Annotated in this window: 54 protein-coding genes and 2 pseudogenes (1 of these 56 cut by a window edge); 26 read left to right on the top strand and 30 right to left on the bottom strand. The window is 63.8% G+C overall.

The window, feature by feature from the left end; genetic code table 11:
• Positions 1-219 carry the 5' portion of a TetR/AcrR family transcriptional regulator gene (locus NKH67_RS09555; RefSeq protein WP_352969344.1) on the bottom strand. Its footprint begins 435 nt before the window's first position, so only the first 219 of its 654 coding nucleotides appear in the window; the start codon lies at positions 217-219; the stop codon falls past the left edge of the window.
• Between the two features lie 118 nt (positions 220-337).
• Here NKH67_RS09555 and NKH67_RS09550 point away from each other — a divergent pair, with 118 nt between their 5' ends.
• Entirely contained in the window at positions 338-1561 is a 1224-nt protein-coding gene (locus NKH67_RS09550) for an MFS transporter (protein ID WP_352969346.1), read from the top strand.
• A gap of 59 nt (positions 1562-1620) precedes the next feature.
• Here NKH67_RS09550 and ribB read toward each other — a convergent pair whose 3' ends face one another.
• Both ribB and aroC read right to left on the bottom strand, forming a co-directional pair.
• On the bottom strand, positions 1621-2721 hold the full coding sequence (ribB, locus tag NKH67_RS09545) for a 3,4-dihydroxy-2-butanone-4-phosphate synthase (protein WP_352449900.1): 1101 nt from the start codon (positions 2719-2721) through the stop codon (positions 1621-1623).
• Positions 2722-2817: 96 nt separating this feature from the next.
• Complete coding sequence (gene aroC / locus NKH67_RS09540; RefSeq protein ID WP_353030677.1) at positions 2818-3927, bottom strand: chorismate synthase; 1110 nt, start codon at positions 3925-3927, stop codon at positions 2818-2820.
• 275 nt (positions 3928-4202) lie between these two features.
• On the opposite strand from aroC, the gene NKH67_RS09535 reads away from it, so the two are divergent.
• Positions 4203-4466 (top strand): DUF1344 domain-containing protein, encoded by a 264-nt coding sequence (locus NKH67_RS09535; RefSeq protein ID WP_023716902.1) that lies wholly within the window; start codon positions 4203-4205, stop codon positions 4464-4466.
• A 63-nt stretch (positions 4467-4529) separates the two neighbouring features.
• Here the strand turns inward: NKH67_RS09535 and NKH67_RS09530 are convergent, their stop codons facing one another.
• Together NKH67_RS09530 and fabI are read right to left on the bottom strand one after the other, a co-directional pair.
• Positions 4530-5117, bottom strand: a complete 588-nt coding sequence (locus NKH67_RS09530) for a histidine phosphatase family protein (RefSeq protein ID WP_352456876.1) — start codon at positions 5115-5117, stop codon at positions 4530-4532.
• Between the two features lie 31 nt (positions 5118-5148).
• Positions 5149-5970 carry an enoyl-ACP reductase FabI gene (fabI, locus tag NKH67_RS09525; protein WP_352449903.1) on the bottom strand — a complete coding sequence of 274 codons (822 nt, stop codon included), beginning with the start codon at positions 5968-5970 and terminating at the stop codon, positions 5149-5151.
• 572 nt (positions 5971-6542) lie between these two features.
• Between fabI and NKH67_RS09520 the strand changes: the two genes are divergently transcribed.
• The 4 genes from NKH67_RS09520 to NKH67_RS09505 all read left to right on the top strand — a co-directional run bounded on the left by NKH67_RS09520 (position 6543) and on the right by NKH67_RS09505 (position 11652).
• The gene (locus NKH67_RS09520; RefSeq protein WP_352470667.1) at positions 6543-8123 is read left to right on the top strand and encodes a hypothetical protein; all 1581 of its coding nucleotides are present in this window, start codon (positions 6543-6545) and stop codon (positions 8121-8123) included.
• A gap of 84 nt (positions 8124-8207) precedes the next feature.
• Positions 8208-9230, top strand: coding sequence for a phosphatase PAP2 family protein (locus NKH67_RS09515; RefSeq protein WP_352449905.1), 1023 nt, complete (start codon positions 8208-8210; stop codon positions 9228-9230).
• A 9-nt stretch (positions 9231-9239) separates the two neighbouring features.
• Positions 9240-10784 carry a S8 family peptidase gene (locus tag NKH67_RS09510; protein ID WP_352470668.1) on the top strand — a complete coding sequence of 515 codons (1545 nt, stop codon included), beginning with the start codon at positions 9240-9242 and terminating at the stop codon, positions 10782-10784.
• A gap of 166 nt (positions 10785-10950) precedes the next feature.
• Positions 10951-11652 (top strand): adenylate/guanylate cyclase domain-containing protein, encoded by a 702-nt coding sequence (locus NKH67_RS09505; protein ID WP_352470669.1) that lies wholly within the window; start codon positions 10951-10953, stop codon positions 11650-11652.
• 135 nt (positions 11653-11787) lie between these two features.
• On the opposite strand, the gene NKH67_RS09500 is transcribed toward NKH67_RS09505, so the two are convergent.
• Together NKH67_RS09500 and NKH67_RS09495 are read right to left on the bottom strand one after the other, a co-directional pair.
• Complete coding sequence (locus NKH67_RS09500; RefSeq protein WP_352540107.1) at positions 11788-12714, bottom strand: DnaJ C-terminal domain-containing protein; 927 nt, start codon at positions 12712-12714, stop codon at positions 11788-11790.
• Between the two features lie 100 nt (positions 12715-12814).
• A complete protein-coding gene (locus NKH67_RS09495; protein WP_352470671.1) occupies positions 12815-13276 on the bottom strand; it encodes an RT0821/Lpp0805 family surface protein in 462 nt (153 codons plus the stop codon).
• A 39-nt stretch (positions 13277-13315) separates the two neighbouring features.
• Between NKH67_RS09495 and pdxH the strand changes: the two genes are divergently transcribed.
• Entirely contained in the window at positions 13316-13933 is a 618-nt protein-coding gene (pdxH, locus tag NKH67_RS09490; protein ID WP_352470672.1) for a pyridoxamine 5'-phosphate oxidase, read from the top strand.
• Between the two features lie 257 nt (positions 13934-14190).
• Positions 14191-14475, top strand: coding sequence for a hypothetical protein (locus NKH67_RS09485; protein WP_352470673.1), 285 nt, complete (start codon positions 14191-14193; stop codon positions 14473-14475).
• Between the two features lie 72 nt (positions 14476-14547).
• On the opposite strand, the gene NKH67_RS09480 is transcribed toward NKH67_RS09485, so the two are convergent.
• Together NKH67_RS09480 and NKH67_RS09475 are read right to left on the bottom strand one after the other, a co-directional pair.
• Positions 14548-15300 (bottom strand): crotonase/enoyl-CoA hydratase family protein, encoded by a 753-nt coding sequence (locus NKH67_RS09480; RefSeq protein ID WP_352969352.1) that lies wholly within the window; start codon positions 15298-15300, stop codon positions 14548-14550.
• Between the two features lie 53 nt (positions 15301-15353).
• A complete protein-coding gene (locus NKH67_RS09475) occupies positions 15354-17117 on the bottom strand; it encodes an acyl-CoA dehydrogenase family protein (protein WP_352969354.1) in 1764 nt (587 codons plus the stop codon).
• 122 nt (positions 17118-17239) lie between these two features.
• Between NKH67_RS09475 and NKH67_RS09470 the strand changes: the two genes are divergently transcribed.
• The 3 genes from NKH67_RS09470 (at position 17240) to NKH67_RS09460 (ending at position 19416) form a co-directional block, all read left to right on the top strand.
• Positions 17240-17620 (top strand): type II toxin-antitoxin system TacA family antitoxin, encoded by a 381-nt coding sequence (locus NKH67_RS09470; RefSeq protein WP_352501975.1) that lies wholly within the window; start codon positions 17240-17242, stop codon positions 17618-17620.
• Positions 17617-18120, top strand: coding sequence for a GNAT family N-acetyltransferase (locus NKH67_RS09465; protein ID WP_352501976.1), 504 nt, complete (start codon positions 17617-17619; stop codon positions 18118-18120). The genes NKH67_RS09470 and NKH67_RS09465 overlap by 4 nt, the downstream gene beginning before the upstream one ends.
• 138 nt (positions 18121-18258) lie before the next feature.
• A complete protein-coding gene (locus tag NKH67_RS09460; RefSeq protein ID WP_502893730.1) occupies positions 18259-19416 on the top strand; it encodes a glycoside hydrolase family 25 protein in 1158 nt (385 codons plus the stop codon).
• A 20-nt stretch (positions 19417-19436) separates the two neighbouring features.
• Here the strand turns inward: NKH67_RS09460 and purD are convergent, their stop codons facing one another.
• On the bottom strand, positions 19437-20714 hold the full coding sequence (purD, locus tag NKH67_RS09455; protein WP_353030675.1) for a phosphoribosylamine--glycine ligase: 1278 nt from the start codon (positions 20712-20714) through the stop codon (positions 19437-19439).
• A 156-nt stretch (positions 20715-20870) separates the two neighbouring features.
• On the opposite strand from purD, the gene ubiA reads away from it, so the two are divergent.
• Positions 20871-21854, top strand: coding sequence for a 4-hydroxybenzoate octaprenyltransferase (gene ubiA / locus NKH67_RS09450; RefSeq protein ID WP_352748796.1), 984 nt, complete (start codon positions 20871-20873; stop codon positions 21852-21854).
• A 258-nt stretch (positions 21855-22112) separates the two neighbouring features.
• Here the strand turns inward: ubiA and NKH67_RS09445 are convergent, their stop codons facing one another.
• The 3 genes from NKH67_RS09445 to NKH67_RS09435 form a co-directional block, all read right to left on the bottom strand.
• Positions 22113-22679, bottom strand: coding sequence for a DUF6101 family protein (locus NKH67_RS09445; RefSeq protein ID WP_023674094.1), 567 nt, complete (start codon positions 22677-22679; stop codon positions 22113-22115).
• 186 nt (positions 22680-22865) lie between these two features.
• On the bottom strand, positions 22866-24296 hold the full coding sequence (locus NKH67_RS09440; protein WP_353030673.1) for an FAD-binding oxidoreductase: 1431 nt from the start codon (positions 24294-24296) through the stop codon (positions 22866-22868).
• Between the two features lie 18 nt (positions 24297-24314).
• Positions 24315-25295, bottom strand: coding sequence for an L-threonylcarbamoyladenylate synthase (locus NKH67_RS09435; protein ID WP_352969360.1), 981 nt, complete (start codon positions 25293-25295; stop codon positions 24315-24317).
• Between the two features lie 201 nt (positions 25296-25496).
• Between NKH67_RS09435 and NKH67_RS09430 the strand changes: the two genes are divergently transcribed.
• A complete protein-coding gene (locus NKH67_RS09430; RefSeq protein ID WP_353030670.1) occupies positions 25497-25886 on the top strand; it encodes a hypothetical protein in 390 nt (129 codons plus the stop codon).
• Between the two features lie 28 nt (positions 25887-25914).
• On the opposite strand, the gene glyS is transcribed toward NKH67_RS09430, so the two are convergent.
• From glyS to NKH67_RS09410, 4 genes and pseudogenes are all read right to left on the bottom strand, one after another.
• Entirely contained in the window at positions 25915-28518 is a 2604-nt protein-coding gene (gene glyS, locus NKH67_RS09425; RefSeq protein WP_353030668.1) for a glycine--tRNA ligase subunit beta, read from the bottom strand.
• 432 nt (positions 28519-28950) lie between these two features.
• A pseudogene (locus tag NKH67_RS09420) lies at positions 28951-29133 on the bottom strand (glycine--tRNA ligase subunit alpha); the annotation flags it as partial.
• A 147-nt stretch (positions 29134-29280) separates the two neighbouring features.
• Positions 29281-29994, bottom strand: a pseudogene (locus NKH67_RS09415) (glycine--tRNA ligase subunit alpha); the annotation flags it as partial.
• Positions 29995-30254: 260 nt separating this feature from the next.
• A complete protein-coding gene (locus NKH67_RS09410; RefSeq protein WP_352851690.1) occupies positions 30255-32030 on the bottom strand; it encodes a tetratricopeptide repeat protein in 1776 nt (591 codons plus the stop codon).
• A 322-nt stretch (positions 32031-32352) separates the two neighbouring features.
• On the opposite strand from NKH67_RS09410, the gene NKH67_RS09405 reads away from it, so the two are divergent.
• The 3 genes from NKH67_RS09405 to NKH67_RS09395 all read left to right on the top strand — a co-directional run bounded on the left by NKH67_RS09405 (position 32353) and on the right by NKH67_RS09395 (position 35563).
• A complete protein-coding gene (locus tag NKH67_RS09405) occupies positions 32353-33447 on the top strand; it encodes a helix-turn-helix transcriptional regulator (protein WP_353030666.1) in 1095 nt (364 codons plus the stop codon).
• Positions 33448-33570: 123 nt separating this feature from the next.
• Complete coding sequence (locus NKH67_RS09400) at positions 33571-34920, top strand: YadA-like family protein (protein ID WP_353030663.1); 1350 nt, start codon at positions 33571-33573, stop codon at positions 34918-34920.
• Positions 34921-34930: 10 nt separating this feature from the next.
• Complete coding sequence (locus NKH67_RS09395; RefSeq protein WP_353030661.1) at positions 34931-35563, top strand: hypothetical protein; 633 nt, start codon at positions 34931-34933, stop codon at positions 35561-35563.
• A gap of 19 nt (positions 35564-35582) precedes the next feature.
• On the opposite strand, the gene NKH67_RS09390 is transcribed toward NKH67_RS09395, so the two are convergent.
• The gene (locus NKH67_RS09390; protein WP_352768798.1) at positions 35583-36188 is read right to left on the bottom strand and encodes a TetR/AcrR family transcriptional regulator; all 606 of its coding nucleotides are present in this window, start codon (positions 36186-36188) and stop codon (positions 35583-35585) included.
• A gap of 104 nt (positions 36189-36292) precedes the next feature.
• Between NKH67_RS09390 and NKH67_RS09385 the strand changes: the two genes are divergently transcribed.
• A complete protein-coding gene (locus tag NKH67_RS09385; protein WP_353030659.1) occupies positions 36293-37708 on the top strand; it encodes an MFS transporter in 1416 nt (471 codons plus the stop codon).
• A gap of 60 nt (positions 37709-37768) precedes the next feature.
• Here NKH67_RS09385 and NKH67_RS09380 read toward each other — a convergent pair whose 3' ends face one another.
• A complete protein-coding gene (locus NKH67_RS09380; RefSeq protein ID WP_254818409.1) occupies positions 37769-38785 on the bottom strand; it encodes a polyprenyl synthetase family protein in 1017 nt (338 codons plus the stop codon).
• Between the two features lie 426 nt (positions 38786-39211).
• On the opposite strand from NKH67_RS09380, the gene NKH67_RS09375 reads away from it, so the two are divergent.
• From NKH67_RS09375 to moaB, 6 genes are all read left to right on the top strand, one after another.
• Complete coding sequence (locus NKH67_RS09375) at positions 39212-39436, top strand: putative signal transducing protein (RefSeq protein WP_023674082.1); 225 nt, start codon at positions 39212-39214, stop codon at positions 39434-39436.
• Positions 39436-40236, top strand: a complete 801-nt coding sequence (locus NKH67_RS09370; RefSeq protein WP_352681120.1) for a tRNA1(Val) (adenine(37)-N6)-methyltransferase — start codon at positions 39436-39438, stop codon at positions 40234-40236. Before NKH67_RS09375 ends, NKH67_RS09370 begins: the two co-directional genes overlap by 1 nt.
• Positions 40237-40323: 87 nt before the next feature.
• Positions 40324-41181: a S49 family peptidase gene (locus NKH67_RS09365; RefSeq protein ID WP_352501988.1), complete on the top strand. Its 858-nt coding sequence runs from the start codon at positions 40324-40326 to the stop codon at positions 41179-41181.
• An 81-nt stretch (positions 41182-41262) separates the two neighbouring features.
• Positions 41263-41448, top strand: a complete 186-nt coding sequence (locus NKH67_RS09360; protein ID WP_023674078.1) for a membrane protein — start codon at positions 41263-41265, stop codon at positions 41446-41448.
• 26 nt (positions 41449-41474) lie between these two features.
• Positions 41475-42377, top strand: a complete 903-nt coding sequence (locus tag NKH67_RS09355; protein ID WP_353030717.1) for a 4-(cytidine 5'-diphospho)-2-C-methyl-D-erythritol kinase — start codon at positions 41475-41477, stop codon at positions 42375-42377.
• Positions 42364-42906 carry a molybdenum cofactor biosynthesis protein B gene (gene moaB, locus NKH67_RS09350; protein WP_352540121.1) on the top strand — a complete coding sequence of 181 codons (543 nt, stop codon included), beginning with the start codon at positions 42364-42366 and terminating at the stop codon, positions 42904-42906. The genes NKH67_RS09355 and moaB overlap by 14 nt, the downstream gene beginning before the upstream one ends.
• Positions 42907-42939: 33 nt before the next feature.
• Here moaB and NKH67_RS09345 read toward each other — a convergent pair whose 3' ends face one another.
• A complete protein-coding gene (locus NKH67_RS09345; RefSeq protein WP_352830751.1) occupies positions 42940-43914 on the bottom strand; it encodes a phytanoyl-CoA dioxygenase family protein in 975 nt (324 codons plus the stop codon).
• A gap of 188 nt (positions 43915-44102) precedes the next feature.
• Positions 44103-44606, bottom strand: a complete 504-nt coding sequence (locus NKH67_RS09340; RefSeq protein WP_352612343.1) for a glycosyltransferase — start codon at positions 44604-44606, stop codon at positions 44103-44105.
• A gap of 151 nt (positions 44607-44757) precedes the next feature.
• Between NKH67_RS09340 and NKH67_RS09335 the strand changes: the two genes are divergently transcribed.
• Together NKH67_RS09335 and rnhB are read left to right on the top strand one after the other, a co-directional pair.
• Positions 44758-45912 (top strand): PA0069 family radical SAM protein, encoded by a 1155-nt coding sequence (locus NKH67_RS09335; protein WP_254818651.1) that lies wholly within the window; start codon positions 44758-44760, stop codon positions 45910-45912.
• 168 nt (positions 45913-46080) lie between these two features.
• Complete coding sequence (gene rnhB / locus NKH67_RS09330; RefSeq protein WP_352501990.1) at positions 46081-46776, top strand: ribonuclease HII; 696 nt, start codon at positions 46081-46083, stop codon at positions 46774-46776.
• A 249-nt stretch (positions 46777-47025) separates the two neighbouring features.
• Here the strand turns inward: rnhB and NKH67_RS09325 are convergent, their stop codons facing one another.
• From NKH67_RS09325 to NKH67_RS09295, 7 genes are all read right to left on the bottom strand, one after another.
• Positions 47026-47517, bottom strand: a complete 492-nt coding sequence (locus NKH67_RS09325; protein WP_023674071.1) for a F0F1 ATP synthase subunit B — start codon at positions 47515-47517, stop codon at positions 47026-47028.
• Between the two features lie 10 nt (positions 47518-47527).
• Positions 47528-48103: a F0F1 ATP synthase subunit B gene (locus tag NKH67_RS09320; protein WP_352501992.1), complete on the bottom strand. Its 576-nt coding sequence runs from the start codon at positions 48101-48103 to the stop codon at positions 47528-47530.
• A gap of 81 nt (positions 48104-48184) precedes the next feature.
• Entirely contained in the window at positions 48185-48409 is a 225-nt protein-coding gene (locus NKH67_RS09315; protein WP_006206606.1) for a F0F1 ATP synthase subunit C, read from the bottom strand.
• Positions 48410-48476: 67 nt separating this feature from the next.
• Complete coding sequence (locus NKH67_RS09310) at positions 48477-49235, bottom strand: F0F1 ATP synthase subunit A (protein ID WP_352501993.1); 759 nt, start codon at positions 49233-49235, stop codon at positions 48477-48479.
• A gap of 70 nt (positions 49236-49305) precedes the next feature.
• A complete protein-coding gene (locus NKH67_RS09305) occupies positions 49306-49704 on the bottom strand; it encodes an AtpZ/AtpI family protein (protein ID WP_353030656.1) in 399 nt (132 codons plus the stop codon).
• A gap of 256 nt (positions 49705-49960) precedes the next feature.
• The gene (locus NKH67_RS09300; protein ID WP_353030654.1) at positions 49961-51145 is read right to left on the bottom strand and encodes a cell wall hydrolase; all 1185 of its coding nucleotides are present in this window, start codon (positions 51143-51145) and stop codon (positions 49961-49963) included.
• 107 nt (positions 51146-51252) lie between these two features.
• Positions 51253-52572 carry an MFS transporter gene (locus NKH67_RS09295; RefSeq protein ID WP_353030652.1) on the bottom strand — a complete coding sequence of 440 codons (1320 nt, stop codon included), beginning with the start codon at positions 52570-52572 and terminating at the stop codon, positions 51253-51255.
• Positions 52573-52692: 120 nt separating this feature from the next.
• Here NKH67_RS09295 and NKH67_RS09290 point away from each other — a divergent pair, with 120 nt between their 5' ends.
• Positions 52693-53610: a LysR substrate-binding domain-containing protein gene (locus NKH67_RS09290; RefSeq protein ID WP_353030650.1), complete on the top strand. Its 918-nt coding sequence runs from the start codon at positions 52693-52695 to the stop codon at positions 53608-53610.
• Between the two features lie 10 nt (positions 53611-53620).
• On the opposite strand, the gene der is transcribed toward NKH67_RS09290, so the two are convergent.
• Together der and NKH67_RS09280 are read right to left on the bottom strand one after the other, a co-directional pair.
• Positions 53621-55054, bottom strand: a complete 1434-nt coding sequence (gene der / locus NKH67_RS09285) for a ribosome biogenesis GTPase Der (RefSeq protein ID WP_352682787.1) — start codon at positions 55052-55054, stop codon at positions 53621-53623.
• A gap of 6 nt (positions 55055-55060) precedes the next feature.
• Complete coding sequence (locus NKH67_RS09280) at positions 55061-55726, bottom strand: tetratricopeptide repeat protein (RefSeq protein ID WP_353030648.1); 666 nt, start codon at positions 55724-55726, stop codon at positions 55061-55063.
• Between the last annotated feature and the right edge of the window lie 55 nt (positions 55727-55781).

Raw genomic sequence — 55781 nt, 5'->3', positions numbered from 1 at the left:
CCGGGCCGACATTTCGGCATCGATCTCGGCGATGACCGCCTGGAGAAGGCCCTTCTTGTCGCCGAAGTGATGATAGAGCGCACCGCGCGTCAGCCCGGCCGATGCCGTGAAGTCATCCATCGAGGCTTCGGCATAGCCGAGCGTGCCGAAGGCCTGGCGCGCCGCTCCGATCAGCTTGGCGCGGGTTTCGGCAATCATCTCCTTGCGTGGTCTATGCATGCTCTGGCCCTATTAACATACGTCTCGTATGCCAATTGACATACGCCGCGTATGATCTATTTAAACTCATACGCCACGTATGTAATCGCCGAACCGGCCGTTGTCGAGGAACCAGACCATGCAAAATCCCTATTCCCAGATCTTTCGCGCGCCGGGCGCCAAGGGCTTTGCCGCCGCCGGCTTCGTTGCCCGGCTGCCGATGGCCATGGCTCCGATCGGGATCGTCGCGATGCTGTCGCAGACCGATGGCGAATACTGGCTGGCCGGTGCCGTCTCCGCGACATATGCGCTGGCCAACGCTTTCGTCGCCCCGCAGGTATCGCGACTCGTGGACCGGCTCGGCCAGACGCGGATTGTGGTGCCGACCACCATGATTTCCACGCTCGCTTTTGCGATCCTGATTGCAGCGGCCAATCAGCATTGGCCGATATGGACGCTATTCGTCTCGGCGCTGCTCGCCGCCGTCATGCCCAGCATACCGGCAATGGTGCGCGCACGCTGGACCGAGATTTTTCGCAACCGCCCCGAGTTGAACACGGCGTTCGCCTTCGAGTCGGCGGCGGACGAACTGGTGTACATCGCCGGCGCATCGCTGTCGGTCGGACTGAGCGTCGCGCTTTTCCCGGAAGCAGGAGTGCTCGCGAGCACATTGTTCCTCGCCTTCGGTTCGACGGCCTTCATCCTGCAGCGCTCGACCGAACCGCGAGCCCGACCGGTGGAACACGGTTCGGGCGGCTCGGCAATCCGCCTGCGGCCGGTCCAGATCATCACCTTGGCCCTGATCTTCATCGGCGCGACCTTCGCCACCACGGAGGTGAGCACCGTGGCGATCACCAAGGAGCTTGGCCAGCCGGGCGCCGCCAGCTTCGTCATCGGCGTCTACGCGCTCGGATCGTTCGTCGTCGGCATCATCATCGGCGCCCTGAACCTGAAAGTGCCGCTGCAGATTCAGCTTGCCATCGCAATCGCCATCATTGCGCTTACCACGCTGCCGCTGCTCGTCGCCGACACCGTGCCGCTGCTGGCACTGGCCGTCTTCGTCAGCGGCGTGGCAATCTCGCCGACCTTCATCACAGCATTCGGCCTGATCGAGCGGCGCGTGCCCGAGGCGGTGCTGACCGAAGGCGTGACCTGGGTGATGACCGGCATCGGCATCGGCATGGCGCTCGGCTCGTTCGCCGCCGGCTGGGTGGTGGACGCTTTCGGCGCGCAGAACGGGTTCTGGGTATCGGTGGCATCGGGCACAATCGCGCTGGTCATCGTGCTCGCCGGCCAGCGCAGCCTTGCCGCGCCGAACTGCGACATGGCTGCATGCGACGCAGCCGCGGTCGCTGCGGAATAGGTTCCGGTGCGTCCGGCTCCGAGGCGGGGCCAGACGCATACCAGCATCGTGAGAATGGCCTAAAGAATCTCGGTCTTGGCGATGTGGATGCCAAAACCTTCGAGGCCGACATAATGGCGCTCGCGCGAGGCGATCAGATTGATCGAGGAAATGCCGAGATCCTTGAGGATTTGCGCGCCGAGGCCGATCTCGCGCCATTCGTTCTCGCGCCGGCGCGCCTCTTCATGGTCCTCGCGGTCGCCGGCAGCCGGCCGCTTGCGCTCCTGATGGGCGACGCCGACCGAGCCTTCGCGCAAATAGACGATGACGCCGCGTTGGCGCTCGCCCATTGCCTTCATGATGGCGTCCAGCCTGTGACTGGTGCCGAAGACGTCGCTGACCACGTCCTCGGAATGAAGGCGCACCGGCACCTCGACGCCGTCGCGGATATCGCCGAAGACGACCGCCACGTGATGCATGGAGTCCCAGGGCAGCGTGTAGGTGAAGACCTGTGCCTTGCCGCCCGGCGTCTCGATGTCGGAACAGGCGACGCGCTCGACCAGCGTTTCCTTGCGTTGCCGGTAGCCGATAAGGTCGGCAACCGAGATCTGCTTCAACCCGTGCTTTTCGGCGAAGGCCTGCACCTGCGGGCCACGCATGACGGTGCCGTCATCGTTGACCAGCTCGGAAATGACGCCGACCGGCGGCAGGCCGGCGAGCTTGCAGAGGTCGACAGCGGCTTCGGTATGGCCCGAACGCATCAGCACGCCGCCTTCACGCGCGATCAGCGGAAAGATGTGGCCGGGGCGAACGAAATCGGAGGCGCCGACATTGCCGTTGGCGAGATTGCGCACCGTCAGCGTGCGGTCGTCGGCCGAAATACCGGTCGTGGTGCCGTGCTTGAAGTCGACGCTGACGGTAAAGGCGGTGGTGTGGGCGGAATCATTGTCAGCCACCATCGGCGACAGGTTGAGCCGCTTTGCTTCCTCGCGCGGCATCGGCGTGCAGACGATGCCTGACGTGTTGCGGACGATGAACGCCATCTTTTCCGGCGTGCAATGGACGGCGGCTACGATCAGGTCGCCCTCGTTCTCGCGGCCGTCATCGTCCATGACGACGACGATCTCGCCGCGCTCGAAGGCGCGCAGGGCTTCGACGATCTTCTTCTGGTCGTAAGGCATGGGTGCTCGCTTCGCTCGCGGGAACAGGGGAGTAAGGGAGTAGGGCAGTACGGGAGTAGGGAAAAGGAAAAAATGCTGTCGTGGGAGCTGCGTAACCTACTCCCCTACTCCCCTACCTGTCTGTCCCCGATGACGCAGATAATGATCGGCAATGGCGCAGGCAACCATCGCCTCGCCGATCGGTACGGCGCGGATGCCGACGCATGGATCGTGCCGGCCCTTGGTCATGATCTCGACGTCGTTACCGTCCTTGTCGATCGACTTTCGCGGCGTCAGGATCGACGAGGTCGGCTTGACGGCGAAACGCGCGACGATCGCCTGGCCGGTCGAGATGCCGCCGAGGATGCCGCCGGCATTGTTGGACAGGAAGACCGGCTTGCCGTCATTGCCCATGCGCATCTCATCGGCATTCTCCTCGCCGGTGATGCGGGCGGCCTCGAAACCGTTGCCGATCTCGACGCCCTTGACGGCGTTGATCGACATCAGGCCGGCGGCGATGTCCTGGTCGAGCTTGGCATAGATCGGCGCGCCAAGCCCCGCCGGAACGCCGTCGGCGACGATCTCGATGACCGCACCGACCGAGGAGCCCGCCTTGCGGATGCCGTCCAGATATTTCGTGAAGACGGCGACGGACGCCGGATCAGGCGTGAAGAACGGGTTTTCGGCGTCGCCGACGAAATTCCAGTTCCAATTGGCGCGATCGATCGATTTATCGCCCATCGACACCAGCGCGCCGCGCACCACCATGCCGGGCACGACCTTTCGGGCAAGCGCTCCGGCCGCCACCCGCGCCGCCGTCTCACGCGCCGAGGAGCGACCGCCGCCGCGGTAATCGCGCAGGCCGTATTTGACCTCGTAAGTGTAATCGGCATGGCCCGGCCGGAACTGGCGGGCGATGTCGCCATAGTCCTTGGAGCGCTGGTCGACGTTCTCGATCAGCATCGACACCGGCGTGCCGGTGGTGACCATCGTCTCACCGTCCTCATCGAGGATGAAGCCGGACAGGACCTTCACCTCGTCAGGTTCGCGACGCTGCGTTACAAAACGTGACTGGCCGGGGCGGCGCTTGTCGAGTTCGGCCTGGATCTCGTCGCGAGTGAAGCGGATGCCTGGCGGACAGCCGTCGACGACGCAGCCCAGCGCCGGCCCGTGGCTTTCGCCCCAGGTGGTGACGCGGAAAAGATGGCCGAACGTGTTGTGCGACATGGAACCAGCCCTGCCGGCGTCGGAGCCGGCTCAGCGCATGAGCCCGAAAATCGGAGCGATTTTCGGAAAGGATCATGCACAAAATCAAAAGTGCTACAGCGTCCCTTGCGCGTCCAGGAGGACGCGCGGCGCTGTCGCCTGCCTTTTATTGGCGTTTTCCACAGTGGTCAAACTGTGATCCCGCGGATTTAGTTTTGACACATTCGATTGGTTTCTGCTCAGTTCCGTTCCGTTGGACGGAGCCGCTGTACCGGCAATGATTAAAGAGGACGATGATGCGTATCCTGATTGGCGCTGTTGCCGCCACGCTGTTGATTTCCACCGCCGCCTTCGCCGGCCAGACCGAGGGCCTGATCAAGAAGGTCGACAAGGATGCGCTGACGCTGACGCTGGACGACGGCAAGTCCTACAAGCTGAACGCCGAAACCGACCTCGATGCGCTGAAGCCAGGCATGGACATCGTCCTCGCCTACGACGTGACCAATGGCGAGAACGTCGTCACCGACATGGAATTGCCGGACACCGGATCGACCGAGTAGGACGCGTCGATATTCAGCTGATGCCGGCCCGACCTGATCTCAACATACGCTAGGTCATCGGTCTCAGAGCCACTCCAGGCGCCGGCCGTCCAGTCTGAGCACGCGATCCTGCGGCACTTCCATGCTGACCGCATCTTGTTCGGACATCCCCAGTACCAAGCGGAACATTACGCGCATGATGCCACCATGGGTCACGCAGACCGTCTGGCGATCGAGCGCGTCGAACCACGGCTTCACCCGTTCGAGCAGCATCTGGTAGCTTTCGGCGCCCTCGCCGGGCGGCTGGAAATTCCATTTATCGAGGCGGCGGCGCCTGGTCGAACCGGGATTGTTCGCCTCGAGTTCGGCAAAGGTAAAACCCTGCCAGTCGCCAAAGCTCAATTCCACGAGCAGCGGCTCGGTACGATAGGCGTGCGGGTCGAGCTTCATCGCCGCGCGCAGGCGCTCCATCGTCTCGCGCGTGCGCCGCATCGGGCTGGCGACAAAGTCGAAATCTTCGGGCTTGTCGATGAGTTCGGCCAGTCTGCGCCCGTTGCGGCTAGCCTGCTCGCGGCCGAGCTCGTTGAGGTCGGTATCGGCCTGCCCCTGCAGCCGGGCCTCGGCGTTCCACGCCGTCTGGCCGTGGCGCACGATATAGACGAGCGGGTACATCAGGTCTTCCGGAAGAGGGCAGGCGGTGGCGTCAGTCCTTGACCGTCGAAATATCCGGCGCGTCGACCGCCTTCATGCCGACGACATGATAGCCGGAATCGACATGATGGATCTCGCCGGTGACGCCACGCGAAAGGTCGGACAGGAAATAGACGCCGGAATCGCCGACCTCCTCCTGCGTGACCGTCTGCTTCAACGGCGAATTGTATTCGTTCCATTTCAGGATATAGCGGAAATCGCCGATGCCGGATGCGGCAAGCGTCTTGATCGGGCCGGCGGAGATCGCGTTGACACGGATCTTCTTGGCGCCGAGATCGACGGCCAGATAGCGCACGCTGGCTTCGAGTGCCGCCTTGGCAACACCCATGACGTTATAGTGCGGCATCACCTTTTCCGCGCCGTAATAGGTCAGCGTGAGCAGCGAGCCGCCGTCGGTCATCAGCGCCTCGGCACGTTTGGCGATGGTGGTGAAGGAATAGACCGAAATATCCATGGTGCGCAGGAAATTGTCGCGCGTCGTCTCGACATAGCGGCCGGTCAGTTCGTCCTTGTCGGAAAAGGCGATTGCGTGGACGAGGAAATCGAGCTTGCCACCCCAGTGCTTGCTGACATTTTCGAACACCGCATCGAGGCTGGCCGGGTCGGTCACGTCGCAATGGCCGGCGACATGCGCGCCCAGTTCCGCCGCGAGCGGCTCGACGCGTTTCTTGAACGCCTCGCCCTGATAGGTCAGCGCGATCTCGGCGCCATGGTCGACACAGGCCTTGGCGATGCCGTAAGCGATCGAGCGATTGTTGGCGATGCCAAGGATAAGGCCGCGCTTGCCGGCCATAAGGCCCCGTCCACCCGCCATGTCAGCGCTCTCCGAAAGGTTCTCTGCTTTGTGGAGTGCCTATCGCACAGCCACAGTGCCCCTTCAAGCGTTCAAAGCGGACAGTTCGGGGGACAAAAGCGTTTGCTCAACAGCGCCGCGCGTCCTTTGGACGTGCAAAGGACGCTGTAGCGCTTTGACCTTGCAGTCATGGGCCGGTGGGAAAATCCGACACTGGGTGTCCGTGTGGCACGGCGGAAGAGGACCCTTTGGCGGAAGTTCGTTGGCCAGCGGCCGAAGTCACGCTCATGACCCCGAGCCGACAATGGGACCGCTTACATCGAACGACCGCTTGATGTCGCTACCGAGTCCTTCCGTCACAGCAGAATTCCCGTCTCGAATCCTTTGCCACGTGTAGGTTTGACCTCACGGAAGCCGAGAATTACAGATAGACTTATATTAGCAGATGCTATATTAGGGTGCGGGGACGCGAGGGGCCGCTAGTGTACTCGGATTGCCGTCCTTTCCTTAGATTGATTGGGCCATTCGCGATTGAGAGCGCGGATGGCGCGGACGTCACGCCGCATGGCAGACGGTCTAAGGCGCTCTTGGCCATGCTCGCCCTGGCACCCAACGGTACGCGGAGCCGAAAATGGCTGCAAAGCAAGCTCTGGAGCACTCGCGGCGAGGAGCAGGGTGCAGCAAGCTTGCGGCAGGAGCTGTCCGAGGTTCGGAAGTCGCTCCGCAGCGCCGGCATTGATCTAATCTCGACCGATCGTGATGTGGTTCGACTCGACGTCGCTTCGATCGGCATCGATTTGAACGATCCACCCGAAGGCTCTGCCACGCGTGATCTGCTTGAGGGCCTCGATATTCGCGATCCAGAGTTCGAGGATTGGCTTCGTGAGCAAAGAAGCCAATGGCCCCGGCCTCGCACAGTGCCAGCAAACGTCTCTCCTGTTGCCGCGGCAGATCAGTTGTCCGGACAGCGAAGCGCCTCACTTCTGAATTCGTCGCGGCTATGCTTGGGCCTGGTTCGCGATGCCAGGTGGACGGAGGGCTCCGCTAACAGGGCCGTCAGCGACCTTGTCCTGGATCTGGTGGTTCGATCGATCCTGAATTTCGAAGTGGTCGACGTCGTGGATTTTCAAGCGCAGGGACCGCTGACCCAAGCGCCTGACACAGCGCTACCAGACTGGCTGTTGCAAACCAGGGCAACGGTGGTGGGCGACAGAGTGGGCCTGACATTTGCATTAATTGCGCCCGGTGACAGCCGGCTCTTGTGGTCGCATACGGATTTTCTCGAGCCGGCCGACCTGACTGGCCCGGCGAGCCTGAAGCTGATGTCGTTGGTCAATCAGATCGTGTTTTCGATCCTCGAATTCGTTCTCGATCCTAAGTCCATCCGCGACGAGCCCCGACACCGGGCGTCTCGGCTTGCATTGACAGCGCTGCGACAGGTATTCCGCATGCGCGATACGGACCTGGATTCGGCGGAGCGCATGCTCGCCGAAGCATATGAGCTCGACCCGCGTAGCACGTATCTGGCGTGGCAGCTGTTTGTGTTTGTCACCCGCTTTGGCGAGAGACGGGTCGGCCGCTCGGGCACCTTTCACGATCAGGTTCGGGAATGCGCCAGTCGCGCCGTCGAAGTGGCCCCCTTCAATCCTATCACCCTGGCGTTGGCCGCTCATGCCCATTCGTTCGTCTTTCGTGAATACGCACAGGCACTGGAACTCGCCGATCGAGCGATAGCCGCTAACCCGCTACAAGCCATTTGCTGGGACATGCGCGCCTTGACGCTCGGCTATCTCGGCGAAGTGAAGCGTGGCTATGAGGATGCGATGCGCGCACGTGCACTGGGCGGGCCTCCCCTGTATCGTTACTGCATCGATACCACGTGCTGCATCTTGGCAACTCTGAACGGGCGCTTCGAGGAGGGGATACGTCACGGCGAGCGTGTCCTTGCGCAGCAACCCACATACCTACCCGCTTTGAGATACTCGGCTGCCTGCCACGGGCATTTGGGGCAGACTGTGGAGGCAGTTCGAACTATCGAACGCTTGCGCGCCTGGGAGCCGGATTTCTCGCTCGAGCTGCTTTCGGAGGAGAATTATCCAATTGCAGGCGTACTCGGAGTTTCGGTTATCAAGAGCGGGTTGTCGCGGATAACGCTGCCAAGGTACGCACCCTAGCGCTGCGCACCGCAGGCGTTACGTCGAGGCTCCGACCACCAGTTGGCGCGGATCAAATTTAGAAGCTTTAGTTGAGGGGTGGACATGATGTCGACAATTGATCTTAATAACAAGTTGTTTAGCGCCCGATTCTTAGTAAGTGGATCGGCCATAAGGCAATATCCGCTGATATTGGGTGACGCAAGTCCTGAAAAATCTCTTGAGGAATACATCAAAAATAGAGGCGGCGAAAAACTGCATCCTTTCGCGTCTATGATGACCAAGAGCAGCGTTCTGTCGATTCAAGAAGAGCAGATCGTGATAACGATTTCTGATGACCCTGTGGAGGGTGCCATGCGCCTTTCGCCAGCCTTCCTGGCGGGGCCGAGCGCAGGTCGAGGTCGAGGCAGGGGCAGAGGGCGCGGACGAGGACGGGGACGCGGCAGGGGGCAAACGGCTTTCGAAACTGGCGAGGAGGCTTTGCCGGCGTGGCACGACAAGCGTGCCTTGCACAGGATCGGACTAAGCGTCGCCAACAAATATCTCGGTGCGATCTGGGAGGACATTCTTATCGATCCCCCGCCCGGACCTTCAGAGAGCCTCAGGGAGACAGAAGCGCTTATCGATCTGCAGAAGAGGAGGGAAGGTGACCCGCTGCGGCGCGAGGAGATCGTCCGCCAGGCATCGTTCGGGATTTTGGACTACACGGCGCCGCTCGGAATAGACACTCTCGCGGGCTTCGAGGGGACATGCGCATTGATCGTTGCGATCCTCGAACTCACGGAGGAGATCGGGCTCAACTACAAAGATCGATTCAACCGGCCACGGCCCAACATCATTGAGCCGAGGCTGCGGCCGGCGCTTCCGGTTCCCTCGCACGCTTCCTACCCGTCCAACCATTCATTTCAGTCATTTGCAGTGGCGAACGTTCTGCAACGGATGCTGCCCGAGCACGCCGGCGTAACCGCGGTTTATGAGCGCGCCCGCCGGGTGGCCGAGAACAGGGAATGGGCCGGGCTGCACTACGCCAGCGACACCGATGCCGGCGAGGAACTGGCTGCGCGCATTTCTCCGTACTTGGTGGACGCGATGGATGAAACGATCCGACGCGCCCAGAGCGAATGGTAGGTGGGTGCCATGATGGACGACATCAAGAAGGGCGAAGGCCATCTTTGTTATGACTGGTATCACTACCTGTGGCACCTGATCGCAATCGGCGCCTTACGCGATCGTCCGCGCATCCCTGAAGCGCGGTTGCCGCACGAGGCCGCATACCTGCTGGAGGCCGACGCCTGGGATTTGTTGGGTACTGACAAGCCCGGTTACGGCGAGGTCATTGCCCAGATCGATACGGGAGTGAACTCAAGCCATCCCAATCTCGAGCCTCGTATCCTTTCTGCGGTCAGCTTCGCCGCTCACCCTTTCGGGTTGAGTTACGTCACACCCAGGCAGCAACCGCTCGTCTTGCGAGGGCCGGAAAAAAAGCAGAGCAAGAGCTTTGTGGGCGACGATACCTGGGCGTGGGCGGCAAGCCTGATCAAATCGAGGAACAATGCGCAGGAAGTCGAGGTTCAGAAATCGCTGCTTCGAGCACTGAAAGATGGGCGCGGCGTAATTCAGGAGACTGCTGAGACCTCGCGTATGCGCTACTCAGCGCACGGGACCGCCTGCGCTGGGCTGATGGTCGGCGCCCCTGCGGCCCCGCCCACGAAGTTGAGGCAATTTAGCAACGGTGAAGGCGCAATACCTTATTGGGGGGTCGCCCCAGGCGCTGAACTCCTGCCGATCGAGATTTCAGCACGGCCCGACGCAGCGCAGCTCATTCTGGCGTTCCTCTATGCCCGCGACCAGAAGGTTTCAGTCATACACTTTCCCCGGGAAGTACCCGATCCATGGCGAGCGCACCGTTCCTATCCTGGATATGGCGACAGCAGATATACTTCGGTCGAACAGGCAAAGCCAATTTGGGATTATTTCGAGACGCTTTTCGAGGCGATCAGCGAGGAAATCCCCATCATCTGCGCAGCCGGCAACGATGGCTACGACCATCTGATTTACCCGGCGAGCAAGGCCGGCGAAAGCAATGGCGTGGTTGCGGTGGCGGCCGCCACTTATCGGGCGAGACGTTCAGCATATTCCAACTACAGCGGCGATCCGACCGACAATTCCGTCACCATTTCCGCGCCGTCCGACGACCAGGAGGTGTGTACACGCTGCCAAATACGACTGGACCGTGAGTCGCTGCGTTCACGTGACCACAATTTCGAGATCTACGAGAAGCTCCCCCAGGTTGAATACGCGCCGCAGGGCGTGCTCACCACGGACATCCCGGGCCACCACGGCTATTCCGGCGGACAGCTGGAAGGGATCCAGCCACCGCGCGTCGAAAGCAGAGACCGCGCCGGGCTCTACACAGTATTTGGCGGAACATCTGCAGCCTCGGCCATCGTCGCGGGAGCAGCCGCTTTGTTGCAGTCGAAACATCGCTCCGCCGGTAGGCCGCTCAACGGCATAGAGGTTAAGGCGAAGATGACCCAGTCAGGCGCAAAGGAGGTTTCATGGCCTTGGCTTGAAGCTGACGTTCCGATTCTACCGGACAGCCCTAATTGCGAGAGAAGGGTGCCTTCGTTCGATCAGCAGTTTGGAGCGGGGCTGCTTGACCTCCGTAAGTTGCTGAGCTGAGGGTCCCGCCGAATTTTGACTAAAAGGTCGGCTGCAAGCCGCCAAAGCCGGGCCCGAATGGATTTCTGACGTAATTCTGACGTGCCCGCCACGGCGGGCTTACGATCCGCCTACGCCGTCCAGTCATATTCGAGCGACATTTGAACCGCTCGGGGGCCGGACTCCAATGCATCCGATCACTGCCTATACGAATCCACAGACTGACCGCGTGCTCCCGTCATTCGGCATGGGTGAAACGAAATTCCAGCGCGCCATCGCCACGATCATGTTTACCGACGTGGAGGACTCGACCGGCTTGGCGAGCGCGCTTGGCCTGATCGAAACCACGCGGTTCATGATCGAGCACTTCACGTTGACCCGCCAGGTCGTGGTGGCCAATGGGGGGATCGTTCAAAACTTTACAGGCGACGGCGTGCTAGCTCTCTGGCTGGGGAGCGAAATGACGTCCAGCGAAACGGCGCTAAAGGCGCTGGCCGCCGTCGCGGAACTGGTACCGGAAATCTCGCTCGGCAACGCTTGGAAGCGTTCAATGGGCTCCCTGTCGCGCCGCATCAGGATCGGCTTACACTCCGGCGAGGTGATGTTCGTCAACGATCGCCAGCGGGATTTCTCTTTTCTGGTCGGCTCGGAGGTAAATTTCGCCCGCCACGTCGAGCAGGCTGGCAAGAGGGAGAATGGCGCAGGCGTCGATGCGCTGGTGATGGTCAGCGGTGCGACCCTCCACCTTGCTGGCTTGGCGACTGCATCGATCGACCCCTACAAGCTTGTGCGGCTAACCCCCGCCGAACTGGCTCATCGCCAGTCGGTCGACTGGCGTCGACCGTGTTCGCGAAGCGGAACTATGGCGGGTGCAAATGTCGGCCTTTGAGGCGTTAGCTGACGTTGAACCTACTTCGGCCAAATAGCGGCTCCTGGCGCTGGTTGCTCGTTTCCTGTCAATAACCGACGCGGCATGAAACCACTCACGCCCGCTTACGACGTCAAGCGCCAGCCTTTTCGACCGTCAGCCCTTTCGCCTGCGCATCAGTGCCTCGAGCTCGGCGTCGCCGCCTTCCGGCAGCATCAGCCGCACGTGCGCGTAGAGGTCGCCGTGACCGCCGGCCTTTTCCGGCAGGCCCCTGCCCTTCAGCCGCAGAACCTTGTCCGAGCTCGACCAAGGGGGAACGTTGACCGCAATCCTGCCGGTCGGGGTTTCGACCGCCACCTTGGCGCCATGCACCGCATCGGCCAGTTCCACCGGCAGGTCGACATGCAGGTCGCGGCCCTCGACGCGGTAGCGCGGGTGCCGGCGGAAACGGATTTTAACCAGCGCATCGCCCGGCTGCCCCGGTCCTTGCTCACCCTGGCCTTTCAACCGGATGGTCTGGCCGTCCTCGACATAGGCCGGCAACTTGACCGCCATCTTGCGGCCGTCGGGGAACATCGCCGTCACTTTCTCGGCGGTTGCGGCCTCCTCGATGGTGACGTCCAGCGTCACGTTGAGGTCGGCTGCGGTCGGCATCCGGCGGCCGGCGCCCATGCCGGAACCGCGCTGCTGGCTGAAAGCATCGCCGAAGATCTGGCTGAAGATGTCGCTGTTGCCGTCGAACGGGTCACCACCGGGACGGCCCGTGCGGAATTCGAAATGCGCGCCGCCCGGCCCTTGCTGCCGGCGGAAACCGGCGAAAGGATCGGCGCCGCCGGCCGCACTCTCGAAACCCTGAAACCGCGGTTTGCCTTCGGCGTCGATCTCACCGCGATCGAAAGCCGCCCGGTTCTTCTCGTCGCCGACGATCTCGTAAGCCTGATTGGCGGCGGCAAAACGCTCCTTTGCCTTGGGATCCGGATTCTGGTCCGGATGATACTTCTTGGCGAGCTTCCGGTACGCCGATTTTATGTCCTTGGCCGATGCGTTCTTGGCAACGCCCAGCACCTCATAGGGGTCGCGCATGCTTACTGCCCTGGAGAAGGAGTGGTTCCATGATCGCCTCCTATATGCGCTTGCATAGGAAGAAATTCCAGTGGCTTACCGCTATATAGCCGGCGGAAAATCAGAGCGCCTTGAAGTCCTGCATTCGCCAGGCGCTGCCGCCGGCCAGGCATACTTCGCCTTTGAACAGCGCGACGCCGTCGAAGCTCTCGCGCGACGCGGTGAAGCGACGGCATGTCTCACCGTTAGCCCTGAATTCTGCGAGCTCGGTGATGGAGCCGCGCGAGCCGGTGTCGGCATTCGCCCAGGGAATGGCCTGCCCGGCCAGTTGCTCGACGTCGGCGGAGGACACGGCGTTGCGGATCGTAGCCTGGTCGGAAGCGCGGTCCTGATCGAGCGGCGTGACTGAGGCCGGCGTGCTCGAGGTCAGTATCGAGCGGTCCACCTCCGCCTGCTCCAGGCTGAAGCCGCCCCCGCCACAGGCGGCAAGCGGCAGGATGATTGTCACGATCATGGCTTTGGCGCTGGCCGAAGCGATAACGCTCCATTGCCCACTGTCAAAAGCTTGCGCGATACGCGACAATCGGCAATCTCCCCAGCCGGCGACAAATTTGGGAAAACTATGAGCGAAACCGGGTTAACAAGCGGTGACTTTACCGAGGCGGCGGAGCCGTTCCGGCTTTTTGCGGCGTGGCTCGACGACGCTACGAAGAGCGAGATCAACGACCCCAACAGCGTGGCGCTGGCGACGGTCGATGCCGAGGGCATGCCGAATGTCCGCATGGTGCTGCTCAAGGGGTTCGATGAGGGTGGCTTTGTCTTCTACACGAATTTCGAGAGCGCCAAGGGCCGCGAGATCCTTGGCAGCATGAAAGCAGCGATGTGCTTCCACTGGAAATCTCTGCGCCGGCAGGTGCGGGCGCGGGGGCCGGTGGAGATTGTCACCGACGCCGAAGCCGATGCCTATTATGCGACGCGTCCGCGCGGCAGCCGCATCGGCGCCTGGGCCTCCAAGCAGTCGCGGCCGCTGGAAAGCCGCTTCGCGCTGGAAAAGGCGGTTGCCGAATATACGGCGCGCCACGCGATCGGCGAGATCCCGCGGCCAAAACACTGGTCGGGCTTTCGCATCGTGCCGCAGAGCATCGAGTTCTGGCACGACCGTCCGTTCCGGCTGCACGACCGTGTCGTGTTTTCGCGCAACGCCGAGGGCGGCTGGGACAAAATGAGGCTTTATCCGTAGGGCACGACGGTGGAGCGCCGATCTCCCCCTTGTGGGCCCTTGTGGGGCAGATCGGCAGCTTCCGCACCGGCGCCCATTTTTTCAGCCCTTCTTCCTGGTCATGAAGGCGGCCAAGGCCGGGCCGCTTCTGCCGGATTTCCAATTCCCACGATCACGATCTCGTGTGCGTGAAACGTTCCAACTTGCCGGAACGAACCAGGAAAGGGCTCAACGCGCCGCTGGCGCAAATTCAGGAGGAAACAATGCATTCACTCAGGTTGGTCACGCTGGCCGGTCTTGCCTGCCTTTTCGCTTCGCAAGCCTTTGCGGAGGACGCGATGGGGACAATGACGGTGATGAAGGGTGGGGAGGTCATGGCGATCATGCCCGATGGGCATATGGGCACCATGATGCCCGACGCGAAGATGAGCGCCGAAATGATGAAAATGGCGAAACCGATCAAGCATTGCATGATGTTGATGACCGACGCCAAAGGCAAGACGTTCATGATCGACACGTCTTCGGCAAAGGCCCAGGCCGAATGTAAAAAAATGGCGATGTGACAAAGAGATCATGGCAAGAAAACCCGCCGGTTGCTGCCGGCGGGTCCACGATGCGAGACAAGGCCAGAAGGTCTAGGCCTTCTTCCTGGTCATGAAGGCCGTCAAGGCTGCGCGGGCCTCGTCGGATTTGAGCCGCTCGCGGAAATGCTGGCTTTCCTGGCCGATGCGCTCGACAAGGGCGTCGCGCGAGCCGCGCATCAGGTCGCGCGCGATCTTCAGCGCTTGCGGCGGTTTGGCAGCGATCTGGCCCGCCGCCGCCAATACCGATGCTTCGAGTGCCTCTTCCTCGACCACCTCATAGATCAGCCCGGCGGCCTTCGCGCGCTCGGCCGAAAAGCCCTCGCCGAGGCCAAGCAGCGCGAAGGCGCCTTGGCGGCCGAGGATCTGCGGCGCGAGCAGGCTCGATCCTGCCTCCGGCACAAGGCCGAGATCGACGAAGGGCGTTCGGAATAGTGTGCGCCGCGTGGCGAACGTCAGGTCGCAATGCAGGTTGAGCGTGGTGCCGATACCGACGGCAATGCCGTCGACGCCGGAAACCATCGGCTTTTCCACCTTGGCCAGCGCCATCAGGAAATCCCGGACCTCGGAACCGCCTTCGCCGCCCGAGGCGACGACCATGAAATCGGCAAGGTCGTTGCCGGACGAGAAGGCACCGGGGACGCCGAGAAAGACATGGACGCGGATCGCCGGATCGGCGTCGCCGCCGGCAAGAGCCGCCGACATCGTCGCGTACATGGCGCGGGTCAGGGCGTTCTTCTTGTCCGGACGGTTCATGCGGATGATCTGGATGGCGCCCTGGCGCTCGACGAGGATGTGCTCTGTCACGGATTGGTCCTTTGTGAATTTCGGGCCTTTGTGAATTTCGGCGCGTGCGAACGTCAGGCTGAAATCAGCGCCTTGCCGGCAACGGCAAGGCTGTCGGCGCCGCCGACGACGCGCTCCTTCAGCGCGCCCACTTCGCCAAGCAGGTTCTCGGCGAAGAACCGGCAAAGCGCGATACGGTTTTGGTCGGCAAGCCCGCCGCGCGCCAGATAGGCCCCGCCCGCGGCAAGCGAGATCAGCGTGAGATAGGGTGTGGCGCCGGCCAGCGCCTCGTCCGAACGGCCTTCGGCCTGCAGGTCTTGCAGCAAACGGGTTGCCTGGGAGAGCTCGTCGAGCGCCTGGTCGAGGCGATCGGCGGTCCGGCCGAAGCCTTCAAGGTTCGACGCTCGCACCGCATCGGCGACGGCCTTGAGTTCGGCGATGTAGCCATGCACATGCCGGCCGCCGCCGAGCGGCAGCTTGCGTGTCACCAGATCGATCGCCTGGATGCCATTGGTGCCTTCGTAAATGGGCGCGATGCGCGCGTCGCGATAAAGTGCTGCGGCCCCTGTCTCCTCGATGAACCCCATGCCGCCATGCACCTGCAGCCCAAGCGAGGCGACCTCGACGCCGACGTCGGTCGAAAAGGCCTTGGCCAGCGGCGTCAACAGATTGGCGCGTTCCTGCCAGTGCTTTGCATCTTCGCTCTGCGACGCAAGATCGATGGCGTGGGCGCAGGAATAGCAGATGGCACGGGCAATCTGGGTCAGCGCCTTCATGGTCAGGAGACTGCGCTGGATGTCGGGGTGATGCACGATCGGCGCCATGCCGGCACCGCGATAGCTCGCCGCCTTGCCTTGGCGGCGATCGTTTGCATAGGCGAGCGCCTTCTGCGTCGCCGCCTCGGCGACCGCGACACCCTGAATGCCGACGGCAAGGCGCGCATTATTCATCATGGTGAACATGCAGGCGAGGCCCTTGTTCTCCCCGCCGACCAGCCAGCCGATCGCGCCGGGCGCGGTGCCTTCGAAGCCATCGCCATAAATCATCGTGCAGGTCGGCGAAGCGTGGATGCCCAGTTTGTGCTCCAGCCCGGAGCAGAAGACGTCGTTGCGCCTGCCCAGCGCGCCATCGTCTCCGACCAGGAATTTCGGCACCAGGAACAACGACAGGCCGCGCGTGCCGGCCGGCGCGTCCGGCAGCCGCGCCAGCACCATATGGATGATGTTGTCGGTGAAATCGTGCTCGCCATAGGTGATGAATATCTTTTGCCCGAAGATGCGGTAGGTGCCGTCGCCGGCCGGTTCGGCGCGGGTTCGCAAGGCATTCAGGTCCGAGCCTGCCTGCGGCTCGGTCAGGTTCATGGTGCCCATCCATTCGCCGGAGACCAGCTTTTCCAGATATTTGGCCTTGAGTGCCTGCGAGCCATGCTTGTCGAGTGCTTCGACCGCGGCCATGGTCAGCGTCGGGGCGATGCCGAACGCCATCGAGGCGGAGTTCCACATTTCGAGCGCGGCGACGCCGAGCATGGCCGGCAGCGCCTGGCCGCCATACGCTTCAGGCGCGGACAGCGCATTCCAGCCGCCGCCGATCCAGCGGCGATAAAGTTCCTTCCAGCCGGGCGGGGTGGTGACGGCAGCGCCGTCGAGCACCGCGCCTTGCTGGTCGCCGATCTTGTAGAGCGGCGCCACCTCCTCACTGGCGAAGCGGCCGGCCTCGGCCAGAATGGCGTCGACGAGGTCCTCGCCGAGTTCGCCAAAGATGCCGGTATCGAGCGCCGGCTTCAAGCCGGCGACATGCTTCAGGGTGAAGGCGATCTCCTCGACCGGTGCCCGATACATGGCGCTCGCTCCTCCTCTGTCCGGCTCTCCTCAGTCCGGCAGGTCAACTCAAGATCCGTGCCGACGCTCCCCGTCCACCTCGTTTTACGTAAACGTCAAACTTTGTCACGCGGATTTTGCAGTTGCTGGCTCGTCTGCAAAATTATTTAGAGCCGGACGACGCACTTGATTTGTACGGCTATTTCCCGTACAAGGCAGTATCAGGGGTGACGATAATGCCAAACCAACAGACCCGCACCGCCCGTCTCGAAGCCCGTATTTCGCCGGATATGCTGGACGTGGTGAAACGTGCCGCCGAAATCCAGGGCCGCAGCGTCAGCGACTTCGTGGTCGCCGCCGCTCAAGAGGCGGCCCAGCGTACTATCGAGAACACCACCATCATGCGTATCTCCATCGAAGATCAGCGCGCCATGATGGAGGCGATTCTCAATCCGCCCGAGCCTAATGAGGCACTGCGCAAAGCTGCCGACGCCCACAAACGGCTGGTCGTCGAAACCCGGTGACTTTCGCCGTCATTATCGAACCGCTCGGCGGATCGCATGATCGCAAGGCGTTCAGCTGCGGGGTACCGGCGCTCGACCGCTACATTCGGGAGCAAGCCAGCCAGGATGTCAAACGCCGAGTCGGCAATTGCTTCGTTGCCGTGGATCGCGATGGCGGCGCGATCGCCGGATATTACACTTTGGCGGCGTCGAGCATACCAATCGCGTCCTTGCCTGACGAACAGACAAAACATCTGCCACGCTACCCGGTTCTGCCCGCGATATTGGTCGGCAGGCTGGCCGTCGATGCCCGATACCAGCGGCGGCGGGTCGGGTCGGCGCTGATCGTGGATGCGCTACGACGTAGCGTTAGCGCTGCCCCAGCAGCCTTCGCGTTGATTGTCGATGCCAAGGATGACCAGGCGGTCGCGTATTATCGCAGGCATGGCTTCACCTCGTTTCAGAGCCGCCCGCTATCACTGTTCCTGCCCATAGCAACAGCGTTGAAGCTATTTGGCTGACAATCGCAACCATCGCTTTGCTCTTGAGGAGCACCAAGGATCGCTTCGCCAGCGCTCCAACTCGCCCACTCGGCACCCGAAGCATTTCCTTAACCATGGCGGTTCAGGATTTGGCTTTGGCCAGCAAGGATCTGCTGTTTGAAAACGCCGGCGCGCCCCCTTGTCCGCTCAGCGCTTCTCCTTGTCGCGGCCGCGATGACCCTGATGCTGACGCCGGCAAAGGCCTCGGATTTCTCCGAACCGTGGAAGGATGCCGACCGGGCGCTGGTCGTCGACGCCTACGAATACAATTCCATCGACTGGACCAGGCTTGCCACCGACAAGCGTCTTGTCGGCTTCATCAACAAGGCATCCGACGGAATGCCGCCACCCTATTTCTGTTTCGGCGACGAGACCGAGACGCGGCTGTGCAAGACGCTTTGGAAGCGCCATGCGGTGGCGCGTGAGCTGTTCCAGACGCGCAAGGTTGTGGCCAAGGCGCTTGGCTTGAAATGGGGCGCCTATCACCTCGCCCGCCCCGGCAACCCGGTCGGCCAGGCCAATCATTTCATCGAGTTCGCCGAACCCGGGCCGGACGACCTGCTTGCCCTCGACATCGAGGACGACGACCCGACGCAGTGGATGTCGCTGGACGACGCCGAAGAATTCGTCCGCCAGGTGCATCGGCGGCTTGGCCGCTTTCCGGTGCTCTACACCAACGGCACGACCGCCCGGCACATCGCCGACAACAGATACAAATACCAGCTGCTGTCGCGGCTGCCGCTGTGGTATGCGCGCTACAAGCCCGACATCGGCGTGCATTTTCCGATGGGCAACTGGCAGGGTTATGCGCTCTGGCAGTTTTCGGCGCGAGCAAATTGCGGCCGGTTCCGCTGCCCTTACAGGGTCGCGGGCACACCCAACGATATCGACGTCAGCGTCGCGCCGATGAACGCCACGGAATTGAGCGCGCAGTGGCCGTTCGGCGGCCTGATCGACGTGCAGCCGGATTATCTCACCTCGATACCGGTGCCGCTCTCACGCGAGGCGGGGCTCGCCGGCGGCACCATCACTTACGCCAGCGTGACGCCAGCAAGCTTCGAGGAGATGGTCGCGGTATTCAGGGCGCGCCTGGCCAGGTTCAGCAGCGGCTTTCAAATGGCTGCGGTGAAGGCGGCGCCGGCCCTGCCGCGCGGGATTGCCGAATATGTCGCCTGGACGCGAAACGAAAAGCGTGCGGCATCGGTGCCAGGATTTGTCTCCACCGCCGATGCGGTCAGCAGCGTCTCGACCGAATTCGACCACGGCTTGCGCTGAGGCCGAAGGCCGCCCGAGCATCAGTCCGCCTGCTCGCGCGCCACCGCCAGCCAGCCAATGTCGCGGCGGCAAAAGCCTTGCGGCCAGTCGATCCGCTCGAGCGCGGCGTAAGCCTTCTTCTGCGCCTCGCCGACCGTGCGGCCGGTCGCCGTGATGTTGAGCACGCGACCGCCATTGGCGACGAGTGCGCCGCCGTTGATGGCGGTGCCGGCATGAAATATCTCGACGCCCTCACCCGCCGCCGCCTCGACGCCGCGGATGACCGAGCCCCTTTCCGGCGTGCCGGGATAACCCCTGGCTGCCATCACCACGGTGAGCGCCGCCTCGTCGCGCCAGCGCACCGAGGTGTGCGCCAGCTGGCCGTCGGCTGCTGCGTTGAGCAGGACGAGCAGATCGTCCTTCAGCCGCATCATCAGCACCTGGCATTCCGGGTCGCCGAAACGGGTGTTGTATTCGATCAGCTTCGGCCCGCTGTCAGTGATCATCAGCCCAGCAAACAGCACGCCGGAAAACGGAGCGCCTGTTTCAGCCATGCCGCGCATGGTCGGCTCGACGATCTCGCGCATGGTTCGGTCGATCATTTCCGGCGTCATCACCGGCGCCGGCGAATAGGCGCCCATGCCGCCGGTGTTCGGGCCGGTGTCGCCGTCACTGAGGCGCTTGTGGTCCTGCGCGGTGCCGAAGGGCAGCGCGGTGGTGCCGTCGCACAGGCAGAAGAAACTTGCTTCTTCGCCGACGAGAAACTCCTCGACCACCACTTCCGCGCCGGCCTGGCCGAAGGAACCGTCAAAACAGGCGTCGAGCGCGGCCAGCGCCTCATCAAGCGTCATGGCGACGGTGACGCCCTTGCCGGCAGCGAGGCCGTCGGCCTTGATGACGATCGGCGCACCCGTCTTCTCGACATAGGTCCTGGCCGAAGCCAGATCGTCGAAGCGGCCATAGGCGGCGGTCGGGATGCCGTATCTGGCGCAGAGGTCCTTGGTGAAACCTTTCGAGCCTTCCAGCCGTGCCGCTGCCTTTGACGGTCCGAAGACGCGGATGCCCTCGGCGCGCAGGTCGTCGGCAATGCCGGCGACCAGCGGCCCTTCCGGCCCGACCACGACGAGGCCTATTTCATTCTCGAGGCAAAACCGGGCAACCGCCGTGTGATCCGCAATATCGAGCCTCACCAGCTCGGCTTCGCGGCCGATGCCCGGATTGCCTGGCACCGCGTAGAGTTTGGTCAGCAGCGGCGACGCCGCGATCTTCCAGGCAAGCGCATGCTCTCGTCCGCCGGAGCCGATCAGCAAAACACGCATGCCCAGATTCCTTGCCATTTCACGACCAGGACTGCGCTATTGCGCCGCGCGCGACGGGTCAAGACATTTGGCTGCCGAAGCGCCGATTGCGCGTGGCGAGCGTGCGGGGGCTGCTTGACGCTTGACGGCATTCGCCTCTGCTGCCACTCCAGCAAAATGGAAACCGTCCAGTCGAAAGCGGCCCAGGGCCGCGTCGCCGATGCGCCGAGCGGCCACTGGGTCTATCGCGTGCTGCCGCGGCGGTTGTGGCCCTATGCGCAGCTTGCCCGGTGGGACCGGCCGATCGGCTGGCAATTGCTGCTGTGGCCATGCTGGTGGTCGGCTGCGCTTGCCGCGAGCGCCTATCCGCGTCCGACGGACCCGCTTCTCTCTCTGCTGCCGTCGCCGTGGTATCTGCTGCTGTTTTTTCTTGGCGCCTTCGCCATGCGCGGCGCCGGCTGCACCTACAATGATTTGGTCGACGAGGACATCGACAACCAGGTGGAACGCACGCGCTCGCGGCCGCTGCCGGCCGGCAAGGTCACGCGCCGGCAGGCCTGGATGTTTGTTGTCGTGCAGGCACTGGTCGGCCTTGCCGTGCTTTTGCAGTTCAACAGCTTCGCCATCTTGCTCGGCATCGGCTCGCTGGTCATCGTCGCCGTCTACCCGTTCATGAAGCGGTACACCAATTGGCCGCAACTCGTTCTCGGCCTTGCCTTTTCCTGGGGAGCGCTGATGGGATGGGCGGTCGAGTTCGGCGATCTCGATGGGCCGGCAATCATGCTCTATATCGGCTCGATCCTGTGGGTGATCGGCTATGACACGATCTATGCGCATCAGGACAAGGAAGACGACGCCATCGTCGGCGTGCGCTCGACGGCGCGCCTGTTCGGCGACAATACCAAGGCTTGGCTGGCCGGGCTTTATGGCGGGGCGCTGGTCTGCTTCGCCATCGCCTTTGCCTCGGCACAGGCACCGGTGCCTGCACTTGCCGGGCTGATCGCCGCCGGCGCGCATCTGGCGCGGCAGATCGGCGTGCTCGACATCGACGATCCGGACCAGTGCCTGAGACTGTTCAGATCGAACAACCAGGTCGGCTGGCTGATCTTCCTCGGCCTGATCGGCGGCGCGGTCTGGGTGGCGCTGAAGCCGCTGGTTTAAGAGCCAGCGGTATCGATTCGGCAGCTGCGGAATCGACCTTTCTCCAACTGCTTATGCCGCCCCTCATCGCCCTGCCGGGCACTTCTCCCGGTATAGTGACGAGGAGAAGCACGCCTTCGCAACGGATTTCGCCAATCTCAAGCGTTTGCAGAAAGAGTGCCGAAATTGCGGCCAGTGTCGCTTCTCCCCGTCACTATACGGGGAGAAGGTGGCGGCAGCCGGATGAGGGGCAGCGCCAACTTGCAAGCTGATTTCAATCTACTCCCGCGAAATAAGCTCTTCGCCGCCGATGACCAGCCTGAGGCCGAGGTCGCCGGCGCGGCGGCGGGCGAGGAAGCGCGGGCGGCGCATGGTCGAGACGCGACCCTTGCGGCGGTCCTGCGCCGGCAGCGCCTTGATGGCGGCGCCGAGCGATTCTTCCAGCGTGCGGGCGATGCCGTCGGCCTCGATCAGCAGCATCGGCAGGCGGTAGGCGTCGGCCCAGGCGCGCCAGTCGGCGGCGACGTCGTCGAGATCGTCGGCGACCAGCAGCGGCACCGACAGCATCGGGTCATTGTGCAGAAGCTCAAGCGTCACTGTGACATTGCCATCCGGATCCTCCATCGCGCGGGCGGCGACGCCGCGAAACGCGTTGGCGGGCAGAGCGATGATCGCCGGCACGCCGCTCATCTCCAGCGTGCGGCGGATAACCGCGCCGCGCTGGTCGATGGTGAAGGTAACGTCGCCATAGTCGTCGCGGGTGGCGTAGCTCACCACCTGCGGCAGGCGGAATGGGTCGAGGCGCATATTGCGGCCGGCCCAGACTGGCTTCAGTCCAGTGTTCATATCGTGCCTTTCCTGTTTCTCCTGAGAGCCGGTGTTTCCGGTTCTCCGGGCCGGTTTTCCCAGCCTCGTTTGTGGAGAAACATTAGCGCGGGCTTCTTATCCTCGCGCTTAAGAAAGTCGGTTAAATTTTGCTGATCCGGGGCGGATGGTTATCGGAATGCCAACCGGCACAGGCCGGCGAAAGGATCAGATAACCTTACCCGGATTCATGATGCCGGCCGGATCGAAGGCGGCCCTCACCCTGCGCATCAGCTCGATCGCCATCGGCGGCGCCGTCGCGATCAATTCGTCCCGCTTCAACTGGCCGATGCCGTGCTCGGCCGAGATCGAGCCATGAAACGCGCGCACGACGTCGTGCACGGCCTTGTTCATGACGTGGTAAAGGCCGAGAAACGCCTCGTCATCGCCGTCGGCCGGCCGGGAGATGTTATAGTGCAGGTTGCCGTCGCCCATGTGGCCGAAGCAGACGACGCGCGCGCCGGGACTGACCGATTGCACGACGACGGCGGCCTTTTCAATGAAGGGCGGGATTGACGCCACCGGCACCGAGATGTCGTGCTTGATCGAGGCACCTTCCGGTTTCTGCGCCTCGGGCAGCACCTCGCGGAAATTCCAGAACGCATCGCCCTGGGCCATGCTTGCCGCGATCACCGCATCGCCGACGATCCCTTGCTCGAGGCCTGCCTCCAGCACCTCCTCGATCAGCGCCCTTGCGTCGTCGGCCGAACGGCCCGACGAGATCTGCATCAGCACATACCACGGCCAATCGCAGGCAAGCGGCCGCACCACGCCTTGTGCGTGGGCAAGCGTGAAGTCGTAGGGCCTCTGGCCGATCAGCTCGAAGGCGGTGAGCGCTGCCCCTGCACGGTCCATCGCCAGGCTGAACAGCGACAATGCCGCCTCCGGCGATGACAGGCCGGCAAACGCCACCTCGCGCCCCTTGGGCTTGGGGAACAGCTTGAGCACGGCGGCGGTGATGATGCCGAGCGTGCCTTCCGCGCCGACGAACAGGTTCTTCAGATCGTAACCGGTATTGTCTTTTTTCAGCTTGCGCAGATCGTCGAACACTTCACCGGTCGGCAGCACCACTTCGACGCCGAGGCAGAGCTCGCGCGCATTGCCGTAGGCAAGCACGCCGGTGCCGCCGGCGTTGGAGGAGAGATTGCCGCCGATCTGGCAGGAGCCTTGCGCGGCAAGCGACAGCGGAAACAGCCGGTCGGCGGCATCGGCCGCTTCCTGCAGCGTCTGCAGGATGACGCCGGTTTCGACCGTCACCGTGTTGGACAGTGTATCGATCTCGCGGATGCGGTTCAGCCGCGACAGCGACAGCACGATCTCGCGGCCGGATGCGTCCGGCACCTGGGCGCCGACCAGCCCGGTGTTGCCGCTTTGCGGCACGATGGGCGTGCCGGTTTCGGTCGCCAGCCGCATGATGCTGCTGACCTCCTCGACGGTCCCCGGCCTCAGCACCAAAGCCGTCCTGCCGTGCCAAAGTCCGCGCCGCTCGGTGAGGTAAGGCGCGATGTCCCGCTGATCGCGCAGCGCATATTTGTCGCCGACGATTGCCGCAAAGCGGGCGACGACGGCGGGGTCGAGATCGGGGGAAATGTCGTTCATGGGTGGAAACTATGGTGCTCAATCCATCTTGTCACGCGGGGCGATCTTGTCACGCGGGGCGGCGGCGCGCGAAAGCCGGTCGTTGATCGCCTCGCCCAGCCCTTCGAACGGGATCGGCTCGACGGCGATGGTTTTGGCGCCACTGTCATCGAGATCCTGCAGATGGGCGAAGAGATTGCTTGCCGCCTCGCGCAGGTCGCCGGTCTCCGACAAGTTGCGCAGGGCGGCTGCATCGCGCCAGCCTTCGGCACGGCGGCGGCCGAAGGCCAGCAAGGCTTCCCCCGGTGCGACCTCCGCAGCATTGAGCCGCACCGCCGCACCTGGCGCATAGTGCGAGGCGAGCATGCCGGGCGCCTCGACGACCGAAGCGCCGCGCAGCAACTTTGACCCGGCCACCGCTTCGATCTCTTCGGCGGCAATGCCGCCCGGCCGCAGCAGCCGCAGCTTTCCAGCTTCAACCTTGACAATGGTCGATTCCAGCCCGACCGGCGTCGCGCCGCCATCGACCACAAGCTTGATCCGGGGACCGAGATCGGCGGCCACGGCATCGGCCGTCGTGGCGCTGATCCTGCCCGAGGAATTGGCGCTGGGCGCCGCCAGCGCGCGGCCGAACCTGGCGATCAGCTCGCCGCCAAAGCCTTTCGGCATGCGCAGCGCGATCGTTTCCAGACCGGCGGTGACCAGCGGATGAATGCCGTTGCCGGGCCGTTGCGGCAGCACCAGCGTCAGCGGCCCCGGCCAGAATGCCTGCGCCAATCTTTCCGACAGCGGATCGAACAGCGCGATGCGCTCGGCCATCGCCGGGTCGGCTATGTGGGCGATCAGCGGGTTGAAGCGAGGGCGGCCCTTGGCTTCGAAGATACGAGCCACGGCAACGCCATTGGTCGCGTCGCCGGCCAGCCCATAGACGGTCTCGGTCGGGATGGCGACGACATCGCCGCTCTCGAGCAGCGCCAACGCCCTTTCCATCGCCTCGCCGACGGCACGAATTTCAGCCACTGTCGTCACCTCACGGATGCGGGTGCCTAATACGCTGACGCCGACGGAGCAAGTCCGGGCGTAGGCGAATCGCAAATCGCTAAAATGCTCTGTTTCCCCGCAAGCCGGCATCAACTGCCCTCGGCTACGGTGCCGTCTTGTTGGGCAAGGGGAATTATCATGCTTTCGATGCGTATCGTTGGAGCGCTTGGTCTGGCGTTTATGGCCGGCACGGCACAGGCCTCATCGCTCGTTTTTCTCGGGCAAACCACGGCGACGCCTTCGGTTGTAAGTGCCGGCGCGCTCGAACGGGCGAAAACACCGTCGATCGTCGCGCTCGGCGAGAAGTTGCCTGACGTCAATGAAAACGTCGCCGATGAAAAGGTCGCGGCGATCCCGAGCCAGCCGAGTCATGGCTTCGACGGAAGTCCGATGATCATTCGCGGCGGTATCGTCGGCGATGCCTTTGCAACGCCCGCGCCCAAGGCCGCGCCGGCCACCGCTGCCGCGCCCGCCGCGGACAGCAAGGCCGACCCAAAGGTCGCCAGCAAAACCCCTGAACCAGCTGCGCAGCAGCCTGCGCCGCTAGCAGCTCCCGACCAGCCGAAATAGCGCCACAAGCGATGATTTTTCCCGGACGTCAGCCGGCTATCTTGGAGAAATCCGCGACCCGGTCGGTCGCCGCGCGGATGCGGGCGAGCAATGCCAGGCGATTGGCACGCACGGCCTGGTCCTCATCGTTTACCAGGACTTTCTCAAAGAATGAATCAACCGGCTCGCGCAACACGCTAAGCGCCAGCATGGCGGCGGAAAAGTCTTCGTTTTGAATTGCTTCGCCGGCTTGCTTCTCGGCCTGATTGACTGCGGCGTACAAGGTTTTTTCGGCGCCCTCCCGGAACAGCGCCGGCTCAACACGGTCGGCGATCGTCGTGTTCTTCTTCTCCTCGGCAGCCACGATGTTGGCAGCGCGCTTGGTGCCGGCAAGCAGGTTCCTGCCGTCCTCGCTGTCGAGGAAGGAGCCAAGCGCTTCGACGCGGCGGACGATTTGCAGGAGGTCGTCGTTGGACGATTGGCCGATCTCCCCCCTAGAGGGGGAGATGCCCGGCAGGGCAGAGGGGGGCGCGACAGAATGAGAGGCTGGCGGGACAGCGCCCCCCTCTGTCGGCTGCGCCGACATCTCCCCCTCTAGGGGGGAGATCGGGCGCGAACCTGCCGCCAGAACCGCGTCGATCAGATCATGCCGCGCGCCCTGATCGCGGAGATAGACTTTCAGGCGGTCGTGGAAGAAGGACAGGAGATCGGCAATTATCTCAGACGCGGAATGGTCCGGTAATTCGACGCCGCGTATTTCCGAGGACAGCGAACCTGCCCGTTCACTGATCAAATCGTCGGCTGATCCAACGCCAGTAGTGAAATCGCCCTCGTCGTCCGCTCGCCAAACCACCGAAAACCGATTGCCGCGATTGAAGGTAAGCCCGAACAGCGAGTTTAAAAACTGGCGCTGGAGCGGCAGTCTCACCCCGTTCTCGACCAAAGTCCTGACCACTCCCAGCGCCGCTCTTCTGAGCGCATAGGGGTCCTTCGATCCGGTCGGCTTCTCATCGATGGCCCAGAACCCAACCAGCGTATCGAGCTTGTCTGAGAGCGCCACGGCCACCGATACCGGATCGGTCGGCACGCGGTCGGACGGGCCCTGCGGCTTGTAGTGTTCCTCGATCGCCGCGGCGACGGAAGGATGCTCGCCCTGCAGCAGCGCGTATTTGCGGCCCATGGCGCCTTGCAGTTCCGGGAACTCGCCAACCACTTCGGTGGTGAGGTCGGCCTTGGCGAGGACGGCAGCGCGGCGCGCCAGCGCGGTAATCTCCCCCCTCGAGGGGGAGATGTCACCGAAGGCGACAGAGGGGGTCATCTCGCGTGGAGCGCCAACTTCCTCTTGCTTCGAAACGTCAGGTCGCGTCGCGCCAGCCGAGGCGACCCCCTCTGGCCTGCCGGCCATCTCCCCCTCAAGGGGGGAGATTGAACTCGCCACGAGCGGTGCCAGTTCTTCCGCCAGCCTGGCAATCCGCTCCACCCGCTCGCCTTGCGTGCCGAGCTTGGCATGAAACGTTACATTGAGGTGGTCGAGGCGGGCCATGCGCTGGTCGAGCGGTTTTTCTAGATCAAGCCCGAACTTTTCCGCCGATGCCTGCAGCTGGTCGAGATCCGGCAGGTCGCCCTGGTCGGTCTTCCAGAAATAGAGCGCGTCGGACAGGCGCGCGCGCACCACCTTGCCATTGCCATGGGCGATCTCCTTGCCGCCATCCTTGGCCTCGATATCGGCGGTCAGGATAAAGCGGTTGGAAAGCTCTTCGCCCGCGCCATGTGGCCGCGTCACGAAGCACTTCTGGTTGGCGCGGATGGTGAGCCGGATTACCTCGGCCGGAATGGCGAGAAAATCCTGCTCGAATTCGCCCATCAGCACGACAGGCCATTCGACCAGGCCCGACACTTCCTCCAGCAGCCCCTCGTCCTCGACGAGGTCGAGCCCGCTGGCGAAGGCGAGGTTCCTGGCATCGGCAAGGATGATCTCTTTGCGCCTGTCGGCATCGAGCACGACCTTGGCCGCCTCAAGCCTGGCGACATAATCGTCGAAGCGGCGCACCGTGATGGCGCCAGGCGCATGGAAACGGTGGCCGTAAGTGATATTGCCTGAGCGGATGCCGTCGATCTCGAAATCGACGACCACCGGCTCCTCGGTTTCGGGGCCGAAGGTGCACAGGATCGATTGCAGCGGCCGCACCCAGCGCAGCGAGCCGGGCTTGGCCGAAGCCGGCCCCCAGCGCATCGATTTCGGCCAGGGGAAGTTGCGGATGATGCCCGGCACCAGCTCGGCGATGATCTGCTCCGCCGGCCTGCCCGGCCTGGAAATATGGGCGACGTAGAAGTCGCCCTTCTTCGGATCGGAATGCACATGCGCCTCGGCAATCGAGGCAAGGCCGGCCTTGCGCAGAAAACCCTGCACCGCCGGCTCGGGCGCCTTGGTCGAGGGACCCTTGATCTCCTCGCTGATGTCCTTCGAGCGCGCGGTCAGGCCGCGAATGTCGAGCGTCAACCGGCGCGGCGTCCAATATTCGCGCGCCGCCTCATAGGTCAGCCCGGCTTCGACCAGCCCGTCGGTCAAAAGCTTCCTGAGATCGCCGGCAGCCTTGCGCTGCATGCGGGCGGGAATCTCTTCCGAACGGAGTTCTAAAAGCAGGTCGGGCATCGAAGGAACTCATGGACAAAAATAGCCGCCGCTTCGCGGCGACCTCCCCCATCGAGGGGGAGGTAAGCGGGGGCATAGCAACTCGGCTGGCCGCTGTCACCCTTCCCCGCTCGATCGGGACGTCTAACGGCGATTTCCGAAAAAATTCAGCCGCCTGTCGGACACGCGCCGGTCCGCCCGTCCTTGGATCAAAGATTTCCCTGAACCGAACGCAGCGCTGAAGCGACCAACGCTCAGGCAGAGAGCTATTGGCTGACCGACCATGAGAACGGCATCGACATTCCTGCAGATCCTCGCGCTCAGCGCCTGTTTTACAGCGCAGGTGCACGGCACGTTCTCGATGCCCGGCGTCAGGCAAGCGCTGCGGACAATAGCCGGTGCAAGCGGCCTAGGCACGTTGCCAATCAGCACTCCTGCCGAATTCGCCCTGAGCTAGGCCGCCAGCCCGCCCGCCTGCGTCAGCAGAAACGCCTCGCCGCAGGCTTTGGCCAGATTGCGCACCCGCAAAATATAACTCTGGCGCTCGGTGACCGAAATCACGCCGCGTGCGTCGAGCAGATTGAAGACGTGGCTGGCCTTGATGCACTGGTCGTAGGCGGGGAAGACCATGCGGTGGTATCCCTCCCCCTTGAGCGGAAGGTGGCCAGACAAGGTCTGGCCGGGAGGGGTCGCCCGTGCAGTGCTCGACGCCTGACCTGCAGTGCCTTCTGAGGTGACCCCCTCTGCCCGCTTCGCGGGCATCTCCCCCTCAAGGGGGGAGACAGGCGCGCCGGCTTCGAGCAGCGCCTTGCACTCGGCTTCGGCGTCCTGGAAATGCCTGAGCAGCATTGCGGTGTTGGCAAATTCGAAATTATGGCGCGAATATTCCTGCTCGGCCTGCAGGAAGACGTCGCCATAGGTCACCTTGTCGGCGCCTTCGCGGCCGTTGAAGTTGAGGTCGTAGACATTGTCGATGCCCTGCACATACATGGCCAGCCGTTCCAGCCCGTAAGTGAGCTCGCCCGCCACCGGGGAGCATTCGATGCCGCAGACCTGCTGGAAATAGGTGAACTGCGAGACCTCCATGCCGTCGCACCAGCACTCCCAGCCCAGCCCCCAGGCGCCCAGCGTCGGGCTTTCCCAGTCGTCCTCGACGAAGCGGATGTCATGCAGCAGCGGATCGATGCCGATCGCGGCCAGCGAGCCGAGGTAAAGCTCCTGCAGATTGGGCGGATTGGGCTTCAGGATCACCTGGTATTGGTAATAGTGCTGCAGCCGGTTCGGGTTCTCGCCATAGCGGCCGTCCTTGGGGCGGCGCGAGGGCTGGACATAGGCCGCGTTCCAGCGTTTTGGACCGAGCGCGCGCAACGTCGTTGCCGGATGGAATGTGCCGGCGCCGACTTCCATGTCGTAAGGCTGAAGGACGACGCAGCCATAGTCCGCCCAATAATTATGCAACGTCAGGATCAGCCCCTGGAACGAGCGGCTGGGGTGCATGTGGGCAGGAATGGTCACGGCGGCCTCGGCGGGAAAGGCGGGATGCCGGCACGTCCTAGATGCCTGGCCAGCAAGCGTCAAGGCAGAGGGGGTCAGGCCTTTGAAGGTGTTCCCTTCTCCCCTTGTGGGAGAAGGTGGCCGAGCGAAGCTCGGTCGGATGAGGGGTGTTCCAGCCCGACGGCAATCCGTCCGACACCCCTCAACCGTCTCGGCGCTGCGCGCCGATCCACCTTCTCCCACAAGGGGAGAAGGAAGAAGGGTCACCCCTTAGGGGCGGGCGCCGGCAAGGGCTTTACGTTCGGGGTTTCCTGCGCCGTGTTGGATTCGATCGGCGGCAGGCCTTTCATCAGCTTTTGCTGCAAGGCGGCAAGCACATCCGGGTCCGGCTTCAGGTCGCGGGCCTGGTTCCACTGGAAGGTGGCTTCCAGCTTGCGGCCGACGCGCCAGTAAGCGTCGCCGAGGTGATCGTTGAGCACCGGATCCTCCGGCTTCAACGAAACGGCGCGTTCCATTTCGCGCACCGCGTCGTCGAACTGGCCAAGGCGGTAATAGGCCCAGCCCAGCGAATCGACGATGTAGCCGTCGCTCGGCCTCAGGTCGACGGCCTTCTGGATCATCGCGAGGCCTTCCTTGAGGTTCATGTTCTTGTCGACCCAGGAATAGCCGAGATAGTTCAGGACCTGCGGCTGGTCGGGGTAGAGCTCCAGCGCCTTGCGGAAATTCGGCTCGGCCTTCGGCCATTCCTTCAGCCGCTCATAGGCGATGCCGCGCTGGTAGAAGATGTTCCAGTTGGCGGCGGTCGGCGTCTTCAGCACCTCGACTGCCTTGTCGTAAAGATTGGCGGCGGAGCGGAAATCCTCCTTCGAGGAATAGACGCCGCCGAGCGCCAGATAGGCGCGCATGTCGTCTGGATGCGCATCGACGATGGCCTTGAGGTGAGCGATCGCCTCGTCGTTGCGGTCGAGATCGGCAAGGTTGAGGCCAAGCTGCAGGTCCGAAAGCTGCTTCAGCGGCGAGCCGGCGGGAATGCGGCGATAGAGCGCGATGGCGCCCTCGCCGTCTTTCAACTGCTCGGCAACGGCGGCAAGCTGAACGAGCGCCGCGTCGTTGTCGGGCCGCAGCGCCAGGGCATATTGCAGATAAAGCCGCACGAACGGCTCGCCGCCGCCGCGGTTGAGCGCGGTGGCGAGATCGAGCAGGATTTCCGAGGCGCCGTCCGACGGACCGGCAACGAAGGGCTCGATCTTTTCGCCCTTGTTGATCTTGTCGCGAAGGGCTGCAATCTCGACCTTGCCGGGCGCAAACGCCTCGGCTTTGTCGAGCACCGACAGCGCCTTGGCCTTGTCGCCTTTGCGGGCGAGGAAAGAGGCGTAGGCCTGCGCGTTGCGCATCCATGTTTCGGGGGCCGCACCGCCGGCGGCGGTGTCCTGCACGGTGGCGGTGTAGAGCGCATCCGCCCTGTCGGGCAGGCCAGAGGCGTCGGCAATCAAGGCGCGGTGGAAGGACTTGAACAGGCTGAACCAGTCGGGGCCTTGCAGCTTGTCGATGGAAGCCATGGCCTCGCCGGCGTCACCCGCACCCTGCTTGGCCCAGCCGGTCATGACGCCGGAGATCAGCCGGTCGAGATCGGACTCGAGCGACAGCTTGAGCCAGTATTCGGCCTTGGAGAAATCCTTCTTGTGGAAGGAATCGATGGCCAGCGCCAGGCGCGAGAAGCGCTCGACATCGGGAACCGCCTTGAGCTTGTCGGCATAGACCAGGGATTCGTCGAAGCGCCCCTGCGCGATCAGCGACAGCATCAGGCTCTGCTGCAGTCCCGTATCGTTCGGATCGAAGGCAAGCGCCTGCTTGTAATAGGAAATGGCGCTGTCGAGGTCGTTGTCGCCGTCGGCAATCCTGGCGGCGAGATAGGCCCCCGAGAAGGATGTGATCCTGACCGGCTCGGCGGTCTGTTTGGCATGCGCCGGCAAAGCCGAGATCGCCATGCCCGTCGCGATTGCCAGCCCCGTCAGCCAGCGCGCATATCCTTGCCGCATCATATCCCTTTCAGCCAAACGCCATCTCCGCGTCAGCGGGATCGCCGTAGACTCGATTTTTACAGGTAAAGCATGGCCTTTTTGGGGTCGCGCTTCAACCCGGCCCGAATTCACAATCGGGTCAAGCAATTAATAAACCATGCCGAAAGGGCCTGAACTGCGACTCTTGACCGCGTGGCGTCCGCTTTGGCGGTGCCTGCGCGGTGCTATTTCCCGACGCCGTAAGCGATCCCTAAGCGCCAGCGGTTGAAAGCTTCCGCCATGCAACTTTGCGTGGCAGGATGAGATTTCAATTCTTGCTTCGCCAGCCATGGGGGCGCCGATGCTGGAAGTGCCGCGCGACGAAGAAGCCTTCGCCATCGTCGATCGTATCTACGAAGCAGCGTTCGCCGCCGAGCAGTGGCCGGGAGCGTTGGAAGCGACCAGTGCGATCACGCGCTCGGCAAGCGGCTCGATTTTCATGATCAGCGATCATTCCCCGCTTCGCGCCATCGGCGAGGCGCAGGCCGAGCCCTTGATCGACGCTTTCATGGCAGATTGGAAATTTTCCGAGAGCGTGCAGCGCATGTGCAGCACCCAGCCGGCAAGCTTTGTGCGGGTCGACGACTTCATGACCGGCGATGAGATCGAGCGGGACCCGATCTACGCATGGGCAAGAAATTTCGGCGTCGGATCGCCCGTCTGCACGTCGATTCCCATGCCGAGCGGAGAGCTGGTGCTGTTCGTCTTCCAGCGCTGGCTGAAGGACGGCAAGTACGATCAAGCGGCGATCGACCTGCTGAACGGACTGCGTCCGCATCTGGCGCGGGCCGGCCTTGTTGCCGCGCGTCTTGGCATGGAACGCGCCAGGACCGCCGCATCGGCGCTGGGCGAAATCGGACTGCCGGCCGCTGTCATGAGCGGATCAGGCCGTGTGCTGACGGTCAACCGCCTGCTGGAAGATATGAAGGACGTGTTCATCCCCCAGGCCGGCGGCGGCATGGTGCTTGCGGACCTATCTGCAAACGCGCTTTTCCAGCAAGCCATCATGCACAACGACGACCATCGCGTTGTGCGGTCCATCCCTGTCCCAGCCGTTGAGGGGCGGCCTGCGCTGATCGTTCACCTTTTGCCGTTGCGCCGTGCCGCACATGACATCTTTTCGGGCGCGGATATCCTTGTCGCGGCAACTGCCGTCAGCATCAGCGCGACGGTGCCGTCGCCCGATATCCTTTCGGGCCTGTTCGACTTGACGCCGGCGGAAGCCCGGCTCGCCGTCGTGCTTGCCTCAGGCCGTTCCGTACAGGAAGCCGCCCTCGAAGTCGGTATCGCCGTCAAATCGGCCCGTACTTATCTCGAGCGAATTTTTCGGAAAACCGGAACCAGTCGCCAAAGCCAGTTCGTGGCGCTGCTGACGAGCGCGCGGCCGTTTTCGTGATTTCGGTCAGTCAACCGGCCCGACGTTGCAAGATTGCAACAGCCAGGACTGAAAACGCTGCAAGAACAGGGGGAATGCCGCGAAGTGTAGGCATTTGCCGACTGTCCGGCCGTTGCCGGCTTCATGCATGGTCCATCTCATCGGGAGCTTTGCGATCGGCCGGCGCCGTTCTGGAAAGAAGGGGATAATTCGATGAAGAGCCGTGTTGTAGAAGGCTTTGAGTGGTCGGCTGCATTGGGGGCTGCCGGCATCCTGATGTCGTCCCGCGTGCCGGTTCGCGGGGCCGGAGCTTTGGTGATAGCCGCGGCAGCCGGCCTGGTGGCCCTCGCGCCGACTCCGGCGGCTGCGTTTGTGTGTGAAGATATAAATTATGGCGCAGATGGCGCCGGGGCTTCGCCCACCGGTATGGCATGCGGAACTATCGCCCAAGCTGCGGGCGGATCCTCGACGGCGGTCGGCGGTAGAGCCGTTTCTGATGGAGACCTCAGTACCGCTCTTGGCGATGATGCGTGGGCCGGGGGAATCTCGGGTCCCATCAACCATAACAATGCAAGCACGACGGCTATCGGCGCCCGTGCTCAGGCTGGTGCGGGAGGCCCTAACCAGGCCAACGCTACCGCTCTTGGCGCCTCGGCCAAGGCGAATGCGGTGAATGCCACCGCCCTCGGCACCGGTGCGACGGCCAATTTTGCCGATTCAGTCGCCGTAGGCCAAGGTGTGACCACGACACGCGCCAATCAGGTGGCTATCGGCAACAGCAGCGCCACCTACACTCTATCCGGCATCAACAGCGCAGCCAGCAGGGACGCCCAGAGCGGACCGAAATACCTGGTGACGTCCGACGCCGCGGGCAATCTGGCGACCGCTTCCGTGAACATCGACGAACTCGAAGGACTGGCCGACGACGTTGCAGCCCATACCACCCAGATCGCCTCGCTCAACACCACGGTAAGCAGCCACACGATGCAGCTTGCCGATCACGAGACGCGCATTGCCAACAACACCAACCAGATCAACGCGCTCAACACGACGGTCGGCGATCATACGATCCAGCTTGCCGATCACGAGGCGCGTATCACCAACAATACCAACACGCTCAACCTGCACACCGCGCAGATTTTCAGCCTCGACAGTCGCACCACGATCAACGAGGCTAACATCGCCCTGCTCGACGGCCGCGTCAGCGCGCTGGAAGGCGGGTTGCAGAACCTTGGCGAGCAGGTCAGCGAAAACCGCTCGGAAGCCCGCGCCGGAACGGCGCTTGCGCTGGCGACGGCGGGATTGCGTTACGACGACAGGCCCGGCAAATTGTCGCTGGCCGGCGGCTTTGGCCATTTCAAGGGCCAGTCGGGCCTGGCGCTCGGCCTTGGCTATAGCACGAGCCTGGATTTCCGCCTCAACGCCGCCGTGTCGGCCTCCACCAACCGTGGCGATGTCGGCGTCAGCGTCGGCGCATCGTGGACACTCAACTGATGCAGCCGGCATGACCGCAAAGTTGCCGGGATCGGTGCGGCCGACGGGCAGAATGTTGCTGGCCGCCTTGGTGCTGACGGCAGCCGTTCCGCAGCTTGTCCAGCCTGCCCTGGCGCAAACGTCGAAAACCCAGAAATCGGCCAAGCCGCAGGCGCCGAAGCCGGCCAATATCGACCGCAACGGCGTGCTGATCCTGGTGCGCGGCTCGCTGCTGGCGCTCGACCATGCCAACAAGACGGGGAATTACACGGTGCTGCGCGATCTCGGCGCGCCGGGCTTCCAGACCAACAATGCGGCCAAGCTTGCCGAAATCTTCGCCAGCCACCGCAATGACGGCATCGACCTCGGCGGCGTCGCGGTGCTGGAGCCGCAATTGACGCTGCTGCCGCAGATCGAGTCCAACGGCATGTTGCATATGGCCGGTTTCTTTCCCTCGGTGCCGATGCAGGTCAATTTCGAGCTGTTGTTTGCGCCGGTCGAACGGCAATGGAAGGTGTTCGGCATCTCGGTCGCGCTCAGCAAGGCCGGCCCCGAAGCGCCGGCGACGGAGCCGCAACCGCCAAAGCCTGTCGCCACCGAAATACCCGACCCGCCGACGCCGGCGGTCAATCCCAGAAGGGCCGCCGAACAAGCCGGCAAGTGAGGCGTCACGGCCCTGAAACTCAGGACGTTTGCGAAAGGCTTGCGTCGAGCGCCTGCATGGCGACGGTGACAAGATCGTGCAGCCGCTTTTTCGGCACGCCGTCGCGTGCCTGCACCGAAAGGCCGTGCAGCAGCGTGGCGTAATAATCCCCCAACGTCTCGGCGTCGGTGTCCGGCTTCAATTCGCCATCGCGCACCGCCTGCTTCAACCGCTCGACGATCGATGCGGTACGCGCCAGCCGATGCTCCGCCAGCCATTGCAGCACGGCGTCATTTTCGACGGCGCAATTGGTCGCGGCCGTCACCACCATGCAGCCCTGCGGCTGCCCCGGCCGCGTATAGATTTCGACGGCGTCGCGAAGCATGCGCTCGATAACGCGCCGGACATTTGGTTCTTCCTGCAGTGCGCGTGTGGCGAAGCCGCCCTCATTGGCCTCGTAAAGTGCCACCGCTTCGCGAAACAGATCCTCCTTCGAGCCGAAGGCGGCATAGATGCGCGCCGATGCGAGACCAAGCGCCGATACGAGATCGGCCATCGAGGTGCCCTCGTAGCCGCGTCTCCAGAAAGCGTCGCGGGCTTTCTCCAGCGCCTGGTCGCGGTCGAACTCCCTTGGCCTTCCCGCCATGGCGGTCTCCAATTTTTGTCGATCAACAAATAATCCGCTTGACTTCGGATTGCAAATCTCAATTCTTTGTCGATCATTAAATAATTGTCGACAAGGAGACCGGCATGAGTTCACTGGATCAAGGCGCGCCGCTCGGGGCGATAACGCAGGGAGCAAGCAGGGCGAAACATGGCGCAACGCTGGCGCTGCTCGCCTTCGCGCAGCTCATCATCTCGCTCGATCTCAACATAGTCTTCGTGGCGTTGCCGGAGATCGGCGCCGGCCTCGGATTTTCAGGCCAGACCCTGCAGTGGGTGGTCAGCGCCTACACCGTCTTCACCGGCGGCTTCCTGCTGTTCGGCGGCCGGGCCGCCGACCTGATCGGCCAGCGCCGCGTCTTCATCTTCGCGCTCTGGCTCTACGCGCTCTCATCTCTGGTCGGCGGCCTCGCCTGGTCGCCGGAAATCATCATCGCGGCCCGCGCCGTGCAAGGCATCGGCGCCGCGTTCCTGTTTCCTGCGACGTTGTCGCTGATCAACCGCCTGTTCGCCGAGGGACCGGAACGCAACCGGGCGCTCGCCGTCTGGGGCGGCGCGGGCGCCAGCGGCCTGACGCTCGGTTCGCTTGCCGGCGGGTTTCTGACCAGCGCCTTCGGCTGGCCGTCGGTCTTCTACGTCAACGTGCTGTTGGCCGGGATCGCCATCATCGCGGCTTTCGCCATCATCCCGCGCGATCGCAAGCGGCACGAGCAGCGCAGCTTCGATCTGCCGGGCGCGCTGACCGTCACCGCCGGCGCGACGCTGCTTGTCTTCACCCTGGTTCAGGGGCCCGAATATGGCTGGGGCTCTGGCGCAATCATCGTCAGCGCAGCACTGGCGGCATTCTTCCTGATCGCCTTCACCGTGATCGAGGCCAACAGCGCCGACCCGCTGATGCCGCTGCGCCTGTTCCACAACCGCAGCCTCGTCGCCGGCATGACGATAACCTTCCTCTACATGGGCACTTTCGGCGCGCTGCCCTACTTCCTCACCGTGCTGCTGCAGAACGTGCACGGCTTCACTGCCTTGCAGACGGGCCTCGCCTTTCTCGTGCCGTCGGTCGCCATCGCCACCGGCACGCAACTCGGCGAGCGTCTGGCAACGCGCTTTTCGACGCGCCGAACCCTGGTCGGCGGCATGATCGTCGGCGCGGTCGGCACAGCATTGATGGTATCAGGCGCGACTGCCGACAGCAGCTATCTGCCCCTCGTACCCGGCCTGATCGTCTCCGGCGTCGGACAAGGCATCGTCTGGACCGCAATGTGGATTGCCGCCGGTTCCGGCGTTGCCCATGACCAGCAAGGCGTCGCCTCGGGGATGGCTTCGACGACGCTCAATGTCGGCAACGCCATCGGCATGGCCGTGCTGATTGCGATTGCGAACAGCCAAATCGGCGAATTGTCCGGCGATGCGTTGAAAATTGCCGTCGCCGACGGCATCCAGGTTGCCTTCCGGCTCGGCTCGCGGCGGCGGGCATCGTCGTCAGTTTGCTGGCAGCAATAGTGCTTCCGGCAAAGGCTCGATGAGAACAGGCGGCGTCCCGGCCTCGCGCCGCGACGCCTGTCAATTCACCCGGCTGATGCAGAAATCGATGACGTCGATCAGTGCAGACTTCTGCGGCGTCGCCTCGAGCGGCGCCAGCGCGTCGCGGGCTATCTCGCCGAAATGGCGGGCGCGCCCGATGGTGTCGGCAATCGCCCCGTGGCGGAGCATCAGGCCGATGGCCTTTTCCAGCCCGGCATCGTCGGCGGCATTGTCCTCGATGGCGCGTTTCCAGAAGCTGCGCTCGGCCTTGGTGCCGCGCCGATAGGCGAGGATCACCGGCAGCGTCACCTTGCCCTCGCGGAAATCGTCGCCGACATTCTTGCCGAGATCCTTGCTGGTGCCGCCGTAATCCAGCGCGTCATCGATCAGCTGGAAGGCAAGGCCGAGATTCATGCCGTAGGAGCGAAGTGCTGCGCGATCATTGCGCGTCGCCTGGGCGATGACCGGGCCGACCTCGGCGGCAGCGGAGAACAGCGCCGCGGTCTTGGCCTTGATCACCGCGAAATGCTCGTCCTCGGTGGTCTCGAGGTTTTTTGCGGCAGCGAGCTGCATCACCTCGCCTTCGGCGATGACCGAAGCGGCGCTGGACAGGATGTCGAGCGCTTCCAGCGAGGCGACATCGACCATCATGCGAAAGGCCTGGCCGAGCAGGAAATCGCCGACCAGAACACTGGCCTGGTTGCCCCAGATCATACGCGCCGTCTTCTTGCCGCGCCGCATGCCGCTTTCGTCGACGACGTCGTCGTGGAGAAGTGTCGCGGTATGCATGAATTCGACCGATGTGGCGAGCTTGACATGGCCGTCGCCGGAATAGCCGAACATCTGGGCGGCGGCGAGCGTCAGCATCGGCCGCAGCCGTTTGCCGCCCGACGAGATCAGATGGTTGGCAATCTCCGGGATCATCTCGACATCGGAGCCGGCCTTCGACAGGATCAATTTGTTGACGCGCCCCATGTCGGCCGCTGTCAGGTCGATGAGGTCCTTTATCGAGGCGGCTTCGCGCTTCCCGTTTTCAATGTTGAGAACGACACCCACGGCAAAACTCCCAACCTCGATATGCACGACGGCAACATGGTCCCTGGACAGACTCTAGGGTGTCACCCACTGCTGCGGCAAGAGGCGAATTGGCGCGCCGGCTCTGGTACATGATCACGCCTACGTTTACATCAACGCCGCAAACTGCGAGTTTAGGGCCATGATCTATCGATATGATCGAAATGGTGTGAGGCCATCTGTCCGGATACGCGGAGCGAAGGCGCAGGAAGCCATTCGGCTTTCAAGTCCTTCGCGACAAAGTAGCCGGGCAGATGGACCACATCCTCCGGACGCCGAAACGGCTGCAAGCTGCGTCGTCGAACCGCTCGGCCGGGGGAAAGACCCCGACCTTCACGCTTCTCCTCGCATCTTCTTGCCGTTTCAGGCGCCATTTCGACCATATCGATAGATCATGGCCCTAATCCGATGATAGAGCTCATCCGCACCAACGACGCCGTCATCATTTCGTTTGTCGAATCGCTCATGCGCGATGCCGGCATCGGCTGTTTCGTCGCCGACCAGAACATGAGCGTCCTCGACGGCTCGATCGGCATCCTGCCCCGCCGTGTCATGGTGGACGCCGACAAGGCCGATGCGGCGCGGCGCATCCTGACGGATGCCGGCATCGCTAACGAGATCCGCCAAAAATAATGTCCGCGTCGCCCGCTGCCCTTGTCCCGGACATGCCGGCTCATACGGTCGATGCCTTTCATCGCGGTCGCTTCTGGCTGGTGCAGCCGAGAAAGGCGGGCCACCGCGCCGGCATGGATGCGATGATGCTGGCGGCTGCCGTGCCGTCCTCCTTCGCCGGGCGGCTTGCCGATTTTGGCGCGGGCGCTGGTGCGGCCGGCCTGGCGGTCCTGTCGCGCTGCCCCGGGGCCGCGGCCGTGCTCGTCGAGCGTTCCCCGGAAATGGCGGCCTTCGCCACCACCACGCTTGCCCACCCCGGCAATGCGCATCTCAGCGACCGCGCCTCGGTGCTCGTCGCCGATGTCGCGCTGTCGGGCCGGGCGCGAACGGCCGCCGGACTTGAGGACAACAGCTTCGATTTCGTCATCATGAACCCGCCGTTCAATGCCGCCGAGGATCGCGCGACGCCCGATCCGCTGAGAAAGGCCGCGCATGTCTCGGAGGACGGGCTGTTCGACAGCTGGATCCGCAGCGCGGCCGCGGTGGTCAGGCCGGGCGGCGGGCTGGCCGTCATCGCCCGGCCGGAACAGCTCGGCGCCATCCTCGATGCCATCGCCGGCCGCTTCGGCGATGCCGAGATGCTGGCCGTCCATCCTCGCCCCGAAGCGGCGGCGATCCGCATCGTCGTCCGGGCAGCACTCGGCGCACGCGGCAAACTGTCGATCCAACCACCGCTGATGCTGCATGCCTATTCAGGCAATGGCCCTTCGGAGCGGGCAGAGCTGATCAATAACGGGCTGGCGTCGCTTTTCGGAGACTGATCCATTCTGATTGCCGGGGTGACGGCATTGCCGTTGGCCGGCGAATTCCTACATGCGTCAAGCAAATCGACCGGAGACCGCCCCCTCGTGAAACGCCTTTTCAACCGCCTGCTGCCGAAATCCTGGCGCTCCGCCGTCGTCACCATTCCGGTCATCCGGCTGCACGGCACGATCATGCCCGGCGGCGGCCAGTTCCGGCCGAGCCTGTCGCTCGCTTCCACCGCCGGCCTTCTCGAAAAGCTGTTTTCCTTCGACGCGCCGGCGGTCGCCATCTCGATCAATTCGCCAGGCGGCTCGCCGGTGCAGTCGCGGCTGATCTTCAGGCGCATCCGCGACCTGGCGAGCGAGAAGAACAAGAAGGTCCTGGTTTTCGTCGAGGACGTGGCGGCATCGGGCGGCTACATGATCGCGGTCGCCGGCGACGAGATCTTTGCCGACCCGTCCTCCATCGTCGGCTCGATCGGCGTGGTGTCGGCCTCGTTCGGCTTTCCGGAGCTGTTGAAGAAGATCGGCATCGAGCGCCGCGTCCACACCGCCGGCCAGAACAAGGCGGTGCTCGACCCGTTCAAGCCGGAAAAGAAGGAGGACGTCGAGCGCCTGAAGGCGCTGCAGCTCGAGGTCCACGAGACCTTCATCGACCTCGTCAAGGACAGGCGCGGCAGCAAGCTCAAGGACGATCCCGACCTGTTCACCGGCCTGTTCTGGACGGCCAAGAAGGGGCTTGAACTCGGACTGGTCGATGCGCTCGGCGACATGCGCAGCGTGCTGAAGAGCCGTTTCGGGCCGAAAACCCAGCTCAAGCTGATCACCGCGCCGCGCGGCCTGTTCGGCCGCTTCGGCCTGTTCGGCTCGAGCTTTTCGGCGCCCGATATCGCCGCCGCCGCGGCAAGCGGCGTCATCGATGCGGCGGAAGAGCGCGCGCTGTGGGCGCGCTTCGGGCTTTGAAAAGCCGGTGAAAGCGTCTAGCATAAATCATCAACCGACCCGACCGGCGGCCTTGCCGGCCTTGCGAGGGAGGAGTTTGACATGCCGCAGATCATTTTCTTCGCCGTCGTCGGCATTGCCGCCTATTTCGGCTACCGCTCCTTCGTCAGGGAAGCCGAGCGTGTGACCGCCAAGGTGCGGCGTACCGAAAAGCAGGCCGCCAACGGTACAATGGGAACATTGGTCAAGGACCCGAAGACCGGCGAATACCGTCTGGCCAAGGATTGACCGTCGTCCCCCTCGCGGCCGAGCCAGTGAACGCCGAGGCCAGCATCCGGGCGTCGCATGCGCACGGCAAGATAAATCTCGCGCTGCACGTCACCGGCCAGCGCGCCGACGGCTATCACACGATCGAAAGCCTGGCTGTGTTCACGCGCTTCGGCGACCGCATCGAAACGGAACTTGCCGACAGCGATGGGTTTTCCATGTCCGGCAAATACGCCTCCGCGGTGCCTGTCGACGACAATAATCTGGTGGTGAGAGCGCGCGATGCACTGCGGCGCGAGGCCGGTCCCCAGCACGCACCGGCTGTCGCCATCAGACTCGAAAAGAACCTGCCGGTCGCGTCCGGTGTCGGCGGCGGGTCGAGCGATGCGGCGGCTGTGCTGCGCGCCCTGGTCCAGACCTGGAGCCTCGACATCGGCGATGCCGAACTGGCGCGGATCGGCCTGTCGCTCGGCGCCGACGTGCCGATGTGCCTCGCAGCCAAGCCGCTGATAGCCCGCGGCATCGGCGACGAGCTGACGCTCGTGCCGGGTTTCCCGGCGCTGGGTCTGGTGCTCGTCAATCCCGGCACTGCCGTCTCGACGGCCGACGTGTTCGAAGCGCTTGGCCGCCGCGACAATGCGGGACTGCCGCCGCTGCCGCGCAACCTCGACTTCCACAGCATCCGCAACTGGCTGGAGATCACCCGCAATGATCTCGAGCCTGCGGCGCGCGCAATCCAGCCCGCGATCGGCAAGGCGCTTTCCGTGCTCAACAAGGCCGGAGCCGGTTTTGCCAGGATGTCCGGCTCCGGCGCCACCTGCTTCGGGCTGTTCGAGACCGGCAATGTGGCCAAGCGCGCGGCCGTCGATATTCGCAGCCGCCATCCCGACTGGTTTGTCGCGGCGACGCGAAGCGTGACATCGGAGGTTGATGCCCATGGCCAGGATTGACGAGAGCCGCCCCTTCGTTCCCGTGCACATCGCAGTACTGACCGTTTCCGATACGCGCAGCCTCGCCGACGACAAATCCGGGCAGACGCTGGCCGACCGCATTGCCGAGGCCGGCCATGTCCTGGCCGCCCGCGACATCGTCACCGACGACCGCGACAAGATCCGCGACAAGGTCCTGGGCTGGTCAAGGGACGAAGCGATTGATGTCGTCATCACCACCGGCGGCACCGGCTTCACCGGCCGCGACGTGACGCCGGAAGCGCTGGAGCCGATCTTCGAAAAGCGCATGGACGGCTTTTCCGAAGTGTTCCACCGCATCTCCTACGACAAGATCGGCACTTCGACGATCCAGAGCCGGGCAACCGGCGGCGTCGTCAACGCCACCTTCGTTTTCGTGCTGCCGGGCTCGCCCGGCGCCTGCAAGGACGCCTGGGACGGCATCTTGAAGCCGCAGCTCGACTATCGGCACATGCCCTGCAACTTCGTCGAGATCATGCCGCGGCTGGACGAGCATTTGCGGCGCGGCTGAGACGAACCGAAGTATCAGCCAAGCGACCTCGGTTTAGCGAATGACCGGCTCGCCGTGAAAACGCCGGCGCGACGGCGGCGACACGCCGAAGCCAACCTCCATCATCAGCCGCGGCGTGAGCGTCGGCACGGTGCCCATATGGAAGCCGAACGGATCCTCGACAAAGCCGAGGCCGGCCGGCCCGGTCAGCGTGACCGGGCTCTGCTCGCCGTAGACGCCCAGCACCTCTTCCGCCGAATGGCCGACCAGCAGCGTCAGCTGATGCTTCAGGATGCGGCGGTTATGGGAGCCGCGGACATAGACATGCGGCCCAGTGTCGGCGTCGACCGGCACCAGGTAGAAAAAGAACTTCAGCATGCGCCAGTCGTCGAGGTCGAAATGGTATTTGCCGAGCGAGGCCATGTTCTTGTCGGCGTCCGAGACGCCACCGGTCGGAAAGCTCCACCAGACGCGGGTGGTGATCAGCTTGGCCTGGCTGCCGAGATAGTGCGCTGCGATATCGAGAAGCAGCGGATCGCGCTGCACGGCGACCGCAGCGTTGCAGTCGAGGACCCGTTCGAAATAGTGACCGCTGAGCAGCGGGCGGCCGAAATGCTTTTCGGCATCGGCGTGTTTTTCGGGCAGGAATTCCAGCCGACGGTCGAAATTGCCGAAGCATGGCGTGCGCTCGGCGAAGCGGACAATCTCCTCATGGATGGCGGCCGGCAGCATCAGGCCCGAATAGAGCCCCTCCGTCCGCAGCGCGCCGACGACGGCATCGCGATCGACGCCGGCGAACATCGTTTCACCGACATTGCGCGCCGGCGGAACGGGCTTTGCACCGCGCCAGTGCAGGCGCCGCGCCGGCATGGTGCGGGCCAGCATGAACATCGGCAGCCATGCCGGATTCTCGCGAAGGTCGGAAAGATAGGTCGGGATGCGGGCGGCGATGCGGCGCAGCGTGCCGCCGTTTCGTGCGATCGCCTCGAGGCTTGCAGCGCCGGACTTGTCAGGGCTTGAAAGGGTCATCGGGGTCCTCAAAATGTCGAGGGAACAGCATCGACGTTAGTCGTCGCCGCTCCGGCACACCCCAAACCCTATTCGCCCATATCGCCGGGAATGGTAACCCCCGGCCAGATTTTGTGCAATGCACAATAAACGACGACCCGCCAGAAAATGTGCTTGGGCGGAGTTCCCATAACCGGGACGGTAAGCCGTCACTTCCGCGGCGCGACCCAGATCTCGGCGTGGAGCCTCCTGGTCGCCAGGCCGCGGGCGATCGCTTCGGCGCTGCGGGCGTTCTTCGACAGCGCCGCGGCCTGACGCTTGCTGATCACCAAGCCTTCGGCGAGAGCGCGATTTCCGGCAAAGACGCGCGACAGGAACGGCGTGCGGCTGCCGCGTGCCCGCGAGAACCGCGCCGCCATGGTTTGCCTGGCGGTATGGGCGACGACCTCGTCGATCCAGCCCTCTCCCAGCCGCGCGCCCGGTTCCAGCAAGAGCAGCCAGTCGCCCTTGGCCTGCCTGATGCCGGCGGCGATGCCGCCGCTGACATAGTGGCAGCCGGCATGTTCGGCGACGCGGTGCGTCTGATCGGTCGAGCCGGTGTCGCAGACGAGAACGTCGCGCACCACGCCTTCGACCGCGCCGCCGATCAGCGAGGCGAGCGTGCGGGCAAGGCCCTCCTCGTCATTCAGGGTTTCGATCAGGACGCTGAGCATGTTTAGCCGAATAGCGGAAAGCGGCGGGCAGCGCCAGTTTTTGCGGCGCACCGCGAGAAAGTTCTTGCTTTGTTCTCATCGATACGATAGGAATACATTCATGAGCAGAGCGATTCGACAGCGGGCGGACAGTCCCTGGGAAAGGGCCAAGATGGAACAGATCGTGCGTGCCGATATTGCAGCCTTCGGCGCTGGCAGGGCCGAAATGGCGAATGCGATGATCGAGCAGAGCGGCATGCGTGTCCGTCCGGACCGCAATCGCGGCAGGTCGGCGGGCATCAATCCGTCCGGCCGTTTCGAGCCGGTCAGCCGGCATGTGTTCGACGATGGATGGAATTCGCTGGAGGAGCTGCCGCCGTTCAAGACCGAGGTACAGGTCGAGAAGCCGCGCACCATCATCACGCGCAACGAATCGCCCGACATCTCCTTCGATCGCTCGATCAATCCCTATCGCGGCTGCGAACATGGCTGCGTCTATTGTTTCGCGCGGCCGACGCACAGCTTCATGGGCCTGTCGCCGGGGCTGGATTTCGAATCGAAGCTGTTTGCCAAGCCGGATGCGGCGCGGCTGCTCGACAAGGAATTGTCCAGGGATAATTACCAGCCGCGCACCATCGCCATCGGCACCAATACCGATCCTTATCAGCCGATCGAGAAGCAATACCGGATCATGCGCGAGATCCTCGAAGTGCTGGAGGCGCGCGGCCATCCGGTCGGCATCGTCACCAAGTCGGCGCTGGTGACGCGTGACATCGACATTCTGTCACGCATGGCCGAACGCGGGCTGGCCAAGGTGGCATTGTCGGTGACGACATTGGACAGGATGCTGGCCAGAACGATGGAGCCGCGAGCGTCGACGCCGACCAAGCGGCTGGAGGCGATCAGGCAGCTTTCGGACGCCGGCATTCCGGCCTCGGTGATGGTCGCGCCGATCATCCCCGGACTGACCGACCCGGAGATGGAGCGCATCCTCGATTCGGCGCAGGCAGCGGGCGCGCGCGAGGCCGGCTATGTGCTGCTGCGCTTGCCGCTGGAGGTCGCGCCGATCTTCAAGGACTGGCTGCTGCGCCATTATCCCGATCGCTATCGCCACGTCATGTCGCTGATCCGTTCGATGCGCGACGGCAAGGACTACGATTCGGAATGGGGCAAGCGCATGAAAGGCTCCGGTCCCTATGCCTGGCAGATCGGCCGGCGTTTCGAGATCGCTGCCAAACGGCTCGGCCTCAACGCCGAGCGGCGCTCGCTCAGGACCGACCAGTTCGTCCCCGCCGCCAAGGCTACCGAGCAGCTGATGCTGCTGTGACAAAGCGTCTCGCGCCAGCCGGTTGAAACGGCCGGCAACGGGCAAAAAATCCCGTCCGGCCTGTCCTGTCCCCGGGCTTGCAGACGGTAGCCCCCTCCTGGTCCGGTGCCCCGCCCGACCCGGAGGGGACTTGCGGAGAATCGGAGCCGATGCGAACCTCGCCGCACCATGGCTCGCCCGCGTTCCGATTCTCCGCTTCTCTTCGAAATCGTCGAGAAACCCGACTTCTCGTTCGAGACGAGGGCGATGGCCGAAGGCCTTTGGCCGGTGGCGGGGATGGACGAGGCCGGCCGCGGCCCGCTCGCCGGGCCGGTGGTGGCGGCAGCGGTGGTGCTCGATCCCGCCAACATCCCCGACGGCCTCGACGATTCCAAGCGGCTGACGCATTTGCAGCGTGAGGCGCTGTTCCTGAAAATCCTCGGCTCCGCGCTCGCCGTATCGATGGCCTCGGTCAGCGCCGAAGGCATCGATGCCTCCAACATCCTCAAGGCCAGCCTGGAGGCGATGCGCCGTGCCGTGGCCGGCCTGTCAATCCGGCCGAAGCTGGCACTGGCCGACGGCCGCGACGTGCCGCCCGGCCTGCCCTGCGAGGGCAAAGCACTGATCAAGGGCGACCAGCGCTCGCAGTCGATCGCCGCAGCCTCGATCGTCGCCAAGGTGATGCGCGACCGCATGATGTGCGGCTGCGGCAGCCATCATGCGCGTTACGGCTTCGAACTGCATATGGGCTACGCCACTGTCCGCCATCGCACGGCGATCGATCTGCACGGGCCAGTGGCACGGCTGCACCGCGCCTCCTTCGCGCCGTTCCGGTTCGGCGGCACCGAGGTGCTGGAGGAAGAGGGTTTTTCGGGTTTGGATTGAGCGATTCGGCAAGGTGTGATCTCGCCCCTCGAGGGGGAGATGTCGCCAAAGGCGACAGAGGGGGTCGGTACGTTCTGGCGCGACGCCATGCGGGACGAAAGAGAAGGCTGGCGCTTCACGCGCGGCGACCCCCTCTGGCCTGCCGGCCATCTCCCCCTCGAGGGGGGAGATTACGCGCTCAGTCGCTTTCGCCAACAAAAAAGCCGCCAGGTTTCCCGGGCGGCTTCGATGACTTGTTCATGCAGCCGTTCAGTTCAGCTTCGACTTCAAATCCTGCAGCGAGGCGTTGAACAGGTCGGCGCCGGCCTTGGCGTCGATCTTGCCGGCCAGCAGCGCCCGCGCGGCTTCGACCGCGATGTCGACAGCGCTGGCACGCACTTCGCCGATCGCTTCGCGCTCGGCCTGGCCGATCTTCTGCTCGGCCAAGGCGGTGCGCCGAGCGACATAATCCTCGGTCTTCTTGTGCGCCTCGGCGGCAAGCATGTCGGCTTCGCGCTTGGCGGCGGCGACGATGGCCGCGGCCTCCTGCTCGGCTTCCTTGCGCTTGCGCTGGTATTGGCCAAGCAGCTGCTGGGCTTCTTCGCGCAACCGGCGCGCTTCCTCGAGCTCGGAGCTGATCTTGTCGGCACGCGCATCAAGCGCCTTGGCGATCATGCCCGGCACCTTGATGTAGATGGCGATGCCGAGGAAGATTACGAGGGCAACAGTTGCCCAAAGCGTCGCGAGAGATGTGGCGTCCATGATGCGCTCCTCACCCGGCCACGGATTTGACCGCGGCCGCGATTTCGGCCTTGCTGGCCTTGCCGCCGACAAGCGCCTCGACGATGGCCGAAGCGGTGTCCTCGGCGATCGTGCCGACTTCCTTCATGGCATTGGCCTTGATGGAAGATATACGCGCCTCGGCCTCGCCAAGCTTCTGGTCAAGCGCTGCCTCGATCGTCTTGCGGGCAGCCTCGGCTTCCGCCTTGGCCGCATCGTTGGCCTGCTGGCCGATCGCATTGGCCTTGCCCTTGGCTTCCGCCAATTCCTGCTCATAGGCGGCAACGGCGGCATCGGCCTCGCTTTTCAGCCGGGCAGCATGGTCGAGATCCTGGGTAATGCGGTCGTTGCGCACGTCGATGATGCCGCCAACGCGCGGCATCACCACCCGTTTCAAGAAGAGATAAAACAGCCCGAAGGTGATTGCCAGCCATAGAAGCTGCGAGGGGTACGTCGCCGGATTGAATGGCGGGAACGTGCCGTGCGCCTCGGCAGGCACGCCGGTGCTAGCGCTGCCGCCTTCGACGGCGGGCGCGGACTCTTGCGCAAAGGCAGATGTCACGAACATGGACTATCCCCGAAATTCAGGCCCGCCGCAGGATCGCGGCCGACCTGTTCAATTCTTCCCAATGTTCAGCCGAACAAGCATTCAGCCGAACAAAGCGAGAAGCGCGATGAGAAGCGAGAAAATACCCAGCGCTTCGGTCACGGCGAAGCCGAAGATCAGGCGGCCGAACTGGCCGTCGGCTGCCGACGGGTTGCGCAGCGCGCCCGCCAGATAGCTGCCGAAAATGTTGCCGAGGCCAATGCCCGCGCCGCCCATGCCGAGGCATGCGATGCCGGCACCGATGTACTTTGCTGCTTCTGCGTCCATTTGTTCAACTCCTTTGGATCTAAAATTCCGTTGCAAAATCGATCCGGCGGCAATGCCGGAAACCTTGTCAGTGCCCGGGATGCAGGGCGTCGTTGAGATACATGCAGGTCAGCACCGCAAAGACGTAGGCCTGCAGGAACGCGACCAGCAGCTCCAGCGCCGTCAGCGCCACGGCCATCGCCAGCGGCAGAACCGAACCAGCCACGCCGACCGCGCCGAGCGCGCTCAGGCTGACGACAAACCCCGAGAACACCTTCAGCGTGATGTGACCGGCGAGCATGTTGGCGAACAGACGAACCGACAGGCTGACCGGACGCGAGACGAAGGAAATCACCTCGATCAGCACCACCAGCGGCAGCAGGTAGACCGGCACGCCATGCGGGACGAACAGCTTCAGGAAGCCAAGGCCGTGCTTGGTGAAGCCGTAGACGAGGACCGTTCCGATCACCAGCGCAGCGAGGCCGAAAGTGACGATGATGTGGCTGGTGATGGTGAAGAAATACGGGAACAGGCCAAGCAGGTTGGCGACAAGCACGAACATAAACAGCGAGAACACGAAGGGGAAGAACTTCATGCCTTGCGTGCCCGCGGCGTCCCTCAGCATATTGCCGACAAATTCATAGGCCATTTCCGAGACCGACTGAAGGCGGCCCGGAACCAGGCTGCGGCTCGACGTGCTGAGGTAGAGAAACGCCGATGCGACAGCGACCGTCGCAAGCATGAACAGAGCCGAATTGGTGAAGGACAGGTCGTAGCCGCCGATGTGAATCGGAATGATCGGATGGATCTGGAACTGGTGGATCGGATCGACCTTGTCAGCAGCCACTTTAAATCCCCATCAAAGCCGCAGACGGCTTCAGCATTCTGTTCAATGCGCCGGCATGCGGCGCCTCAATTCATTCTTTCGGATCGCGCGGTTTGTCGCCCGTTCCGAATTCCGACACAAGCCCGGCTGAACGCAGGACGTTGAGCACGCCGGCGACAAAACCCAGCAGCAGCCCGACTATCAGACCCCATGGCGATGTCCCCGCCACGCGATCGATAAACCAGCCGAGAGCCGCACCGACCACTATCCCGGCGATGAACTCGCTGGACAGCTTGAGCGCCTGGCCGTACCCGGCCACACTGCCCGTTTTCCCGTCGTCTTTCCCCTCGAGCCGGTCCGGCCGCCTTGTCGCAAGCGATGCTTCAAGGTCGCGCCGGCGGCGCTCAAGATCGTCGTCGCGGATGTCGGCTTCATGCTGCTTGCCGCGGCCGGTATTGCCGGTTCCGTCTGGCCCATTCTTGTCGGCCACGCAACCCCCCCTGCCCGGTCAGACCGTCACCGTCCGTCCGCTTCTTAAAGTCGCCGGCAACATAGTTAGAGGGTCAGCGCCCGTCAAGCCACGGGCGGACGTTCAAGCTCAAGTATTTTTCCGTTATAAATCAGCTACTTGCCTGGGTGCGACATCGTGCCCGACACAGTCTCCGGCGGGCCGTGGCCGAATCCCCGCGGCGATGCGTCTTCGATCGGCCGCTCTCGCGGGAAAGATGCAAGGGCCGCCCGAGCGCTCAGCTCCAGCCGCCGCCATAGGTGCGGTAGAAGATGTGCAGGCCGATCCTGGTCATTTTCTGCATTGTCCGCGCCCAGCCCGGATGGACGTAGTTGGCGTAGTAATGGGTCGACGAGCCGACTTCGGGAATGAAGATCTTGCCGGCTGTGACGGCCATGGCGACATCCTGTGCGGTCTGGTAGGCGGCGGCGTTGTCGATGCGCTTCTTCCGGCCGTCGCAGGCAAAGGAAAACTGGCAGCGGTTGAACCAGTTGTCGTTCTGGTAGACGACGCCGCAGATCGAGTTCGGATAGGCCGGGTTGCGGACGCGGTTGAGGATGACCTGGGCGACGGCGGCCTGGCCGCGCACGGATTCGCCGCGCGCTTCGAAATAGATGCCGTTGGCGAGACAGGCCTGCTCCTGCTTGGAAAAAACGCTCGCCGGCAGCGGCGTCTGCATCCAGGAATGGTCGCCCTTGCTCAGCGGCGGAATGAAGCGGCCGTCGTTCGGGTCCTCGTCCTGCAGCAAGGCCTCGAAGGGCGACGCCTGTGCATAATCGGGAGCGGACGAGGCGTAGGCGGTCGCCAGCACGTCCGGATGATCATTGTTGACCAGCGCGGCAAGCATCGCCGGTACGCCGGGATCCGGCTTCTTGTCGATGCGCGTGTGGAAGGCGGCGGCGATCTGGATTTCCTTGCCTTTGATCTCGGGCTTGGCGAAAGCCATCCTCAGGCCGCTGTCCATGCTTGGGCGGAGCAGCGAAGAGGTGCGCTCGAAGATCGAGCCGGCATTGAAGTTCTTCGGCGGCGAGACGGGCGAGACCTGGATGATGCGGCCCTTCTTGTCGGCACGCGTGATGCGGTTCTCGTCCGGCGTCGTGCCGGCGATGCCGCCCTTGCCGCGAAACGAAACGGCGCCGATGCCGGGCAACTGGACACCGGACCCGGAGAGCGAGCCGGTGCTGCTGGAATCGAGGAAGGGCATTTCGGCTGCGTGAACGGAGCCGGCGACGGATTTCTCGACATAGGCGTTCCAGCGGACGCTCGGCGCCTCCAGGCCGGAGACGAGGCTGGTCATGTCCTGATAGGCAGCGACCGTCGGAAAGCCGATCCAGATGCCAAGGCCAATAACGAGGGGAGACAGGAAGGAACGCTTTTTCTCACCGGCGGCGGCGACAAGCCGCGTCAAAACACGTCGATGCACGGAACTCTCCAGAAACGCGACGGACCCCACTGGAGAGCTACAATGATGCATTAACCTTGATGGGGCGTTAACAGCTTAGAACGTTGTTTTCCCATCTCGTGTCGAAGTCAGGCGCTTTTGCGGCTATCCGTTGGCGGAAGAAAGATCGGCCACGCGATCAGCGCGCAAATAGCCGCACCCAGCCAGACGCCTGCCCACGAGCAGAGCACGAGAAGCCCGGGAATGGCGATCGGCACCAGAAAGAAGGCGATGAAGACCAGACCGTTGGCAAGGCCGAGCGCCGTTCCGGCCTGGCTGGCGCCGGCCAGCGTCGCAAGCTCGGTGTAGGCGACGCCATGCCAGGAGGAGACGCAGATGCCGGCCACGACCAGCATCGCGACGATCGCCGGCGACAGCATCGGCGCTTGGCCTGACAAGAATTGGGCCGCCAACAAGACGAGCGCGGCAAGCACGGTGAAGGCGGCCACGCTCAGCATGCTGCACAGACGCAGGAACGACCGGCGGTTGCCGTGACGGTCGGTGTAGCGGCCGCTCCAGACGCGCATGACCATGGCGCCGACCTGGACGGCAGCCAGGCTGGCGCTGATCACGGCTGTTCCCATGCCGGCGAAATCATGCAGGAACACGGAAGCAAAGGTGAGCACCGCAACCTGCGGAAAGCAAAGCAGGCCAATGGCTGTCGCGATGCGCCAGACGGCCGGGTTGCGCAGCGGCGCGGGGCCGGCCGGCTTTGCCGCGCTGCTCGAACGGGCGTCGTCATGCGCCGGCGGCTGATGCAGCCAGCGCCAGGCGAGCGAGGTCGAGACCGCGGAGGCAGCCGCCAGCAGTCCGAAGACCGCCGTGAAGCCATGGGCCGAAGCGAGCGACGGCAGCACCAGCGCGCCAAGCCCGCCGCCAAGCGGCACCGCCGTCTGCCTGATGCTCATGGCAAAGCCGCGCTCGCCTTCGCCGAACCAGGCCATGATCGCGCGGCCGCTGGAGCCGTTGACGCTGCCGCCGAGCAATCCGGTGACCAGCAGGGCAGCGGCGAGAAGCGCGATGCCGGGAATATGGGCCGGTGACGGCACGACCAGCGCGGCCATGACAAGCAGCCAGACCGCGGTTGCGCCGAGCCCCGTCAGCAGCACGCGGCGGTCGCCCCAGCGATCGGTCAGCAGCCCCCACGGCAATTCGCTCAGCGCCACACCCAGGCCGAGAAGGCCAAGCGCCAGGCCGAGTTCGCCGTTGGAGAGATGATAGCCCGAGCGCAGGAACACCGCCGTCGCCGGAATGCCGGAGAAGGTCGCGGAGAAGCAGGCATTGGCGGCGACGCCGATGCCCAGCACCTTCCAGCGATGACTGGCTCGAAGTGCCGCCGCTTCTGACGGGGCGGCAACGGCGGCCGGGCGAAGCGGTTTGCAATCTGCTCGTGTGGCGACAGCGGACATGGTTCAGCTCCTGCATGGGTCGGCTGTATTCGGTCTTGACGCGCTCTCTCTACCGCCATAGCTTCGTACTGAATATCAGGAAGTTTTTGACGTAATGTCCCGAATATCAGGATTATTGGCATGCGACGCGTGACATTCGATCTCGACGTTCTGCGCAGCTTCGTTACCGGCATGGAGCTGGGCAGCTTCGCCAAGGCCGCCGACCGGCTCGGCCGCTCGACCTCGGCAATCAGTGCGCAATTGAAGAGGCTGGAGGAGCAGGCGGCGACGCCGATCTTCCGCAAATCTGGACGTGGCCTGGCGCTGACGGACGCGGGCGAGACCATGCTCGGCTACGCGAGGCGGCTGATCGAGCTCAATGACGAGGCCGCCTCCGCCATCCACGATGTCGAGCTGGAGGGTTGGGTGCGGCTTGGGCTACAGGAGGATTTCGGCGAGGCGGTGCTGCCGGAGGTGCTCGGGCGCTTCGCCCGCGCCCATCCCAAGGTCAAGATCGAGGCCAGGATCGCACGCAGCCATGAGCTTGCCGAACGGGTCATTTCGGGCAGCCTCGATATCGCGCTTGCCTGGCACAATGGCGCGACGCTGCCCTACAGCCGGCATGTCGCCGACGTCCAGATGCGCTGGATCGGCCCGGCAAAACAGATCGAGACCAGCCTGCGCGATGGCGAGGCGTTGCCGCTGGTGGCGCTCGAAGCGCCGTGCCTGCTGCGCAGCGTGGCGACCGAAACGCTCGACCGCGCCGGACTGGCATGGCGGATGGCCTTCTCCAGCCCGAGCCTTGGCGGCATCTGGGCAGCCGTCGCCGCCGGGCTCGGACTGACGATCCGCACCGATATCGGCCTGCCGGCCAGCGTCAGGGCGATGACGCCTGAGATCGCCGGGCTGCCCGCCTTGCCCAAGATGGCGCTGTTCCTGCATCGCAAGGAGGCCGAGCCCGACGCGGTCGCGGCGCGGCTTGGCGACATCCTGCTGCAGGCAGCGCTGGAAGCCTTGCCGCAGACGCAACCGGCGCCCGTTCTGCGCAACGTAGCGTAAAGGCAGAGGCTCAGTGGCGCTTCTTTGCCTTGCCGGCGAAAGGATTGTCCGAGGTGCGCAAGGCGATGCGGATCGGCACGCCGGGCATGTCGAAAGCCTCGCGCAGGCTGTTCGAGAGATAGCGGACGTAGGATTGCGGCATCGCATCCGGCCGTGAGCAGGAGACGACGAAGCCCGGCGGCCGCGTCTTGGCCTGCGTGACATATTTGATCTTCAGCCGACGCCCGGCGACAGCGGGCGGCGGATGATGCGCCAGGATGCCTTCCAGCCAGCGGTTGAGCTTGCCGGTCGACACACGGCTGTTCCAAACTCGATGCGTCCGGATGACGGCATCCATCAGCTTGTCGAGGCCACGCCCGGTCTCGGCCGACACCGGCACCGCCTGCATGCCGCGCGCCTGCGGCAGCAGCCGCTCGGTTTTTTCGCGCAGCTCGGCCAGCAACTCCTGGGGATGATCGACAAGGTCCCATTTGTTGAAGGCGATCACCGGGGCACGGCCTTCGCGGATGATCAGGTCGGCGATCTGCAGATCCTGCTTCTCGAAGGGAATGGTGGCGTCGAGCACGATGATGACGATCTCGGCAAAGCGGATGGCGCGCAAGCCGTCCTGCACCGACATCACTTCGAGCTTTTCGTGGATCCTGGCCTTGCGGCGCATGCCGGCGGTGTCGAACAGTTTTAAGCGGCGGCCATGCCAGTCCCAGTCGACGGAGATGGAGTCGCGGGTGATGCCGGCCTCAGGACCGGTCAACAGCCGCTCCTCGCCGATCAGCGCGTTGATCAGCGTCGACTTGCCGGCGTTGGGGCGGCCGACGACGGCGATGCGCATCGGCTTGGTGTCGTCATAGCTCGGCTCGGCGTCCGGGTCGGTGATGTCCTCGCCGATCAGCACCTCGCTGGCGGCGACCTCATCCTCGCCGGCCTCTTCGTCCTCGCCGAAGGCGCGCGCCTCGCCAAGTGCCGCGATCACCGCGTCGCGCAAATCGGGCAGGCCCTGGCCGTGTTCGGCCGAGACCGGGATCGGTTCGCCAAGGCCGAGCTCCCAGGCCTCCAGCATGCCGCCCTGGGCGCCACGCGCCTCGGCCTTGTTGGCAACGACGACAACCGGCTTGCCGGACTTGCGCACGATCTCGGCGAACGTCTTGTCGTCGGGCATCAGCCCGGACTTGGCATCGATCGTAAAAAAGATCAGGTCGGCCTCGCGGATGGCGATCTCGGTCTGGGCGCGCATGCGGCCGGGCAGCGTCGAGGCGGCCGCATCCTCGAAGCCGGCGGTGTCGATGACGTCGAAATGCAGATCGTAGAGTTTTGCGGCATGGACGCGGCGATCGCGAGTGACGCCGGGGGTATCATCGACAAGCGCCAGCTTCCTTCCCACCAGCCGATTGAAAAGGGTCGATTTGCCGACGTTAGGCCGGCCGATGATGGCGACTTTGAAGGTCATGGACTATCACGACACGCCGCCCGAGCCGCGGATCAGCTCGGACATCAATGTCGCCCGCTCGCGCGTGTTGCGCGGGGCGCCGTCATCCGCGGCGATCTGGTCGAACAGCTTCAATGCATCCGCCGCCTTGCCTTCCTTCCAGGCGGCAAGGCCAAGCGCCTCGCGCGCCGTATGGCGCAGCGTGTTGGTGTCGGCGGTGAGCGCCTCGACGCGGCTGGAGACATCGGCGAAAGAGCCGCGGTCGACCAGAAGTAGCGCTGCCCTGAGACGCGCCATGTCGCGAATGCCGGAGGGGATCTTGGTGTCGGCGGCGACCTCGTCGAAATCCTTGACGGCGGCGTCGACGTCGCCCTTGTCCGCCTTGACGGTTGCCGCGCGCATGCGGGCGAGCAGCGGATAGGCGCCGTAGCCGTCCTTCTCCAACGCCTCCAGAGCGGCAAGCGCCTCGTCGTTCTTGCCGTCATTGGCAAGCTTCAGCGCCTGCGAGAAGGCATCGCCGGAGCGGTTGGCGCGGGTCTCGTCCCAATAGCGGTAGCCAACGACAGCGGCAGTGCCGAGCACCACCAGCACGGCCAGCACAAGCAAGGCGGGACCGAAACGGTCCCACAGCGCATGCGCCTGGTCGCGACGAATCTCTTCGTTGACTTCGCGGATAAAACTGTCGTCCGACATGGATCAAAACCATTTCCTGCCCCGGGCGGGGCGGTTGATGAGCCCGCGTTTTAGC

Origin of the sequence: Mesorhizobium sp. M0968, assembly GCF_040319065.1 — a bacterium.
Taxonomy (GTDB): Bacteria; Pseudomonadota; Alphaproteobacteria; order Rhizobiales; family Rhizobiaceae; genus Mesorhizobium.
This window is presented reverse-complemented; position numbering and strand designations above follow the sequence as displayed.

Excerpts from the sequence above, each read along its gene's own strand:
- NKH67_RS09395 (WP_353030661.1), top strand. The coding sequence starts at position 34,931 with ATGACCGCAAAGTTGCCGGGATCGGTGCGGCCGACGGGCAGAATGTTG.
- ubiA (WP_352748796.1), top strand. The coding sequence starts at position 20,871 with ATGGAAACCGTCCAGTCGAAAGCGGCCCAGGGCCGCGTCGCCGATGCG.
- NKH67_RS09400 (WP_353030663.1), top strand. The coding sequence starts at position 33,571 with ATGCATGGTCCATCTCATCGGGAGCTTTGCGATCGGCCGGCGCCGTTC.
- NKH67_RS09385 (WP_353030659.1), top strand. The coding sequence starts at position 36,293 with ATGAGTTCACTGGATCAAGGCGCGCCGCTCGGGGCGATAACGCAGGGA.
- glyS (WP_353030668.1), bottom strand. The coding sequence starts at position 28,518 with ATGCCCGACCTGCTTTTAGAACTCCGTTCGGAAGAGATTCCCGCCCGC.
- NKH67_RS09510 (WP_352470668.1), top strand. The coding sequence starts at position 9,240 with ATGATGGACGACATCAAGAAGGGCGAAGGCCATCTTTGTTATGACTGG.
- NKH67_RS09440 (WP_353030673.1), bottom strand. The coding sequence starts at position 24,296 with ATGAACGACATTTCCCCCGATCTCGACCCCGCCGTCGTCGCCCGCTTT.
- NKH67_RS09345 (WP_352830751.1), bottom strand. The coding sequence starts at position 43,914 with ATGACCCTTTCAAGCCCTGACAAGTCCGGCGCTGCAAGCCTCGAGGCG.
- moaB (WP_352540121.1), top strand. The coding sequence starts at position 42,364 with ATGGCCAGGATTGACGAGAGCCGCCCCTTCGTTCCCGTGCACATCGCA.
- pdxH (WP_352470672.1), top strand. The coding sequence starts at position 13,316 with ATGAGCGAAACCGGGTTAACAAGCGGTGACTTTACCGAGGCGGCGGAG.
- NKH67_RS09295 (WP_353030652.1), bottom strand. The coding sequence starts at position 52,572 with ATGTCCGCTGTCGCCACACGAGCAGATTGCAAACCGCTTCGCCCGGCC.
- NKH67_RS09290 (WP_353030650.1), top strand. The coding sequence starts at position 52,693 with ATGCGACGCGTGACATTCGATCTCGACGTTCTGCGCAGCTTCGTTACC.
- rnhB (WP_352501990.1), top strand. The coding sequence starts at position 46,081 with ATGGCTCGCCCGCGTTCCGATTCTCCGCTTCTCTTCGAAATCGTCGAG.
- NKH67_RS09320 (WP_352501992.1), bottom strand. The coding sequence starts at position 48,103 with ATGTTCGTGACATCTGCCTTTGCGCAAGAGTCCGCGCCCGCCGTCGAA.
- NKH67_RS09325 (WP_023674071.1), bottom strand. The coding sequence starts at position 47,517 with ATGGACGCCACATCTCTCGCGACGCTTTGGGCAACTGTTGCCCTCGTA.
- NKH67_RS09335 (WP_254818651.1), top strand. The coding sequence starts at position 44,758 with ATGGAACAGATCGTGCGTGCCGATATTGCAGCCTTCGGCGCTGGCAGG.
- NKH67_RS09430 (WP_353030670.1), top strand. The coding sequence starts at position 25,497 with ATGGCCGGCACGGCACAGGCCTCATCGCTCGTTTTTCTCGGGCAAACC.
- NKH67_RS09340 (WP_352612343.1), bottom strand. The coding sequence starts at position 44,606 with ATGCTCAGCGTCCTGATCGAAACCCTGAATGACGAGGAGGGCCTTGCC.
- NKH67_RS09520 (WP_352470667.1), top strand. The coding sequence starts at position 6,543 with ATGCTCGCCCTGGCACCCAACGGTACGCGGAGCCGAAAATGGCTGCAA.
- NKH67_RS09550 (WP_352969346.1), top strand. The coding sequence starts at position 338 with ATGCAAAATCCCTATTCCCAGATCTTTCGCGCGCCGGGCGCCAAGGGC.
- NKH67_RS09390 (WP_352768798.1), bottom strand. The coding sequence starts at position 36,188 with ATGGCGGGAAGGCCAAGGGAGTTCGACCGCGACCAGGCGCTGGAGAAA.
- NKH67_RS09370 (WP_352681120.1), top strand. The coding sequence starts at position 39,436 with ATGTCCGCGTCGCCCGCTGCCCTTGTCCCGGACATGCCGGCTCATACG.
- fabI (WP_352449903.1), bottom strand. The coding sequence starts at position 5,970 with ATGGCGGGTGGACGGGGCCTTATGGCCGGCAAGCGCGGCCTTATCCTT.
- der (WP_352682787.1), bottom strand. The coding sequence starts at position 55,054 with ATGACCTTCAAAGTCGCCATCATCGGCCGGCCTAACGTCGGCAAATCG.
- NKH67_RS09475 (WP_352969354.1), bottom strand. The coding sequence starts at position 17,117 with ATGTATCGGGCACCGGTCGAGGAGATCGCCTTCACCCTGAAGCATGTC.
- NKH67_RS09360 (WP_023674078.1), top strand. The coding sequence starts at position 41,263 with ATGCCGCAGATCATTTTCTTCGCCGTCGTCGGCATTGCCGCCTATTTC.
- NKH67_RS09410 (WP_352851690.1), bottom strand. The coding sequence starts at position 32,030 with ATGCGGCAAGGATATGCGCGCTGGCTGACGGGGCTGGCAATCGCGACG.
- NKH67_RS09445 (WP_023674094.1), bottom strand. The coding sequence starts at position 22,679 with ATGAACACTGGACTGAAGCCAGTCTGGGCCGGCCGCAATATGCGCCTC.
- NKH67_RS09405 (WP_353030666.1), top strand. The coding sequence starts at position 32,353 with ATGCTGGAAGTGCCGCGCGACGAAGAAGCCTTCGCCATCGTCGATCGT.
- NKH67_RS09280 (WP_353030648.1), bottom strand. The coding sequence starts at position 55,726 with ATGTCGGACGACAGTTTTATCCGCGAAGTCAACGAAGAGATTCGTCGC.
- aroC (WP_353030677.1), bottom strand. The coding sequence starts at position 3,927 with ATGTCGCACAACACGTTCGGCCATCTTTTCCGCGTCACCACCTGGGGC.
- purD (WP_353030675.1), bottom strand. The coding sequence starts at position 20,714 with ATGCGTGTTTTGCTGATCGGCTCCGGCGGACGAGAGCATGCGCTTGCC.
- NKH67_RS09535 (WP_023716902.1), top strand. The coding sequence starts at position 4,203 with ATGCGTATCCTGATTGGCGCTGTTGCCGCCACGCTGTTGATTTCCACC.
- NKH67_RS09375 (WP_023674082.1), top strand. The coding sequence starts at position 39,212 with ATGATAGAGCTCATCCGCACCAACGACGCCGTCATCATTTCGTTTGTC.
- NKH67_RS09315 (WP_006206606.1), bottom strand. The coding sequence starts at position 48,409 with ATGGACGCAGAAGCAGCAAAGTACATCGGTGCCGGCATCGCATGCCTC.
- NKH67_RS09505 (WP_352470669.1), top strand. The coding sequence starts at position 10,951 with ATGCATCCGATCACTGCCTATACGAATCCACAGACTGACCGCGTGCTC.
- NKH67_RS09500 (WP_352540107.1), bottom strand. The coding sequence starts at position 12,714 with ATGCGCGACCCCTATGAGGTGCTGGGCGTTGCCAAGAACGCATCGGCC.
- NKH67_RS09530 (WP_352456876.1), bottom strand. The coding sequence starts at position 5,117 with ATGTACCCGCTCGTCTATATCGTGCGCCACGGCCAGACGGCGTGGAAC.
- ribB (WP_352449900.1), bottom strand. The coding sequence starts at position 2,721 with ATGCCTTACGACCAGAAGAAGATCGTCGAAGCCCTGCGCGCCTTCGAG.
- NKH67_RS09515 (WP_352449905.1), top strand. The coding sequence starts at position 8,208 with ATGATGTCGACAATTGATCTTAATAACAAGTTGTTTAGCGCCCGATTC.